The organism is Roseivirga pacifica (genome assembly GCF_900111145.1).
Taxonomy (GTDB): Bacteria; Bacteroidota; Bacteroidia; order Cytophagales; family Cyclobacteriaceae; genus Roseivirga; species Roseivirga pacifica.
Window position 1 is genome coordinate 230,687 of record NZ_FOIR01000003.1, and the last position, 57,671, is coordinate 288,357.

Annotated in this window: 50 protein-coding genes (2 of these 50 running past the window's edge); 31 read left to right on the forward strand and 19 right to left on the reverse strand. The window is 42.2% G+C overall.

The features are described from left to right. The 3 genes from BMW98_RS16145 to BMW98_RS16155 all read left to right on the forward strand — a co-directional run. Window positions 1–39, forward strand: the final stretch of a protein-coding gene (locus BMW98_RS16145) for a M3 family metallopeptidase (RefSeq protein ID WP_090259812.1). The gene continues 1,998 nt to the left of window position 1, outside the view; 39 of the gene's 2,037 nt are visible here — the last part of the coding sequence; its start codon lies beyond the left edge, outside the window; its stop codon occupies window positions 37–39. Window positions 40–113: 74 nt separating this feature from the next. Next, complete coding sequence (locus BMW98_RS16150; RefSeq protein WP_139177618.1) at window positions 114–905, forward strand: TlpA family protein disulfide reductase; 792 nt, start codon at window positions 114–116, stop codon at window positions 903–905. Between the two features lie 47 nt (window positions 906–952). Further along, window positions 953–2,143, forward strand: coding sequence for an MFS transporter (locus tag BMW98_RS16155; protein ID WP_090259816.1), 1,191 nt, complete (start codon window positions 953–955; stop codon window positions 2,141–2,143). A 9-nt stretch (window positions 2,144–2,152) separates the two neighbouring features. Here the strand turns inward: BMW98_RS16155 and BMW98_RS16160 are convergent, their stop codons facing one another. The 3 genes from BMW98_RS16160 to BMW98_RS16170 are packed head-to-tail and all read right to left on the reverse strand — an operon-like array spanning window position 2,153 to window position 4,383. Continuing rightward, window positions 2,153–2,644, reverse strand: coding sequence for a MepB family protein (locus BMW98_RS16160; protein WP_090259818.1), 492 nt, complete (start codon window positions 2,642–2,644; stop codon window positions 2,153–2,155). Between the two features lie 40 nt (window positions 2,645–2,684). Next, window positions 2,685–3,257: a peptidylprolyl isomerase gene (locus BMW98_RS16165; protein WP_090259820.1), complete on the reverse strand. Its 573-nt coding sequence runs from the start codon at window positions 3,255–3,257 to the stop codon at window positions 2,685–2,687. A gap of 13 nt (window positions 3,258–3,270) precedes the next feature. After that, window positions 3,271–4,383 carry a DEAD/DEAH box helicase gene (locus tag BMW98_RS16170; RefSeq protein ID WP_090259823.1) on the reverse strand — a complete coding sequence of 371 codons (1,113 nt, stop codon included), beginning with the start codon at window positions 4,381–4,383 and terminating at the stop codon, window positions 3,271–3,273. Between the two features lie 119 nt (window positions 4,384–4,502). On the opposite strand from BMW98_RS16170, the gene mog reads away from it, so the two are divergent. Next, window positions 4,503–5,048 (forward strand): molybdopterin adenylyltransferase, encoded by a 546-nt coding sequence (gene mog, locus BMW98_RS16175; protein ID WP_222843671.1) that lies wholly within the window; start codon window positions 4,503–4,505, stop codon window positions 5,046–5,048. Here the strand turns inward: mog and BMW98_RS16180 are convergent. Further along, window positions 5,045–5,938: a TolB family protein gene (locus tag BMW98_RS16180; protein ID WP_090259825.1), complete on the reverse strand. Its 894-nt coding sequence runs from the start codon at window positions 5,936–5,938 to the stop codon at window positions 5,045–5,047. The genes mog and BMW98_RS16180 overlap by 4 nt on opposite strands. Before the next feature lie 162 nt (window positions 5,939–6,100). Here BMW98_RS16180 and BMW98_RS16185 point away from each other — a divergent pair, with 162 nt between their 5' ends. From BMW98_RS16185 to BMW98_RS16240, 12 genes are all read left to right on the forward strand, one after another. Continuing rightward, window positions 6,101–7,783: a formate--tetrahydrofolate ligase gene (locus BMW98_RS16185; RefSeq protein ID WP_090259827.1), complete on the forward strand. Its 1,683-nt coding sequence runs from the start codon at window positions 6,101–6,103 to the stop codon at window positions 7,781–7,783. Between the two features lie 86 nt (window positions 7,784–7,869). Then, on the forward strand, window positions 7,870–8,553 hold the full coding sequence (locus tag BMW98_RS16190; RefSeq protein WP_090259829.1) for a fumarate hydratase: 684 nt from the start codon (window positions 7,870–7,872) through the stop codon (window positions 8,551–8,553). After that, window positions 8,553–9,248 carry a DUF3307 domain-containing protein gene (locus BMW98_RS16195; RefSeq protein ID WP_090259831.1) on the forward strand — a complete coding sequence of 232 codons (696 nt, stop codon included), beginning with the start codon at window positions 8,553–8,555 and terminating at the stop codon, window positions 9,246–9,248. The genes BMW98_RS16190 and BMW98_RS16195 overlap by 1 nt, the downstream gene beginning before the upstream one ends. Window positions 9,249–9,256: 8 nt before the next feature. Beyond that, the gene (locus BMW98_RS16200; RefSeq protein WP_139177620.1) at window positions 9,257–9,610 is read left to right on the forward strand and encodes a DUF7009 family protein; all 354 of its coding nucleotides are present in this window, start codon (window positions 9,257–9,259) and stop codon (window positions 9,608–9,610) included. Further along, window positions 9,607–10,437, forward strand: a complete 831-nt coding sequence (gene fdhD, locus BMW98_RS16205) for a formate dehydrogenase accessory sulfurtransferase FdhD (protein ID WP_090259834.1) — start codon at window positions 9,607–9,609, stop codon at window positions 10,435–10,437. The genes BMW98_RS16200 and fdhD overlap by 4 nt, the downstream gene beginning before the upstream one ends. Beyond that, window positions 10,418–12,724, forward strand: coding sequence for an FdhF/YdeP family oxidoreductase (locus BMW98_RS16210; protein WP_090259836.1), 2,307 nt, complete (start codon window positions 10,418–10,420; stop codon window positions 12,722–12,724). Before fdhD ends, BMW98_RS16210 begins: the two co-directional genes overlap by 20 nt. Further along, a complete protein-coding gene (locus tag BMW98_RS16215) occupies window positions 12,717–13,262 on the forward strand; it encodes a molybdenum cofactor guanylyltransferase (protein ID WP_090259838.1) in 546 nt (181 codons plus the stop codon). Before BMW98_RS16210 ends, BMW98_RS16215 begins: the two co-directional genes overlap by 8 nt. A gap of 40 nt (window positions 13,263–13,302) precedes the next feature. Continuing rightward, window positions 13,303–13,683: a DUF6970 domain-containing protein gene (locus BMW98_RS16220; protein ID WP_139177622.1), complete on the forward strand. Its 381-nt coding sequence runs from the start codon at window positions 13,303–13,305 to the stop codon at window positions 13,681–13,683. 76 nt (window positions 13,684–13,759) lie between these two features. Then, window positions 13,760–14,500 carry a 3-keto-disaccharide hydrolase gene (locus BMW98_RS16225; protein WP_090259842.1) on the forward strand — a complete coding sequence of 247 codons (741 nt, stop codon included), beginning with the start codon at window positions 13,760–13,762 and terminating at the stop codon, window positions 14,498–14,500. A 117-nt stretch (window positions 14,501–14,617) separates the two neighbouring features. Further along, on the forward strand, window positions 14,618–15,298 hold the full coding sequence (locus BMW98_RS16230) for a tRNA pseudouridine synthase A (RefSeq protein ID WP_090260165.1): 681 nt from the start codon (window positions 14,618–14,620) through the stop codon (window positions 15,296–15,298). 121 nt (window positions 15,299–15,419) lie between these two features. Beyond that, window positions 15,420–16,565, forward strand: a complete 1,146-nt coding sequence (locus BMW98_RS16235) for an acyltransferase family protein (protein WP_245733622.1) — start codon at window positions 15,420–15,422, stop codon at window positions 16,563–16,565. 54 nt (window positions 16,566–16,619) lie between these two features. Beyond that, window positions 16,620–18,791, forward strand: coding sequence for a prolyl oligopeptidase family serine peptidase (locus tag BMW98_RS16240; protein ID WP_090259844.1), 2,172 nt, complete (start codon window positions 16,620–16,622; stop codon window positions 18,789–18,791). 49 nt (window positions 18,792–18,840) lie between these two features. Here BMW98_RS16240 and BMW98_RS16245 read toward each other — a convergent pair whose 3' ends face one another. Beyond that, window positions 18,841–20,211 (reverse strand): M28 family peptidase, encoded by a 1,371-nt coding sequence (locus BMW98_RS16245; RefSeq protein ID WP_090259846.1) that lies wholly within the window; start codon window positions 20,209–20,211, stop codon window positions 18,841–18,843. A gap of 445 nt (window positions 20,212–20,656) precedes the next feature. Between BMW98_RS16245 and BMW98_RS16250 the strand changes: the two genes are divergently transcribed. After that, window positions 20,657–21,241 (forward strand): tetratricopeptide repeat protein, encoded by a 585-nt coding sequence (locus BMW98_RS16250; RefSeq protein ID WP_090259848.1) that lies wholly within the window; start codon window positions 20,657–20,659, stop codon window positions 21,239–21,241. Here BMW98_RS16250 and BMW98_RS16255 read toward each other — a convergent pair. From BMW98_RS16255 to BMW98_RS16300, 10 genes are all read right to left on the reverse strand, one after another. Continuing rightward, window positions 21,238–22,845 carry a L,D-transpeptidase family protein gene (locus BMW98_RS16255; protein WP_139177624.1) on the reverse strand — a complete coding sequence of 536 codons (1,608 nt, stop codon included), beginning with the start codon at window positions 22,843–22,845 and terminating at the stop codon, window positions 21,238–21,240. The genes BMW98_RS16250 and BMW98_RS16255 overlap by 4 nt on opposite strands. Before the next feature lie 10 nt (window positions 22,846–22,855). Beyond that, window positions 22,856–23,515, reverse strand: coding sequence for a murein L,D-transpeptidase catalytic domain family protein (locus BMW98_RS16260; RefSeq protein ID WP_245733624.1), 660 nt, complete (start codon window positions 23,513–23,515; stop codon window positions 22,856–22,858). Next, on the reverse strand, window positions 23,508–24,371 hold the full coding sequence (locus tag BMW98_RS16265; RefSeq protein ID WP_090259854.1) for a nucleoside phosphorylase: 864 nt from the start codon (window positions 24,369–24,371) through the stop codon (window positions 23,508–23,510). The genes BMW98_RS16260 and BMW98_RS16265 overlap by 8 nt, the downstream gene beginning before the upstream one ends. Further along, on the reverse strand, window positions 24,371–25,336 hold the full coding sequence (trhO, locus tag BMW98_RS16270) for an oxygen-dependent tRNA uridine(34) hydroxylase TrhO (RefSeq protein WP_090259856.1): 966 nt from the start codon (window positions 25,334–25,336) through the stop codon (window positions 24,371–24,373). Before trhO ends, BMW98_RS16265 begins: the two co-directional genes overlap by 1 nt. A gap of 107 nt (window positions 25,337–25,443) precedes the next feature. Further along, on the reverse strand, window positions 25,444–26,076 hold the full coding sequence (locus BMW98_RS16275) for an acetyltransferase (RefSeq protein WP_090259858.1): 633 nt from the start codon (window positions 26,074–26,076) through the stop codon (window positions 25,444–25,446). Window positions 26,077–26,185: 109 nt separating this feature from the next. After that, entirely contained in the window at window positions 26,186–27,457 is a 1,272-nt protein-coding gene (locus BMW98_RS16280) for a DUF2851 family protein (protein ID WP_090259860.1), read from the reverse strand. Window positions 27,458–27,481: 24 nt separating this feature from the next. Then, window positions 27,482–28,297, reverse strand: coding sequence for an orotidine-5'-phosphate decarboxylase (gene pyrF, locus BMW98_RS16285; RefSeq protein WP_090259861.1), 816 nt, complete (start codon window positions 28,295–28,297; stop codon window positions 27,482–27,484). 5 nt (window positions 28,298–28,302) lie between these two features. Then, window positions 28,303–28,941 carry an outer membrane lipoprotein periplasmic chaperone LolA1 gene (gene lolA1, locus BMW98_RS16290; protein WP_139177626.1) on the reverse strand — a complete coding sequence of 213 codons (639 nt, stop codon included), beginning with the start codon at window positions 28,939–28,941 and terminating at the stop codon, window positions 28,303–28,305. Between the two features lie 17 nt (window positions 28,942–28,958). Continuing rightward, on the reverse strand, window positions 28,959–31,547 hold the full coding sequence (locus tag BMW98_RS16295; RefSeq protein WP_090259865.1) for an FtsK/SpoIIIE family DNA translocase: 2,589 nt from the start codon (window positions 31,545–31,547) through the stop codon (window positions 28,959–28,961). Window positions 31,548–31,611: 64 nt separating this feature from the next. After that, window positions 31,612–32,658 (reverse strand): quinone-dependent dihydroorotate dehydrogenase, encoded by a 1,047-nt coding sequence (locus BMW98_RS16300; protein WP_090259867.1) that lies wholly within the window; start codon window positions 32,656–32,658, stop codon window positions 31,612–31,614. A gap of 156 nt (window positions 32,659–32,814) precedes the next feature. On the opposite strand from BMW98_RS16300, the gene BMW98_RS16305 reads away from it, so the two are divergent. Genes BMW98_RS16305 through BMW98_RS16320 form a run of 4 tightly spaced genes read left to right on the forward strand, consistent with a single transcriptional unit; the run spans window position 32,815 to window position 36,703 of the window. Then, on the forward strand, window positions 32,815–33,666 hold the full coding sequence (locus BMW98_RS16305) for a universal stress protein (protein ID WP_090259869.1): 852 nt from the start codon (window positions 32,815–32,817) through the stop codon (window positions 33,664–33,666). Further along, window positions 33,666–34,547 carry a mechanosensitive ion channel family protein gene (locus BMW98_RS16310; RefSeq protein WP_090259870.1) on the forward strand — a complete coding sequence of 294 codons (882 nt, stop codon included), beginning with the start codon at window positions 33,666–33,668 and terminating at the stop codon, window positions 34,545–34,547. The genes BMW98_RS16305 and BMW98_RS16310 overlap by 1 nt, the downstream gene beginning before the upstream one ends. Before the next feature lie 31 nt (window positions 34,548–34,578). Then, window positions 34,579–35,592, forward strand: a complete 1,014-nt coding sequence (gene corA / locus BMW98_RS16315; RefSeq protein ID WP_139177628.1) for a magnesium/cobalt transporter CorA — start codon at window positions 34,579–34,581, stop codon at window positions 35,590–35,592. 13 nt (window positions 35,593–35,605) lie between these two features. Next, window positions 35,606–36,703, forward strand: coding sequence for a CapA family protein (locus BMW98_RS16320; RefSeq protein ID WP_090259876.1), 1,098 nt, complete (start codon window positions 35,606–35,608; stop codon window positions 36,701–36,703). Here BMW98_RS16320 and xerD read toward each other — a convergent pair. Beyond that, window positions 36,700–37,599, reverse strand: a complete 900-nt coding sequence (gene xerD / locus BMW98_RS16325) for a site-specific tyrosine recombinase XerD (RefSeq protein ID WP_090259878.1) — start codon at window positions 37,597–37,599, stop codon at window positions 36,700–36,702. The two genes, BMW98_RS16320 and xerD, sit on opposite strands and share 4 nt — an antisense overlap. A 321-nt stretch (window positions 37,600–37,920) precedes the next feature. Here xerD and BMW98_RS16330 point away from each other — a divergent pair, with 321 nt between their 5' ends. The 10 genes from BMW98_RS16330 to ppgK all read left to right on the forward strand — a co-directional run bounded on the left by BMW98_RS16330 (window position 37,921) and on the right by ppgK (window position 45,582). Next, entirely contained in the window at window positions 37,921–38,247 is a 327-nt protein-coding gene (locus BMW98_RS16330) for a helix-turn-helix domain-containing protein (RefSeq protein WP_090259879.1), read from the forward strand. Further along, the gene (gene dcm / locus BMW98_RS16335; RefSeq protein ID WP_090259881.1) at window positions 38,244–39,479 is read left to right on the forward strand and encodes a DNA (cytosine-5-)-methyltransferase; all 1,236 of its coding nucleotides are present in this window, start codon (window positions 38,244–38,246) and stop codon (window positions 39,477–39,479) included. Before BMW98_RS16330 ends, dcm begins: the two co-directional genes overlap by 4 nt. Further along, complete coding sequence (locus BMW98_RS16340; protein WP_090259883.1) at window positions 39,442–40,752, forward strand: MvaI/BcnI family restriction endonuclease; 1,311 nt, start codon at window positions 39,442–39,444, stop codon at window positions 40,750–40,752. Before dcm ends, BMW98_RS16340 begins: the two co-directional genes overlap by 38 nt. Before the next feature lie 270 nt (window positions 40,753–41,022). After that, the gene (gene aroQ / locus BMW98_RS16345; protein ID WP_090259885.1) at window positions 41,023–41,451 is read left to right on the forward strand and encodes a type II 3-dehydroquinate dehydratase; all 429 of its coding nucleotides are present in this window, start codon (window positions 41,023–41,025) and stop codon (window positions 41,449–41,451) included. Further along, window positions 41,438–42,361, forward strand: coding sequence for a hypothetical protein (locus BMW98_RS16350; protein WP_090259887.1), 924 nt, complete (start codon window positions 41,438–41,440; stop codon window positions 42,359–42,361). The genes aroQ and BMW98_RS16350 overlap by 14 nt, the downstream gene beginning before the upstream one ends. A gap of 115 nt (window positions 42,362–42,476) precedes the next feature. Next, window positions 42,477–43,049 carry a MarC family protein gene (locus tag BMW98_RS16355; RefSeq protein ID WP_090259888.1) on the forward strand — a complete coding sequence of 191 codons (573 nt, stop codon included), beginning with the start codon at window positions 42,477–42,479 and terminating at the stop codon, window positions 43,047–43,049. Then, on the forward strand, window positions 43,046–43,504 hold the full coding sequence (rnhA, locus tag BMW98_RS16360) for a ribonuclease HI (RefSeq protein WP_090259891.1): 459 nt from the start codon (window positions 43,046–43,048) through the stop codon (window positions 43,502–43,504). Before BMW98_RS16355 ends, rnhA begins: the two co-directional genes overlap by 4 nt. 18 nt (window positions 43,505–43,522) lie before the next feature. After that, complete coding sequence (locus BMW98_RS16365) at window positions 43,523–44,230, forward strand: tRNA1(Val) (adenine(37)-N6)-methyltransferase (RefSeq protein WP_090259893.1); 708 nt, start codon at window positions 43,523–43,525, stop codon at window positions 44,228–44,230. Between the two features lie 62 nt (window positions 44,231–44,292). Continuing rightward, entirely contained in the window at window positions 44,293–44,784 is a 492-nt protein-coding gene (locus BMW98_RS16370) for a VOC family protein (protein WP_090259895.1), read from the forward strand. 51 nt (window positions 44,785–44,835) lie between these two features. Continuing rightward, window positions 44,836–45,582, forward strand: a complete 747-nt coding sequence (gene ppgK / locus BMW98_RS16375) for a polyphosphate--glucose phosphotransferase (protein WP_090259897.1) — start codon at window positions 44,836–44,838, stop codon at window positions 45,580–45,582. Here ppgK and BMW98_RS16380 read toward each other — a convergent pair whose 3' ends face one another. The 3 genes in view from BMW98_RS16380 to BMW98_RS16390 are tightly spaced (at most 11 nt apart) and all read right to left on the reverse strand, a layout consistent with a single transcriptional unit that may run on beyond the window. Continuing rightward, window positions 45,583–47,223, reverse strand: a complete 1,641-nt coding sequence (locus BMW98_RS16380; RefSeq protein ID WP_162844594.1) for an OmpA family protein — start codon at window positions 47,221–47,223, stop codon at window positions 45,583–45,585. 11 nt (window positions 47,224–47,234) lie between these two features. Beyond that, window positions 47,235–48,179, reverse strand: a complete 945-nt coding sequence (locus tag BMW98_RS16385; protein ID WP_090259901.1) for a PorP/SprF family type IX secretion system membrane protein — start codon at window positions 48,177–48,179, stop codon at window positions 47,235–47,237. Window positions 48,180–48,182: 3 nt separating this feature from the next. Continuing rightward, window positions 48,183–57,671, reverse strand: the 3' portion of a protein-coding gene (locus tag BMW98_RS16390) for a PKD domain-containing protein (protein WP_090259903.1). The gene runs 8,097 nt beyond the window's last position; 9,489 of the gene's 17,586 nt are visible here — the last part of the coding sequence; the start codon falls outside the window, past its right edge; the stop codon is at window positions 48,183–48,185.

Genomic DNA, 57,671 nt, shown 5'->3' on the forward strand with positions numbered 1-57,671 from the left:
AAAGCATTATTGAGAAGAGCAGGCTTATTGAACGACTAAGCCTGTTCCAATTGATTTTTCATTTCAAAAATGACTACAAAACCATTAGTTTAGTAGTATCAACTTTTTAACGCATGAAACGCATAACTATACTCTCTTGTGTAATGCTTTGCATTACACTTCTCACTCAGGCTCAAATCAATTTTTCAGTAAGAAGAGTTGACAATAATGAATCAGTTGACCTCGAAACACTTATTACCGATGATTCTGGCAACCACTTACCAACCTTTTTGGTGACTTGGAGTGGCGAGTGGTGCTTTCCTTGTATGGATGTAATTCAATCGCTAGACAATGCAGCAAAGTCTGGCATGGTGCAACTTTTAGCATTAAATGTAGATGATGACTGGACGAGTATAAAAGCCAACAACTATCATTCTAACTGGACCAACACAACAAACCTTTACTTAGACACAGAATTAAACGGCCCGTTTAGCTCTTATTTCAATACATCTTCAGCACCTGTTATTATGTTCTTTAACGATGAAGGCGCTATTCAATACATGGATATTTCGTACAATGTAAGATCTTATATGTTTGCCGATTATTTTGGTAAAGAGTTCATTTGGGAAGACTATTCAGGGTTAAATACCTATGCGTGGAACTACTACTTAGAGCATGCAGATTCTGAAAGCACCATTGATGCAACAGACAGTGAAATGGCTACGGCCTTAGAATACGTAAAACGCTCTATTGAACTTAACCCAGGATACAGCAACACGGATACTTATGCGGCTTTACTCTATTTAACTGGCCAGTACACCGAAGCACTTAAAACAGCCAAAGAAGCCATTGACATAGCCAAAGCAAACGAAGAAGACTACGAAACAACAAACGAGCTAATTCAGAAGATTATTGAAAAAATGTAGTCCTAGCGACTTACTTACATACTTAAAGCCATAGTTTCGCGGTGGTTATGAACAAGACACCAAACCGCATACTTCCCACTATAGTATTTTCGCAATTTGCCGGTACATCCCTTTGGTTTGCCGGCAATGCTATTTTACCGCAAATCCAAATTAGTTGGAATTTACCGGACAACAGCATTGCACACGTTACTTCCATGGTAATGCTCGGTTTTATAGCGGGTACATTTACCTTTGCCATTTTCTCAATTGCCGACAGGTTTAAACCTTCTATGGTGTTTTTGACCTGTGCCGTATTGGGCGCCTTAATGAATGCCAGTCTGCTCGTTTTTCCGGGTTCGTTTACAGTTTTACTTGTAGCGCGATTTCTTACAGGAATATTTATTGCCGGTATTTACCCCGTAGGCATGAAAATCGCCTCCGATTGGTTCGAAGGAAAACTGGGCAAAGCGCTAGGTTTCTTAGTGGGTGCCCTAGTAATTGGTTCCGCCTTTCCTCACCTACTAAACTATACGGGAGGACAAATTTCTTGGAAGCTGGTACTTATTGGCACATCTGTACTTTCCGTACTGGGCGGATTAGCCATGTATTTATTAGTTGGCGAAGGCCCTTTTAGAAAAAAAGGAGCTCACTTTCAACCCAGCAAACTATTAGAGGTGTTTAAAAAGAAAGATTTTAGATCTGCAGCTTTTGGCTACTTCGGCCACATGTGGGAGTTGTACACCTTTTGGGCTTTTCTTCCATTCATTATCAATTATTACAACCAACAACATCAAGTCTATATTAACCCAAGCTTATGGACTTTCATTATTATGGCTATGGGTGCTCTAGGCTGTGTTTTTGGTGGTTATATTTCCATAAAACAAGGCAGTGCCAAAGTGGCTTTTAAATTCCTTACACTCTCTGGCATTCTTTGCGCTGTTTCTCCTGCCTTTTATCAAATGGAACAAAGCCAGTTTCTGGCAGTACTCATGCTCTGGGGCTTTGCAGTAATTGGCGATTCTGCTCAATTCTCCTCTCTAAACGCTACAACCGCTCCACGAAATTATGTTGGTACCGCGCTAACCATAGCCGTAAGCATTGGCTTTCTGCTCACTATACCTAGCATTCAATTAATGGGATATTTATCAGGAAAAATGCCAACTGAATGGCTTTTGCTCACACTAGTAGTTGGGCCAATTTTTGGGCTATTTTACACCAGAGGGCTTATTCAACAACCAAAAAAGAAGAAGCGAAGTTAAGGCTGGAAACTACTCACCAAAAAGCATTCTCACCCTGTTAAGGTTTAAGTCAGCATTTATTTCGTAGAAGTACTTGAGTTGCCATTGCTGCGTTTGCTGTGCCTGCTTACTGGTTGGGCTATCCCAGCTTGGATAAACCCTAAACGCTCGCTTGCCCTCCTTAAGGTTAGTAGAAATTATTCCCTTTTCGATAAGCACAGCTTTAGGAAACACAAACTGGCCTAATACTCCAGCTCGGCTTACGTTCACAACGAAAAAATCTGCTGTATCGCTTTGATGAAATGGGGCTATCGGTTGTTGATCAACTCGTTTCCAAAACGTAACAAATTGACCTACCTTTTTGGGCGTAACCTTCGCATTTCTACAAACGACCGACTTCTCGTTTAGCAGAAATGTACAAGCTGCATAGTCCTTACTTTCAAACTCTTCCGTATAACCAGAAATCGCAAGCCCAGCTGGACTAAAAACTGTGTCATTAATTAAAGAGAGACGTTCGTACATTCTGTCAATCGAAAAAACTCCGTCACAACCTCGAAAAAGGCTAAAGTTCTACCCCTAAAGCTTTTAGCTGATCTTTTGTCATTTCAATCACATTTACGTCCAAAGTAATAGGCGTTAATGGTTGATCGATAGAATCAGTTGGCACCTTCACCATTTCATCCACCAGATCCATGCCTTTAATCACCCGACCGTAAATCATGTAGTCTCCATCTAGTCTTGAAAGGCCATTCTTATTTTGAACAATGTAGAATTGGCAAGCCGCTGAAAGCTTACCTGGGTTACCATCTCTACCGGCACCAAAAGCGCCATACACGTGCTTGTGCCCTGCTTCAAACTCAGGTTCTAGCAAGTGCACCGAGTAAGCAAAACCCTCGGGCGTATCGGGGCAGCCACCTTGCGCTACAAAATTATCGATCACACGATTGAAGGTATAATCATCGAAGTAGCCTTCTTCTGCCAGTTCTAAAAATGCTTCTTTGTGTTTGGGCGTATCGTCATAAAGCCAAACAAGCAATTCACCTTGCGGAGTTTTAATCTGACCAACTTGATAAGTTGCCTCTTTGGCACAACTGAATACAGCAAAAAGTAAAACTAAAGCGAGCAGCTTTTTCATTTCTAAAAGTGGTTTAGTTCAAAGGTTTAACTTTAAATTTAAGCGTTTTAGCCAATTCAAAAACCTTCTCTCTTTCCTTTTCCGAAATAAACAGAACGGAAGCCCCCTTCTCACCTGCTCTACCGGTTCGGCCACTGCGGTGGGTATAATATTCAGCTTGCTGCGGCAATTGGTAATGCAGCACAAAGTTCAGTCCCTTTACATCGATACCACGAGCTGCGATATCCGTTGCAATAAGCAAATCGAGCTTTTCACTCTTAAACATGCGCATTACCTTGTCGCGATCACGCTGCCCCATATCACCTTCAATCACATCAACCGAAAGGTTTCTTGCCTGTAATTGCTTATTCAAGGTTTGAGCCGCGCGTTTTGTTTGACAGAAGATCATTCCACGCTCATCTTTATGGTATGAGAGAAAATGCATTAGCTCTTGCACCTTGTCTTTCGAATTGCAGATCAAAAACTCATGGGTAATATTTTCATTCACACCGGCATTTCTGCTAATCTGAATTCTGAGTGCATCGGGGCGTAAGAATTTTTTTATAATCTGTTTGATGCCTTCCGGCATGGTAGCCGAGAACAACCAGATATTTCGTGAGGCACGAATTTCATCCAAAATCTTTACGATATCATCTTTAAAGCCCATGCTCAGCATTTCATCGGCTTCGTCCAATGCAACATATTGCACATCGGTAAGCGAAATGGCCCCTTTACTCATCAAGTCGATCAATCGACCCGGTGTTGCCACAATGATGTGCGTAGGCCTTTCTAAACGCTTAATCTGATCGGCAATTGGTGCACCACCATATACTGCCTCCACAAATATCTTATCGCTGTACTTGGTAAACTTGAAGAGTTGCTTCGCTATTTGTTGGCAAAGCTCACGCGTTGGCGCCAAAATAAGCCCCTGTACTTCTCTCCTCTTCGGGTTTACCAAATGCAACATTGGCAAGCCGAAAGCAGCGGTTTTTCCAGTACCGGTTTGGGCCTGCCCAACAAAGTCATTATCAGCCTTAAGCAGCTCAGGTATAGCCTTTTGCTGTATTTCGGTCGGGTTGAAAATATTCAATTCATTTAGCCCTTTTACAAAGCCCTCTTTAATACCTAATTCTGAAAATGTACTCACGTTATTCTATTTAAGGCACAAAGGTATGGCTAATTGAAGTGAAAAAGAAGACAATAGTTTTTGCGCCTTTTTGAGCGTGGAAAGCCATATTTTTTATCTTTGAAGCAAATTTGAAGGAGATGGAATTGGACGGAATACAACCTGTAAAAATTGGAATCATTACAGTATCGGACAGAGCAAGCAAAGGGGAATACGAAGACATTTCTGGCCCTGCAATTATAGACACGCTCAAAGATTACTTAACCACCAAGTGGGAACCAGTTTACCAAGTAATTCCTGATGAGCAGTACCTAATTGAAAGCACGATAAAGCAAATGGCCGATAAGGAGGACTGCAACCTAATTGTAACCACTGGCGGCACAGGCCCTGCTCCACGCGATGTTACACCAGAAGCTACCGAAGCGGTTTGTGATAAAATGATGCCGGGTTTTGGTGAGCTAATGCGCCAAGTAAGCCTGCAGTACGTTCCTACGGCAATTCTATCTAGGCAAACGGCCGGTATCCGTGGTAAATCACTAATCATTAATCTACCAGGCAAACCAAAGTCAATAAGAGAATGCTTAGATGCTGTTTTCCCTGCGGTGCCCTACTGCATCGACCTAATTGATGGACCATTTTTGGAGGTGAATGAAGCAGTAATAAAGGTTTTTAGGCCTAAAAGTTAAAAAGCGCTAGCCGGTACCCAAGCCGGCTCACCATGATAGTAGTCGCCCGATGTGATTTTGGTGAACTTACCATCAGCAATATCTATGGTATAAATATGGTCTCCTTCGGCCGCAGTAGTTCCATGGAACGCTATTTTCTTACCTGAAAGTGACCAAGCAATTTCCTGTTCTGAGTAAGGCGTTTTGGTAAGTTGCACTAGTCCAGTACCGTCAGCATTAATCATATAGATGTCCCACTTCGGGTCATCGCTTGGTGCAGCCATAGTAAAAGCAATTTGTTTACCATCTGGTGACCATGAAATGTATTTTTCAATCATTTCATCATTGGTAAGCTGTTTAACCTCTTTAGTCTTCAAGTTCATTAAGAACAATTCATTTTGCCCTGTTCGGTCAGAAATAAAGGCTATCTGACTTTCGTCTTTGTTCACCTCAAAACGACCGTTATAGCCGTTCACATCAGTCAATCGCTCTTTAGCGGTTCCATCCAGTTTGCAACGCCATATGCTCCTACCTAAACTATCTTCCTCATTGTAATAGATGTATTTTCCACTCGGGGAAAGTTTAAAATTGAGCAGATCAGCATTTGGCAGCGTATCCACTTGCCCCGTATTTAAACTTATGGCCAAAACTGAAAAGTCACCCACGGTATCGTTAGAATAATAAACCAGTTTTTCCAACCCTGTATTCCACCTAGGAGACCAATCCCAACCTGGGTTTGTGGTCAGCCTATCCTCCCATTGGCCGAGCACATCGCTTGTAAACAGGTCGAAGTTGTTCGAATTATTCTTCAGGTAAACCAGCTTTTCATTCGTAGGAAGGTCACTTTCTCCACTGCAGGTAGAAAAAATGATTGCCAACAGTACGCCTACAAATAACTTTACGGTTTTCATTCCTCTAATTTAAGTCCATATGTATTCAGTTTGAAAGACTTAACAAAAGCTTTGTTCTAAACCACACCCTTTTCCCATTACCGGTGCCCATTTCACAAAGCCAGTACCTATATTAGACCTGTAAACTATATTCATTTTTCTATCACAGATGAACCAATACCTATGGAGAAAAAGCATTTAAGCGACATTGAAATCGCTCAAGCAGCCGAAATCAGACATATTGATACAGTTGCCGAAAAGCTAGGGCTTTCTGCAGAAAAGCTAGAACACTATGGAAAGTACAAAGCCAAACTGCCTCTTAGCCTTTTAAACGAAGAAAAAATTGCACAAGGCAATCTTGTATTAGTAAGTGCAATGACACCCACCCCAGCCGGAGAAGGAAAGACCACTACTTCAATCGGCTTAACAGAAGGGCTAAATAAAATTGGCAAGCAAACCACTGTTGTGCTACGTGAACCATCCCTTGGACCTGTTTTTGGCATGAAGGGTGGCGCAGCTGGTGGCGGGTATTCTCAGGTTATCCCCATGGAAGACATCAACCTGCACTTTACAGGCGACTTTTCGGCCATTGAAAAAGCCAACAACTTGCTTTCGGCCTTAATAGACAACAATATTCAGAGCAAAACCAACAATCTTAATATTGACCCGAGAACTATTGTGTGGAAACGTGTAATGGACATGAACGACCGTGCATTGCGTCAAATCACAATTGGCCTGGGAGGAACTGCCAACGGTATTCCGCGCGAAGACGGCTTCAATATCACACCTGCCTCTGAAGTAATGGCCATTCTGTGTATGGCTGAAAATTTTAGCGATCTGAAAGAAAGGTTAGGGAACATTTTCATTGGCTACACCTTCGATAAAGAGCCCGTATTTGCCAAAGACCTGAAGGCAGAAAATGCCATGGCTATTCTTTTAAAAGATGCCATAAAGCCAAACATGGTTCAAACATTAGAGGGCAATCCGGCCATTATTCATGGCGGGCCATTTGCTAACATTGCACAAGGAACAAATACCGTTTTGGCTACTAAAATGGGGCTTTCTCTTTCGGACTATGTGGTAACCGAAGCAGGTTTTGGAGCCGACCTAGGCGCTGAAAAATTCCTTAATATCAAATGTGTTTCCTCAGGCCTAAAGCCAAAGGCCGTAGTGTTAGTTGCCACAATTCGTGCTTTGCGTCACCATGGTGGAGCCAAAGCAGATGAGTACAACACAGCGAGTGTCGCACGAGTTGAAGAAGGCTTTAAAAACCTGGCAAAGCACATTGAGAATATTCAGAAATTCAATTTAAATCCGGTAGTGGCCATCAATGCATTCCCTTCTGACACCGAAGATGAGGTAAAACTCATTCAGCAAAAATGTGCTGAAATGAATGTAGACGCAGTAGTTGCGAAAGGTTGGGCACAAGGTGGAGAAGGCATGACCGACCTTGCCAAGGCTGTAGTAACTGCTGTCGAAGCACATACCGATGACTTCAAGCCGCTATACGACTGGAAAGCACCAATTCGTGAGAAAATCGAAACCATTGCCAGAGAAATTTATGGAGCCGATGTGGTCGATTTCTCTAAAAAAGCCAAGCTACAAATGAACCGAATGGAGAAACTTTGCTTGCATGAAATGCCCATTTGTATGGCAAAAACACAGAAATCGCTCAGCGATAATGAGCTGCGCTACGGCAGGCCGGAAAACTTTGACGTAAGTGTTCGTGAGTTCGAATATGCAAGCGGAGCCGGCTTTGTTATTCCTATTTTAGGCCAAATGATGCGCATGCCTGGCTTGCCTGCCAAACCTGCATCGGAAGGCATGGCCATTGATGACAACGGAGTAATTTCAGGCTTGTCTTAATACAGTATTGAGAGCCTATACATGGCAATTATAGGCTCTCAAACATATAATTAGTATTTATAGGCTTTAAAACCTATATTTAAACCATGAAAGCAGTCATTTCAGGAGACATAATCGCATCTACCGCACTTAAAACAACTGATAAAGCTTTGGTAGAATCAAAGCTAAAGGCTTTATTCCTTGACCTGAATACGCATTTCAATACCTACAGCAGATTAATAAAAGGAGATTATATTGAGTGTGTTGTTCCCAAGCCCGGCAATGCATTACAAATAGCTTTAATTTTTAAGTGCCTGGTAAAGTCATTGCCCATTAGTAACCCAAAGTCGAAAAGCGAACAGAACAAACTAAAGGCATTTAAAACCTACGGCATGCGACAAGCCATTGGCTACGGCACTTTAGATCGCTACGATCGTGAAAATGATATAATTGACGGAGAAGCCATTCACCTCTCAGGCCGATGGGTAAACGAGCACTCCACTCACAGCAAACAAAGGGTTTCTGTAAAAAGCACCCTCCAATTTCTATCGAACGATGAAAGGTTAAACACAGACTTTGAGCCACTCTTTATGCTTTTGGATGTGCTGCTTAACAAAGCCACTAGCAGGCAATGCGAAGTAGCCTACCTAAAACTATTAGGCAATTCCGAAGAAGAAATTGCGGCTAAACTCGGCATAAAACAACCTGTGGTAAACCAACATTCAACCGCAATTGGTTGGAACGCCATTGAACAAGCTACTACTTACTTCAACCAAAAGCTCGCACAATAATGACACTCTCCACTGTTTTATTACTTCAGGTTATTGCTCATGTTTTGAGCGATTTCTATTTCCAAACCGATCAATCGGTAGCCGAAAAATTAAAGCATGGAGCCAAAAGCAAATCGCTCTACAAGCATATTGCCATCACTTTTGCTCTTTCGTGGTTACTTTCATTCTCCCCTGACTTCGTATTCAACGCACTCATTATAGCGGTAACACACTACTTTATCGACCTGCTTAAACCACGGGTTCAAAAAATAAAATCCATTGGCAACTACGCCTTCTTTATAGATCAGGCCATGCATATAGTTGTTATTCTTTTAGTTACCGACTTAAGATTTGCAGGTAACAATCAGCCAATTTTCAGCATTAACCCGCAGGCACTTCAGGCCATACTCATTTATTTAATTGCCTTAAAACCCACCAACATCATTATCAAAGAGGTCTTCAAAACTTATCAAATCGAAACACCACAAACTGACGACCTACCCAATGCGGGAAAACTAATCGGTAGTTTAGAAAGAATTTTAATCATTACGCTCAGTATTGCGGGGAGGCTAGAAGCCGTTGGTTTCCTAATAGCCGCCAAATCAATTCTTCGCTACAAAGACACCGACAACCTAAAGACCGAATACGTACTCATAGGCACATTATTAAGCTTTGGTATTGCTACCATTCTAAGTCTTTGGTTTATGTATTTTTAAAAGCTTACATGAAAATTAGAATCAACAACAATAGCGTTCGTTTGCGCTTAAACCCAGAAGACGTTACGCAGCTAACACAAGAAGGTAAAGCCATGTCCATTTGCCATTTTCCAAATGGGGTTTTCCGCTACGCAGTAGTCGCATCAAGCAGAGAAATCATTTCGGCCGACTTTACCGGAGGCACAATTTCAGTTGAAATACCAAGCGACCAATTACTAAATTGGGATAAAGATGACCGCGTAGGTTTTGAGTTTACTACAGAAGAAGGCTTGTTCATTTTGGTTGAAAAAGACTTTCAATGCTTACAACCAAGAAAGCATGAAAACGAAGACCACCTTTACCCAAACCCAAAGGCCGAATGATTTTTGACACTTCCATACCAAAAACACAAAAGAGGCAAATCAAGCGGTTTGAAAACGGCACTTTCCGTGCGAAAGAAGATCTAGTTGCCATAGAAGCACCACTGGAAATACACCTGCAAAAAGAATCTGAGATTAGCGGTAAGTCGGTAGCAGTAACCATGCGCACCCCAGGCAACGATGCTGAACTGGCGCTGGGATTCTTATTCACCGAAGGCATCTTAAGCGACTTCAACTGTATAGTGAGCACATCTCAACTAGACGAAAACATTGTTACCGTATTGGTAAAAGACGATACCGCAATTAACCTTAGCCAATCGGACCGTAACTTTTACACCACCTCAAGCTGTGGCGTATGCGGCAAAGCCTCTATCGATGCCATCAAAGTCTCCCCTATTTTTAAATTAGCAGGTTTCTCCCCAAAAGTTAAGCCCGCACTACTTTTCGGTTTGCAAGAAAAGCTTTTAGAACAACAAAGCACATTTGCTGAAACCGGGGGCATTCATGCCGCTGCACTTTTCAATATAGGTGGCGAACTGGAGCTACTGAAAGAAGATGTTGGCCGGCACAATGCTTTGGACAAGCTCATTGGCAACTTATGGTCTCAAGGTATGCTTCCCGCCTCCAATCACATTTTGCTTTTAAGCGGAAGAGCAAGTTTTGAACTTGTGCAAAAAGCCACCATGGCAGGAATCCCAGTTATTGTTGCGGTTGGTGCGCCTTCAAGTCTAGCCATAGAACTAGCCGAAAACAATCAACACACGCTGATAGGATTTTTGAAAAAACAACGATTTAACTGCTACACAGGTCATGAGCGAATCGAAGGATAAGGAGATAAAAACACAACCACCCGAAGAATTTACGGGCTTAAAGCAAAAGGCTCCTAAAGAAACGTCTGTTGGTAAAGACGCTATTTTTTCTGCGTTGGGCCAAATGAATAAATACATGAAAAAGGGTGAAGCACTCAAGCTGAGCCTTAAAATCAATCAAAAAGGTGGTTTTGATTGCCCAGGTTGTGCTTGGCCCGACCCGGATGATGAACGCTCTAAGCTCGGAGAATACTGCGAAAACGGTATTAAAGCCATTGCCGAAGAACGATCTAAAAAAACGATTGGGGCAGATTTCTTCGCCAAGCACAGCGTGCAGGAACTTTCTGAATTATCAGACTTTGAGCTTGGAAAAAAAGGGCGATTACTGGAACCGCTCGTACTAGAAGAAGGTGCGACACACTACAAACCCATTAAATGGGAAGATGCCTTTCAGCTTATAGCAGACGAGCTCAACAAGCTGCCTTCACCTGACGAGGCCATCTTCTACACTTCTGGAAGAACCTCAAATGAAGCGGCATATTTATACCAACTCTTCGTTCGGGCTTATGGCACCAACAATATGCCCGATTGCTCTAACATGTGCCATGAGTCCTCAGGCGTAGGGCTTTCTGAGACAGTAGGGATTGGAAAAGGCTCTGTCACCCTAGAGGATATTCATCAAGCCGAAGTACTATTAATAATGGGGCAAAATCCGGGGACAAACCACCCCAGAATGCTCTCCGCTTTAGAAAAGTGTAAGGTAAATGGCGGCCAGATTATTACGGTAAACCCTTTGCCTGAAGCAGGACTAATGCATTATACCGATCCGCAAAGCCCAAAGCGCATGCTCACCAATGGTATAGAACTTACGGATTTGTTTTTACCGGTACGTATCAATGGCGATGTGGCTTTTCTAAAGGCGCTGATGTTTGAAATTCTGCAAATGGATATTGCACAAGATGGCGGCCTGATTGACCATGATTTTATTGACGAATACACTGAAGGTTACGAACAGTTTATAACGGCCATTAGAAACATAGACTACATGGCTTGTTTGCGCCAGTGTGGTTTGGAAGCGAAACAAGTGCGGGCAGCTGCAAAAATCATTGCCAAAAACGAAAAAATCATTGTTTGCTGGGCAATGGGCCTTACTCAGCATGAAAATGGAGTAGACAATATTAAAGAGGTGGTAAACCTTTTGTTGATGAAGGGCGCAATCGGCAAACCGGGTGCTGGCACATGCCCTGTACGTGGCCATAGCAATGTGCAAGGTGATAGAACCATGGGCATTTGGGAAGAACCAAAACCTGAATTTCTCGACAAACTAGATGAAATTCACGGCATAAAAGCGCCTAGAGCACACGGATATTCGGTTGTCCCGGCCATCAATGCCATGAAGGAAGGAAAGGCAAAATTCTTCTTCGCCATGGGTGGAAACTTCCTTTCGGCCACTCCAGACACAGAGTTTACGGCCAAGGCGCTGCAAAATTGCGACCTGACCGTTCATGTTTCAACCAAGCCAAATCGCTCGCATTTAATCCATGGAAAAAAGGCACTTATTCTGCCTTGTTTAGGTAGAACCGATAAAGACATTCAAAATGGGAAAGAGCAGTTTGTAAGCTGCGAAAACTCCATGGGCGTTGTTCAATCTTCCAAAGGAGCACTAAACCCACCAAGCAAGGAACTGCTAAGCGAAGTGCGCATTGTAGCCGAACTGGCAAAAGCCACCTTAAAAAACTCGAGCATAAATTGGAACGAGTTTGCAAACGACTACGATAACATTCGCGATGCTGTAGAACAAACCATTCCGGGCTTTGAAGATTACAACAAGCGCGTAAGGCAACCAGCTGGTTTCTATTTACCGAATGGTGCCCGAGAACGTAAATTCAACACGGATACTGGCAAGGCCAAATTCTCGACCATTCCACTACCTAAGCACGAACAGGCTGAAGACGAATACATTATGATGACTATTCGTAGCCACGACCAGTATAACACCACAATTTATGGACTGGACGATCGCTACCGCGGTATTTATAACGAGCGCAGAGTAGTAATGATGAACGAAGCAGACATGAAGGCTGCTGGCATTCAACATAAGGAGGTAGTAAACCTTAGCAGCGAATACAATGGCGTAATGCGATATGCCAACAAGTTTTTGGCAATTCCATACCCAATTCCGCGCGGCAATGTGGCCACCTATTTCCCCGAGGCAAACCCATTGGTGCCAATCGATTCGTTTGCGGCAAAAAGTAAAACACCGGCATCAAAAAGAGTGCGAATAAGAATACACAGAGCGAATGGCTAAGCCAGCCGGATTGATCTTAATGGGTGGGAAAAGCACCCGTATGGGTACGGATAAAGCCTTTGTAAAATGGCAAGGCGATACGTTTCTTGAAAGAGCCATAGAACTCACCTTATCAGCTTGCAGTGAGTTTTACCTTTCAGTAAATGCAGAACAGTTCAAGGAGCTTTCAGGTAATTACCCATGCATTCAGGATAATTACGCTGAAACAGGCCCTATGGGCGGCATACTTACCGCGCTAGAAGCGACCAATAAAAACCTAATAGTTGTGGCCATCGACATGCCTTTAATGAAAGTGGAGCTGCTTCAGCAGCTTTTAAACGTAGAAGAAGGCAATGTCCGAGCTTATAGAGGTTCGGAATCAGGCTTTTGGCATCCATTACCTTCCTATTGGCCAAGCAGTTCAAAAAACCATTTAAAAAGGTATGTAGAACAAGGTGAGTTTGGTCTACAGAACTTCCTTTCAAAAAACAACGCCACTGCCCTTCCGATTAGTGATTACCAGCCATTTAGAAACATAAACTCCATAAAGGAGTTATAGCACTACGTTATTTCAATGCGGTATATTGAATTTCGCTTTTATGAAATCCTTACGGACCATATTGCTTCTGGGTATTCTTTGCTATGGCTGCAACGAACCAGCAATTATTGTAGATAACAATATTAGCTGCATAGAAATGGGGCTTCACTTGCCTCCTTGCATAGTTGAGCAAATAAACGCTTACAAGAAGAACCCTGATAAGCCTTCTAATTTTTTAGATGCCAACGTAACCGCCTATCGTTATCGCGATGAGTGCGTATTCATTTTCAATCCGGGCGATGTACCCGACTGGAAATTCATGGCTTATAATCAAGACTGTGAAGTTATCTGCGAATTTGGCGGCATTACTGGAGACACCACTTGCGAAGATTTTTCTAACACGGCTCAAGAAATTGGTGTCATCTGGAGAATTACCGACTAAACCAGTTGTCAAACAAAAGCCCAAATCATCTCATACTTTCTAATTCCTTATTATCTTGGTTCAAATTTTTTGAGTTATGAATTCAAGACTATCAACCGTACTATTAATCACTTTAATTGCAGCACTTACCGCTTGTGGTGGTGCTAAAAAAGAAAACACCGAAACTGCAGATGTGAAGTCAGCAGAGAGTGAGTGGATTACACTTTTTAATGGAGAAACCTTCGATGGTTGGAAAACCTATGGAAAAGAAGGCATTCCAGAAGCCTGGACCATTGTAGATGGCGCCCTTGTTTGCAACGCTGGTATTGGCGAAGAAAATGTTGGCTTTAGCAGCGAATCGCTAATGACCACCACCCAATACGGCAACTTCGAGTTTGAGCTGGAGTATAAAATTGCCAAAGGAGGAAACAGCGGTATCTTCTACCACGTGGTAGAGGCTGATTCATTAGGCTTCGACTTTATGACAGGACCTGAGTATCAAGTGCTTGACGATGAGTTTTCAAGATCTGAGTCTGAAGCATTTAAAATGGTAGCTTCAAACTATGCCATGCAAGCTCCTGCTGCTACTAAAAAGCCAAACCCTTACATGCAGTGGAACAAGGTTAAAATTGTTTACAACAATGGCCATGTAGAGCACTGGTTCAATGGCGAAAAAGTATTGGAGTTTGAAGAAGGCTCTGACGAGTGGAAAGCTATTAAAGCTGAAAGCAAGTGGGCTAATACCGATACCTATGCGGCATTTAAAAAAGGCGCATTTAGCCTTCAGAACCACGGAGACGAAGTTCATTACCGTAACATCAGAGTTAAGGCACTTTAGTGCTTAATTGCCATAAACGCTGTGAAAAAACGCTATTACTACCTTATTAAGGTTCAATATTTAGGCTTTAGATTTCACGGTTGGGCAAAACAACCTGAGGTAAAAACGATACATCACATGATTGACCGAACACTAAACTATGTGTTCGGTCATTCTGATTTTAAGACCTTAGGGGGCAGCCGAACCGATGCCAAGGTATCTGCCAACAGCTTTATCTTTGAGCTTTTTTTAAAGGCTCCGCTAGCCGATGAAGCTTCCTTTCTTGAAAACTTCAACCTAAACCTACCTGCAGACATTCGGGGTTTGAGCATTGTAAAGACCGATGCAGAATTCAACATTATTCAAACTCCTAAAACCAAAGAATACCTCTATCTGTTTTCATTTGGTCAGAAAGCTCACCCATTTTCAGCACCATTCGTATCTACCTTTCCTGAGCAGTTAAACATTGACACCATGATGAAAGGCGCAAAACTCTTTGAGGGTGAACACGAATTTAGAGCCTATTGCAAAAAACCGGGTGAAGACACCGTAACTAGACGAACTATTGCTCTATGCGAAATTGTTCCTAATACATTTTACACGGCCAACTTTTTCCCTAGCCCTAGCTACGCTTTGCGCATTAGCGGCAAGGGCTTTATGCGCAACCAAATCCGTTTAATTATGGGGCAATTGGTGCGCCTGGGAAGAAACGAAGTTGATTTAAACTTTATAGCACAAAGCTTAACACCAGCATTTGGTGAACACCTGAGCTTTGTAGCTCCAGCTTCGGGATTAATTCTGAACGAAGTAAACCACTAAACTCCTTCCTTTATTGCTGGCTTGCTTTGTCAGCCATCACAAAAGCTTGTCAGCCGCCACATTAGCCTGATTTCGAAGTAAAAAGGCCATAGGTTAGCGTCATCAAACAACTCAAAATGTAATGACAAAAATTAGACGCTACGACCTCGACTGGTTACGAGTAATCGTTTTTGGCCTACTTATTTTCTACCATGTAGGTATGTTCTTTGTGCCGTGGGGCTGGCATATTAAAAACAACATCATTTACCCAGAACTTCGCTGGCCTATGCTCTTTCTCAACCAGTGGCGATTACCAATTCTATTCGTTATCTCTGGCATGGGAACTGCCTTTGCACTCTCCTACCGTTCGGGGTGGCAGTTTATAAAAGAGCGCCACGCGCGCTTGGCCATCCCGTTGGTCTTTGGCATGCTCGTAATTGTGCCGCCACAAGTTTATATAGAAAGAATTTCCACCGGAGCATTCTCGGGCTCTTATTGGGAGTATTGGACCACGCAATCACTAGTTGGGGTTTATCCAGAAGGTAACCTGAGCTGGCACCACCTTTGGTTTCTGCCTTACCTATTGATTTTCTCTGTAATCCTTACCCCTGTTTTTCTTTATTTAAGAAATCATCCAAATACTAGTTTTCTGGAGGCTTGGAGAAGAAGATTAAGCAATAAGCCAATGAGTATTTACTTGCTTGTAATTCCACTTTTCCTGTACGAATCGTTACTAGAGCCATTTTTCAATATAACACACAACCTTGTTTGGGACTGGTTCAACTTCATCAGTAGCCTAACCCTGTTCTTCCATGGCTACCTGCTTATTTCAGTGAAGGAAGCTTTTTGGCCAGCCTTAGAGAAATTAAGAAAGAAGGCCTTAGCCCTCGGGATAAGCTGTTTTACTGGACTACTAATTATTTGGCTGTACTTTGAAGACTCCACAGTGATTCATTTTACAGAAGCAGCATTAAAAACCACTAATTTTTGGTCGTGGATATTGGTAATATTTGCCTACGCAGCCAAATATCTAAATAGACCGAGTCACGCTTTGGCCTACTGCAATCGCGCTGTTTATCCCTTCTACATCCTGCATCAAACCGTAACCATAATTATAGGATATTGGCTTATGGAACTAAACTGGCCTTTTGTTACAAAAGCATTTATAATGGTAGTCGGAACATTTGGAGCATGCTGGTTGCTCTATGAATTCTTAATCAAAAGGATACCTATCCTAGGCTTTGTTTTTGGGTTAAAAAGGGAGAAGAAAATAAGTAATATTAATTAATTGAATACGGTAATAAACTTATTTTAGCATTACTATTTCACCTCATAAACAGTAATGTCAAAAATAGCTTCTACCCTACTTCTTTTAAGCCTTACTAGCTCACAACTGTTCGGACAAAAAACATACATTTATCCTTCCCCACCAAAGGAGGATACCAAAAACACCTACTTTGACACCACCATAGTTGACCCTTATCAATGGATGGAAAACCCAGAGGATGAACGCTTGAAAGACTGGTTGAAAGAGCAAGCCAAGATCACACGCAGAAACGACAGAGGTCAAGACAAGAAAGACTTATTACACAGTCAACTCTCTCAGATTTATTATGGAATAGACTTTGAGGTATTGATAGACTTTGAACCCAAGCAGGTAAAAGACACAGCTAAAATAAAGTTCTCTATAAGCAATCAAGGAGCCGACAGAACCCCAAATTTGGTTTATAGAATGGGAGATCAAACTACTTATCAGACACTGGTAAGAGTAAGGGACTTCCGGGATAAGAGAGGAGATAACGTTGTAATTACCGACTGGAATTATAATGAAAAAGAACACCTAATTGCTGTTGAAATCTCCGTCAACCATAGCGATTGGAGAGAAGTCTATTTCTATAATATGATAACAGGTAAAGCTTTTCCGCACCATTTAGAGAACATTAGGACATCCGGCAATCTTATATGGAGTGGGCGTGGAGTGTATTATGACTCATACAAAAAGCCAAAGGAAGGCAGGGAACTGTTAGATAAGGCAATTGGTCAGGCATTGTACTACCACGATATCGAAAAGCCTCAATCTGAAGATGAGCTATTATACCTTAATCCAGACCAAGAAGGCATTAGTAGCTTTAGATTCAATAATATTACAAATGAAAAGCTACTCTTGTACCATTTTGGTCAAAGAGGAACTAGAAAGTATAGGGCAATCTCCACCGCTAACCTTTCACGAGAAAGTGATTTTAACCTAAAAGAATTTATAGTCCACCCTGTTGACCCTGATATAAGGTTTACTGAATCCTTCTTTAAAGGTGACACCATTGTTATGAAAACAACATGGAATGCACCAAACGGAAAGGTAATTGCGGCAAATATAAATGATTTAAATAGGGTCATTGAAATAGTACCAGAGTATGATGCTGACTTAAGGCATGTATATCCACTTGGCAAGGACATGATTTCCTGTATTTATCGAATTGATGGAGAATATATGGCCCTTATCTATAACTTTAATGGTGAGCTTCTACAAAAGCTAACCATTCCTAAGGGTAAAAAACCAGTTGACCTTTACGAAACGAATCCGTCTAAAAAAGAGACTTACTTTTCGCTGTCATCATTCTACCACCCGAACCTCCCATATAGGCTCAATTTTGAAGACCTCTCTATAGAACCATTGGTAGAGTTAAAATTACCCTACAATGTAGAAAGTTTAGAAACACGATACGTCAAGTTCAAATCGCAAGATGGTACAGAAATCCCTATGTACATTACATGCTTGAAAAATGTAAAACTGAATGGTAACAACCCTACTTTATTATATGGATATGGAGGCTATGGAATTACTGTTGAGCCAAATTTTGATAGAGAACAAGCATTATTTTTAGCGCATGGTGGAGTTTTGGCTGTTCCAAATATCAGAGGAGGCGGTGCTGAGGGTTACGATTGGGCTTATGAAGGTCAAAAACTAAAAAAGCAAAACGCCATCAATGACTTTATTGGAGCCGCTGAATTCTTGATTAATGAAGGCTATACTTCATCAGAGAAACTTGCAATCAATGGAGGCTCTCATGGGGGAATGCTCGTAGCAGCTTCTATGATACAACGCCCCGAACTCTTCAAGGCGGTTGTGGCCGAAGCAGGCCCCTATGACATGTTAAGGTTAGAGAATTTCACGGCAGGTGGAGTTAATACAAACCTTAAAGAATTTGGCTCAGTAACTAACGAAATCGAATTCCAAAGCCTCAGCCGATACTCTCCTCTACAGAACATTAAAAAAGGAGTAAAATATCCTAATACACTGTTGATTACTGGTGAATTTGATGATAGAGTCCCACCACTACATAGCTATAAGTTCTTGGCAACCCTTCAAGAGAAAGGTGATCCAAAGTCTCTGTATGAACTTTATGTCATTCCAGGAGCAAGCCACTCAGGTGCCTTAACCACTACTGATTTTACAGAAATGGTGCTCTTTAAGTACTACTTTATATTTGATCAACTAGGAGTGAAATTCTGGTAGAAACAAAAAAGGCCGCAAATGCGGCCTTATGCTTTTACAATAGGTAAAGCTACCTCCTCCTAATCTGTTGGTAAGGAAATACTACAGCAGATTCATTTCCGTCTTTGCCAACTGCAGCTACACCGAAGTAGTAATTGTCGATTACAATGCCTTCTAAAGTGTGCTCATTCACTCCTGATACATACACAAAGTTATCCCAGGTAGGCGAGGTGGTAAGTCTGTAATAGATCTTATAGCCGGCAATATTCTTGTCATCCGTAGCCTCCCACTGCAAAGTGGTCGAAGGCCTTACCGCACCACCAATGCGCACATCCTTAGGTGCTGGTGGCGCCCAAGCTAAGCCTGCCAATGAAATGGCATTTACAGATGTCAGCTTTTCTGCATAAGGAAAGTTCACTCCCTCAATTACATCACCATAAGCTATTCCATTCTCAGTCCTCAAGTCCTGGTGCTGACGGTTATAATTTTCGTGCGCCTCCATAATACGAACTCCTGCAAAACCCAAATCGTTAAACGGGCGATGATGCCCGCCTCTACCAAATCTATCCAATCGGTAGATCATCATCGGGTTCATTTCGGGCATGTAGGTTTTTACTTGCTTGTGGATGTAACGCGCTAATTGACGGGAGTTACCGTCTACTTCGCCTCCTGTAAATCTTCTAGCTCCTCTCTGGCGATCGGTTTCATTTGCTGGCGTTGGTTCAGAAAAAATTCTAAAAGTACGGTTGTCAATTACACCATCAACTCCCTCAATATTCCCGATCATATCGTTATTCAAAACACCTACTATATCCCAATTCTGCTCTTGGGCATACTTAGCAAGTCCTGCTCCTCCGAAAAGCCCTTGCTCCTCACCAGAAAGCCCAACAAAAGCAATACTGTGCTTGAATTTGTATTTTGAAAGTACTCTTGCTGCTTCAATGGTTCCTGCCATTCCAGAAGCATTATCGTTAGCGCCTGGGCTATCGGAAGTAAAATCGGTGGCACTACTCACACGTGAGTCAATATCTCCCGACATCATAACGTAACTATTAGGATAGTCCGTACCACGTAAAACAGCCACTACGTTTACAACATAAGCATCGTGCGGTACACGGCTACCACTACCCTTTTTCACAAGATCTTTCTGGTAAAAAACCTCAAGGCAATTGCCACATTCAACAGAAATCCGTTCGAACTCAGCTTTGATCCATCGTCTTGCTGCGCCAATTCCTCTGGTTTCCGAAACAGTATCAGAAAATGTATTTCTAGTACCGAAATCCACAAGCTTTCTAATATCTGTTTCAATCCTATCGGCAGAGGTATTCTCAATTATTTCATAAATGCGTGTATCAATTTGGGGAGGTGCCTGCTGTGCCTTGGTATTTGTACCCATTAGCATCAGAAAGCAGCCCAAAAGAGTGGTTAGTAGTTTGTTCATTTTAGTAAAGTTTGATTCAAAATAGAAAACATTCTACCGCTCAGAAAACAGAATATTTACCAGCGGAAATAATTGAGAAAATAATGAAAATCCGATAAGGGATTTGTACCGATTAGGTGTATTACAAATAAGACAATTCGCAGGAAAAAAATTATTTTCTGTTGATTGTAACAAACTTGGTACAATCATTGTCGTATAAGCCACAGAGAGATATTAAAGTAATGAAGACAAAAACGATAATTTTAACAGCAGCAGCATTGGTCGCCACAGGAATCGGTATTGTTAGTATAGCCGGTAAAAGAGTTAGCTTACCCAAGAAAAGAGCAGCAGTTAAATAACTGCTAACCGCCTAATTTCTTGTTAATTAAAGTTAAGTTTGATGCGCCCCTTATTTAAGGGGCATTTTCATTTATAAACTTTTATATTTTTGCCTAGAATTAAACTTATGCAAAAACTCTTACCTGCTGTATTTCTGCTTCTTATTGGGTTTACTGTAAACGCGCAGCGCACCGCTCCGCCAGACCCACTTCGTTTTATCGATACTGCCGTGGTTTACATGGATAACCAGGAGTACGAAAAAGCGGATGAGTACTATATGACTGCATTGGAGAAAATCGACCTACTTTCTGCAGACTTTTGTTTCTTCTTTGGTAAAAACTCCTTTTACCTTGGCAAATACACACAAAGTATCGACTGGCTTAACAAATACTTGGAATTGAAAGGTAGCCGAGGCCAGCACTCTAAAGAAACAATGGCCCTGCTCGACAAGGCTGAAGAGGCCTTTAGAAACACCAATAACACTAGCACAACCAGTGCCGAAACCAACAGCAAATTCTTTTACCGCAACACCATTGACTGTACAGAAGGCGAGGCAATTACATGTCCGTTGTGCAGAGGGCAAGATGTAATCATCACCCTAGACAAATTGGGAGAACGGTTGTATAGAACATGTCCTTACTCCACCAACGGAGTACTTACGTGTAAAGAATATAACTTACTAATTCAGGGGTTGCTTAAGCCAAAACACTAATTCAATTGACTACCAAATTCAGTTTTGAACCGTTGCTTTAGTCTAGCATCCATATTGTACACATCTTTATGAAAGTAGAGCGGCTCGTTTGGTCTACCATCTACCGTTAAGTACACATTTACCACACGCAGGGGCTGCTTTAAATAGACAACTTTAGTTTCACCGGTAGCTACAATGGCATCGATGTCTTTTTGGGTATATCCTTTTTGGTTGTCTAGTAAAATTTCGGCCAATCGCATAGGGTCTTTTACTCTAATACAGCCATGGCTAAACGCTCGAGAGCTTCTACTGAACAAATACTTGCTCGGTGTATCGTGCAAATAAATGGCGTACTTGTTCGGGAAGATGAACTTTACACGCCCTAAAGCATTGCCAGTACCTGGCCCTTGCACTACCGTATAATTAAACTTGTTCAAAGTCATTTCGTCCCAGTTAATGGTACTGCGCTCAACCACATTACCCTGATGATCTTGAAGTGTGAAGTTATGTGTTTGCATATACTCAGGATCATTCTTTATACGTTCAAACAGACTCTTATTAATAATACTTCTAGGGACCGTCCAAGTTGGGTTGAACACTAAGTACTTCATTTCGCTACCAAAAATGGGAGTTTGGGTATCAATTGCCCCGGTCATTACATCGGTATGCCAATGCACTTCATTATCTCTAAAATAGAACAAATGAAATCCGGGAATATTCACCACTATCATATTATCCTCTTTGGCAGCACTAAGCCACCTAATACGTTCCATATTAATGTCTAGCAGTTCTATTCTTGCCGTCAAACTTAGATTCAGCATTTCATAGGTACCTTTACCAATTATCCCATCCTGATCGATGCCATGGTACTTCTGAAACTGTTTTACCTGCTGCTCAAGCTCTGCTGAATATGCACCATTGGTACTTACCAAGCTACCAAAACCCAGTTGTGCTATACGGTTGGAAATATCCGAGACATAAGCAGATGAATCACCCTTGTGCAAAACCTTGTGATCGGGAATCCATACCAGCTCACCTTCATTTTCCAACATGGAAGCAAGCTTTGCCCTTTCACTCATAAAGTGAGAGTAAATAGCCACTTCAGGTATTAGTTCATTCAAATAATCTGGTAAATTCTTGCCGTTAACTGCCGCTAAAAAAGTATCAAGATCGGCCAATACATTGCTGCGGGCTGGGTAGTTCCAAGTACGAGATTCATTGGTCTGTAACCTCCCCGTAGTAAGGTGATGACTATAGAGTAACACACCATCGGACAGCAGCAAATCGAAATAATACTTAACACGTTCAGAACCCTCTCTTTCCTCAAGGTTCTCTAGTAAGAAATCAACGTGATAATCGTTTGGCACCAAACCATGCGCCACTGCATTCTCCAGCAGGTAAATCACCTTCATCACCTGTTGGTCATCGTTCCAAATGGTCTGAAATTCATTCTTGCTATACAAATCAATCATTAAGCCTTTAAGGTGGACTTTTTGATTGTTGAAAGGAACTTCACCACCATCATGGAGGTGTTCAATTATTCTTCTTAAGTCTGTGGGTTCATTGGCAACAGAAAGGCTATTCAATGCCAATAGTAAGGCAAGTATTGAGATGGTACGTTTCACGTTTAGGGCTTTAGTCTACCCTACTAATATACTTTGAATCTCGCTGGTAATCACGCGATGAGTGATATATAAACAAAACCGTTTTGCCCTTAATTAAATCGATTAGCTCCTTGTTTACCGTACGCGGTACTGCCGGACACCCAAAACTTCTACCCAAACGGCCGTGTTTTTTGATAAAGGGCTGCTCAGCATAATTAGCACCATGCATTACAATATTTCTTACCCGTGCATTATCATTTACCCCTTTTTCCAGCCCATCTAAGCGAAGTGAATAGCCGTTTTTACCTCGGTAAGTTTCGCCCGTTAAATAGAACCCCAAGCTGCTTTGGTAACTGTTAGGCTTATTAGAAAAAACCTCCGCCTTTTTCACGCCAGTATTTCTACCATGTGCTACGTGGGTCGAAAGTAAAATGGAATCATTGGCTACATCGTAAACCCATAGCCTTTCTTGAGTACTCGGTAAATCAAAATCGATTATTGTAATGTATTGCTTGGTTTCAGGCAAACTGTAGGCTTGGCTAATTGCGCTGTAACCACTAAGTGCATCGGCTAGCACCGATTGTCTAATCTGAGCTTTTAAAACGAGTGGGAATATCAACACCCACATAAGTAGAACCACCCTTCTCATATCCAACTTCTCAATAAGTACTTGAACGCTAAAACTATACAATAGTTGTAATAGCCTTTCGAATTAATCGATCCACTGTTGCCTCATGATTTGCAGAAAAACTGCCATTGGGCCTGTTAGCAATTAAGGCATTCAAACTGATCATTTGGTGCCCCAAAATTTTAGCCATGGCATAATAACCTGCCGTTTCCATTTCAAAGTTGGTAAAGCGTCCGTAGCCCGTTTCAATCTTGGCGATATCATCCGGTAAAGTAGGAAAAGCGATCGGCTTTCTTAGCGCCCTACCTTGTGGCGCATAAAAACCAGGAGCCGTAACCGTAACCCCTTGATAGAACTCTTCGCTGAATTTGGCCAATAACTCTTTAGAGCCCTCAGCCAAGTACGGCTTAAAGGGAAGTCCCAGCAATCGCTGTACCTTTAAACTAGCCGACTCAGCTTGCTCACTTTGCTCCCATTTGTAAAAAGCCATAAGGGTATCCAAACCGAGCGCAGCGGTCGAAACCAAAAACGCATCGATTGGAATATCAGGCTGAATACAACCAGAAGTACCAATACGGTAAATTCTTAGCGATTGCTGCTTTCTTTTAGGTGTACGTGTTGCAAAATCGATGTTAACCAAAGCATCTAGTTCGGTCATCAGCAACTCCACATTATCGGTCCCCATTCCGGAACTGATAACCGACAAGCGTTTTCGGCCAATAGTGCCAGTGTGCGTTACCAGCTCACGGCTATTTACCTGATGCTCAACCTTATCGAAGTATGCACTGATTTTAGGTACGCGCTCAGGATCCCCAACAACAATGATATCCTCAGCAACCATATCTGGATGCAAATTGAGGTGATAAACCCTGCCCTGAGGCGAGATAATCAATTCGGAATCGGGAATCCTCTTGCTCATTAACTTAGCTTTGCAGCTTCTCTTTTCACCCCTTTAAGCGGGTTGTAGTGATTGGTGTTCTTTTGATAGTAACCGGTACCATCGTATGGGCGTCTGCTTGGGTGCTTACGACACTCTTCAGAGCAACAGCCGTCCATTAACCAACCTGCTTCTTCCGTCATAGGAATATGTGCATTACACTCAGGGTTGGCACAATTCACCATTCTGTCGGTCGGTACCCCAGATACAAAGCACTTACTTACAATGCTTGGGTTTACCGAGTTTACATCGGCAGTAATTCTGTTATCGAAAACATAACATTTACCTTCAAAGTCTTCACCACCAGCTTCAATACCGTATTTGATAATACCACCATGCAGCTGATACACGTTTTCGAAACCTTGCTCTAAGAGGTAAGCACTAGCTTTTTCACACTTAATACCACCAGTACAATAGGTTACTACCTTTTTGCCTTTTAGGTGGTCAAGCTCTTTAACTTTTTCAGGGAAATCGCGGAAGTTATCGATGTCCAATGTCAAGGCATTTTTAAAGCGCCCAACATTATGTTCGTAGTTACTCCTTACGTCAAGAATCACAGTGTCTTCAGATTCTTCCGCCAAGATTTTCTTGAAGTCCTCTGGCTCCACATAGCCGCCAGTTCTTTTTCTAGGATTGATATGTCTGAGGCTTGAATGCACGATTTCGGGTTTAACCCTTACGTGCAATTTGGCAAAGGCCATTCGATCGTGCGCCTCTTCTTTAAATTCTGTATCAGCAAAACGGGCATCGCTGTGTATGTACTCCATGTACTTTTCACAGTCTTCTTTCAGGCCAGAAACTGTTCCGTTAAGTCCTTCAGGAGAAATAATGATTCTACCTCTCAGGTTGTTTTCAATACAGAACAAATGATGTTCTTCTCTGTATGCTTCGAAATCCTCGATTTCGGCATAGCAGTAATACAATAAAATTGAATACTTCTTTTCCATATGTCTGCCCTATTGCTTTTAGGGTGATAAATGTAAGTTACGATGTTATGAAGTGATGCCGTTTGAAGACTACTGAAGTTCATCAACAGGCCCCAACTTTAACACTACTAAACCTTAGCGGCTGGATTTCCGAATACGGTTTCGCCCGCCTTTACATCGGCTATCACTACCGAACCTGCTCCTATTCGAGCATTCTTACCTACTTTGATACCAGGAACAATGGTTACACCTGAACCGATAAATACGTTTTCACCAATTTCGGCACTGCTACCAATTACACTTCCCGCACCAATCTGTACTAAATCGCCTACTTTGGCACTATAGTCAACCGTTGCATTGGTGTGAATAAGACAGTGGTCACCAATTTTGGCATTAGCACCAATTACCACACCGCTATTAACAAACTCGCCATGACCAACGTGTGCGGAAGGAGAAATTTCTGTGTTGCTATGAATAGCATTTACAGGCATTTTCTTTCTACGCTCCTTCATCAGCTTTACCAAGCCCATACGCAAGTCTCTATCGTCAACAGCGATAAATCCTTCACACTTTTTACCGATAAGCTTTAAAAAGCCGTCATCATCGGTACTACCCAAAATCGATAGCTCTCCCAACTCCTTTCCGTGCAACTCTTTGTCATCATCTAGGTATCCATATACCACAATGTCGTTGCTCTCGAAAATTTCTACTGCCGCCTGTCCTAAAGGCCCTGCTCCAAAGATAATTACCGGGTTTTCCATAGCGTTTTTAAAATGCGGTGCAAAGATAGTGTTTTTAGAATTCTTAGATAAATCGAACCCATTTAACTTCTATTCTAATGAAACCACAGGGTTGAGGTAATCCGAACCGCTATTGCTTGATCAGTTCCGCACCAATATTACAGGCTATACATTGGCTGTTTGAGCAATAAAACCGATAGAGCTGCAACAATCCTTGGCTATCGAATGCTGAGGACACGTTCCAGCCTAAATCTTGCCATTGCTTGACTATACTGTTTTGCTCTTTGGGCATTGCAGAAAGCAGATTCACTGCTTGTTCCATGTAAGTATCGTTGGCGGTATAGCGGGCATACGCACCCAAAAGAGGAACCGTAACATTTATGATTAAATTATTGATAGATGACTTAGATAGTCCATTCACCTTTCTGCTCGAAGCAGCATCAAATCGATGGTGCGCAGACCAGTATTCAGCTGTTTCAACCTGGAGCTGCTTTTGTAGGTTTTTGATTTCCTCAGCCTCAATAAACAACTGAAACAGTTGACTATGTTTTGCCAAAAGCGCGGCTAATTGGGGTATTCTAATGGTAGGGTAATTCGCAGGCCGAACACGAGCAAAGTGCCACTCATTATAACTGAGCCCTTCCTTTAAATTATACTTCTGTTTTAAAAACAGATATTCCTCTTTTAGTCCGTTGGCATAACTATCATTCAAATCCACATTGAGCAAACCGGAAGCACCAAAGAGCAAAGCTTCCTTCTGTCGTAGTTGGTGGTGCTTGTTAATGAACTTAATGGGTACCGATTGGGCCAAACACAACATTTGTTCGGCATTGGTTTTAAAACCCATGCCTCGTGCCAACCATTGATAAGCTGTTTCGTCCCAGCTGCCATTGTTCTGCTCCAACAAAGCAAGCACCATTGCCGACTTTTGATTGATACGTTCAACCAGCGCCCTTTCGAGCATAGAAAGCCGTGTAATTACCCGCACATTCTTCAGCTGGCTCTCGCAAAGTACTTTTGCGGGCTGAAGCATAAGCGCCTCGTATCGCTTGAGTACACCAGGTTTTATAAGCCCCTTGAGCAGTAAAGTAGGGATAGCGTTTCCATGTTGATCGAGTACTTCCTTATCGTGCTCGAAAACCACGTGCAATACTACGCCATCATAGTTCTCGTCTGTTTGATGATTGTGCGCATACCAATCGGATGACTTAACATGAATCTCCACAGCACCAACCCATTGAAGTCCATCAATACTGAGTTTAGCCTCTTTAAAGTCTGGCCCAGCATGCAGGTTATGAAACCCAGAGTGTAAAATTTCAATAGGTTGCCCAGCTACAGTTTGTAACTGACGCTTATTAAATAGTTGATTTTTCCAGATGTAATGAAGAAAGGATTCTTGCATATTCAGTGTGTGTTCACACTGAATTTAGAGAAATTTAGCAAGAAAACCTTCCATTTCTGTTTGAAGCTCCTGAGCTTTCACACCTGCCGTTTTGGCAAAATCTACCGAGTCATCGGCATAAATGATGCCTCGCGAAGAGTTGACGAGCAGCCCACAGTGCTTGTTCATTCCGTATTTAGAAACCTCCTCTAAACTACCGCCTTGCGCACCTACTCCAGGCACCAACAAGAAATGATCTGGTACAATTTTTCGGATGTTCTGAAGTGCCTCGGCACGGGTTGCGCCTACTACATACATCAGCTCTTCATCACTGCCCCACTCCTGACTTTTACTCAGCACTTCTTCGTAAAGCTCACCACCTTTTTCCAAACTCAGGTTCTGAAAATCCTTTCCGCCTGCATTAGATGTAAGCGCCAATAGAATCACCCATTTATTATCAAATTCCAAAAATGGCTTTACGGAATCTTCGCCCATGTATGGCGCCACCGTAATCGAATCGAAATTCATGGCATCGAAAAATGCGCGAGCGTACATGTTAGAGGTATTGCCAATATCGCCTCGCTTGGCATCGGCAATGGTAAAAGCTTCCTTGGGAATATATTCAATCGTTTTTTGAAGGCTTTCCCATCCTTTTACCCCATGCGCCTCGTAAAAAGCTATGTTAGGCTTATAAGCAACGGCATAGTCAATAGTAGCATCAATAATCTGCTTGTTGAATTCAAAAAGCGGATCTTCTGCCTTTAATAAATGTTTGGGAATGCGATTTAAATCGGTATCCAGACCCACACAGAGATAGGAAGACTTCTGTGTGATCTGGTTGAATAATTCCTGCTTGGTCATAGGGTTTAGTTACGCAAATCTTCTTCGTATTGAACAGGATTTGCTTCTCTATCGAATTCGAAAAATTTATCGGGGAAGGTTTTGTTAGGTTCGAAGTTAGATACTTCGAAAGAGGACATAGCTCCAGCGTAGTCTACCAAATCCCAAGCTTTCAAATAGCCATCCTTCTGCCCAATGTACATAATGATGTTTGTGAAATCAGCATCTGGGTCAGTTGAAGTTAACTCAACCACATCAACCATTTCGCCTTTCACATCGTCTTGTCGCAAGTATTTGAAAGTAAAACCTTCTTTATAGATGTCGTAAATATTGGCTGGGTTAACCATTTGGCCTTCCGGCTCAAAGTTGCTAATAGTAAGTTCTTGCGCTTCTACCAAGTATGTCCATAGCACTGGGCCATTGCAATAAATGTGCTGCTCCTGAAACTTCAATACAAACTTATCATTCGATACAGAAGCTGATCCATTCATCAGATCTATTACTTCTCCCTCACTCATTACCTTTTGTACAAAGGCAATATTATAACCAGGCATTGCCTTATAAACGCTGCTCATTTTATCTAAAACAGCTTTTGGATCCTTCTCCTGTCCGTACAAACTCACACTCAAAACAAAGAGTACAAGCACACTGAAAATTCTTTTCATAATCTTTTCTAATCCAATCAATTATTGTTCAGCTCGTTCAATAATTGTTCCAAACTATATTCATCGGGAACCAGCACTTCTCTTGCCTTACTGCCTTCAAACGGCCCCACAATCCCTGCTGCTTCCAACTGATCAATGATTCTACCTGCGCGGTTATATCCCAGTTTGAGCTTACGCTGAACCAAACTGGTACTGCCTTGCTGGTGCGAAACAATTAGCCTTGCAGCTTCCTCAAACAAAGCATCGCGGTCAGAAAGGTCCATATCGGCTTTACCGCCATCTCCCTCATCTCCGGCAAACTCAGGCAACATGTATGCTGAGCTATAACCCTTTTGCGAACCAATGAATTCACAAATCTCGTCTACTTCTGGCGTATCTACAAATGCACACTGCATTCTTGTTATTTCAGAGCCCATAGAAAGTAACATATCACCCTGACCAATAAGCTGATCTGCACCACCTGCATCGAGGATAGTACGGGAATCCACTTTTGATGTAACCCTAAACGAAAGCCTGGCCGGGAAGTTCGCTTTAATAATACCTGTAATTACGTTTACAGAAGGACGCTGCGTAGCCACCACCAAGTGAATTCCAATAGCTCGTGCAAGCTGTGCCAAACGGGCAATTGGGGTTTCCACTTCCTTACCAGCGGTCATCATCAAGTCGGCCAACTCATCAATTACCAGTACAATGTAAGGCAGATATTTATGTCCTTTTTCCGGATTTAGTTTTCTATCAACAAACTTCTTGTTGTACTCTTTAATGTTTCTACAAGCCGCATCTTTCAACAAATCGTAGCGCTGATCCATTTCAACGCACAACGAATTGAGGGTGTAAATCACCTTTTTGGTATCAGTAATAATTGCATCTTCACTATCGGGCAGTTTGGCTAAATAATGCCTTTCAATCTTATTAAAGAGTGTAAGCTCTACCTTCTTCGGATCTACCAGAACAAACTTAAGCTGCGATGGATGCTTTTTGTAAAGCAAAGAAGTAAGAATGGCGTTCAGCCCAACCGACTTACCCTGACCTGTAGCACCTGCCATAAGCAAGTGAGGCATTTTGGCCAAATCGGCTACATAAACCTCATTCGAAATGGTTTTACCCAAAGCAACAGGTAGCGCTTTGTCCGAGTTCATAAACTTTTCGGTAGAAATAACCGAACGCATAGAAACCATTTCCTTATTAGCGTTTGGCACCTCAATACCAATGGTTCCCTTACCAGGAATTGGCGCAATAATTCGAATACCTAAAGCTGCCAAGCTCAATGCAATATCATCTTCCAGGTTTTTGATCTTGGAGATTTTAACCCCGGCTTCCGGTATAATTTCATACAGCGTAATGGTTGGACCAATAGTCGCTTTAATGCTCGAAATACCGATTTTAAAATTGGTGAGCGTTTCCACAATCTTATCCTTGTTGGCCTGGAGTTCGTCCTTGGTTACGTTAATTTTTCCCGTAGAATACTCTTGCAACAAGTCAATTGTTGGGAACTGGAATTTGGCCAGGTCCAATGTGGGGTCGTAATGTCCAGCTTTTTCTACCAGCTTGTCTGCAGTTTCTTTTATCTCCACCTCAAATGCCGGTTCAGCTTCCTTCCTAGGTTCAGGAGCTGGTGTTTGCGGCTCAATTTCTAGTTCTAAGCTGCCATCATCAGACTCTGGCTCTTCTTTAGTTGCACCAATATCTGTTGTTAGCTCAATCTCTTGCGGCTCCTCAGCAGGCTCAGTTTCTGGCTCTTCCCTAGCTGGTTCTGGCTCGCTAGCAGCCTTCTGTTGTTCTTGCTCTTCCTTTAAGCTAACCACCCAATTCTTCAGTTCCTCTTCAGAGTCGCCAGTTGGCTCTTCCTCAGTATCAGATTCATTATCAGCTGATTTCGGTTCGCTGGCTTTGCTGGTAACTGGGGCTTCTTGCCCTTCCTCAGCCATTACGGGAGCCTTTTCCGTAGTTAAAGTAGTTGCCTTCTTTAGAGTGAATACCTGCGTGATATTAAAGTAGAAAATAAGGAACACGAGCAGTGTAAAGGCCAGTAGTAAAATTGTACCAAAGCCCAATAGGCTATCGAAATACACGGACATTTGATAACCGATACCTCCGCTATAAAGGCTCCATTCGGAAACACCATCGCCCGAACGTGACATTGAGCCCATTAGTAGGCTAATCCAAAGCAAGAAGAATACTGTAAATACTGTAGCCCTCTGAAGGCTGATCAAAGATTTGCCCCAAACAATTTTATAACCGAAAATGAAAAGCAAGGGTGGAATAAGAAAAGCGGCCACGCCAAACCATGCAAAAATAAGTTTATGGGCAGTGAGAGCACCGAGCAGCTTCATCCAGTTGCGGGCTTCTTGCCCTAGTGCTTTTACGGTTTGTCCATCATCAAAAAATGCTTCGACCACACTTTGGTCGGCTTTGCCCGTGAACAAATAGCTGAAGCAGGCTAAAAGAATAAATACCGAAGCCAATAAAAGGAAAAAGCCAACAGAAAGCTGTAGGCGTCTATCTTTTAAAAAGTTAAGCTGGACTTTAGGAGCGCGGACTTTTTTGCTCTTTGTTTTTCCTTGATTCGACTTGAAAGTATTTGATTTATAGGTGTTTTTAGCCATTTAAAAATCTTAAACCTGATATTACGAAAATAATCTAATTTTTAGGAATGAACGTGTGGAAAGCCTATTTATTAGCCTGTTTCCACTTTAGAATGCCACGATTGATATTTTTGATCATGGCGGGGCCTTCGTAGATAAAACCAGAGTAAACCTGCACCAAACTGGCACCGGCTTCTAACTTCTCTATGGCATCTTCAGCAGTGTAAATTCCACCAACCCCAATAATCGGGAACGATCCCTTCGACTTTTCAGACAAGTGACGAATAACTTCAGTAGACTTACTTTTTACGGCCTTGCCACTTAAACCACCGGCACCAATTTCGTCTACAGTAGATTTTGGTGTTACCAGCCCTTCTCTTGAAATGGTCGTATTTGTGGCAATAACACCATCGATTACAGTCTCAAGCACAATTTCTACAATATCGTCCAGCTGCTCAGCTGTTAAATCCGGAGCAATCTTGAGCAAAATAGGTTTCTTTTGATCGTACTTTGCACCTTCCATTTTTAACGTTTGCAAAAGCTGTTTAAGCGGCTCTTTTTCTTGCAGCGCCCTAAGGTTTGGCGTATTTGGCGAACTCACATTCACCACAAAATAATCTACATAAGGATAAAGCGCTCTGAAAGAAATGAGGTAATCATTTACCGCCTCTTCGTTTGGAGTCACCTTGTTTTTACCAATGTTTCCACCAATTAAAACATCTGTCTTTTTCCGTTTTAATCGCTCAATTGCATCCTCTACCCCTTCATTATTGAAGCCCATGCGGTTGATCAAGCTCTGATCATCTGGCAGGCGGAACAAGCGTGGTTTAGGGTTACCAGGCTGGCCAACAGGTGTTAGCGTTCCTATTTCAATAAAGCCAAAGCCAAAAGCAGAAAGCTCATCAAACAACTTAGCATCCTTATCGAAGCCAGCGGCAAGGCCAACCGGGTTCTTAAACTTCAACCCAAAACACTCAGTTGCTAAGTCGGTATGCTCAAAGTTGTAAAGGCCTTTGGCAATTCCTGGTACTCCAGGGACTTTAAAGAGCCTTTTGAGCCAGTTGAAAGTGAAATGGTGAGCCGATTCGGCATTTTTCGTAAACAGAAATGGGCGGATGAGCGATTTATACAAAGCAAAAATTTTAGCAAAAATAGAACATGCCTAAGGAAAGGAAAGCATTCTCTAACTACTTTTTCTCAATTAAGATTTAAGCGCAAAGATTTTCGCCCTAACATTTTCTTCTGTGCCAGAATAATCTGAATTTATTGAAGGAAAACGAGGGAAACTATGTATCAAAAAATTCTGGTGCCAGTAGATTTCACCAACAAATCGCTGAAGGCAATTCAAATGGCTAAAATAATTGCGCACAAAACTGGAGCACAGGTACAGCTAGTGCACGTTATTAGAGCGGCCTTGGCGGCCTATCTAGACGAGTTAGGGAATTACAAAAGCAAATACGAAACTGGCCAAAAATTTCTGGACGATATTATTGAAATGAACAGGACCAAAATGGACGAGTTCATAGCAAAAGTTGAGCTAGACGGCATTAAATTAGACAGCAGCTTTAAAGTAGACAGTAGCCCCGATAAAATTGCCGAACTGGTAACAGAAGAAGGCTTTGACTTGACAATTGTAGGCAACTACGAGCATGAAAAATTTGACGAGTTTCTGAGAAAAACGCACCCTGAGAAAATAGCCGCTTTGGCTAAAAACCCTGTAATCACAGTTAACAATGCACCGGCCGATGGCACAATAAACCGTATTTTAGTGCCAACTAACCTAGTGAATGATTGCTCAAAAAAAATTGATGAATTATTGAATTTTCAGCGCACATTTGCGGCCAAACTGAACTTTGTGTACATCAACACCCCTACTTACTTTAAGTCGACACCTGAACTAGCTCAACTGCAAGGCACATGGGCCGAAAATCACGGCATTGATGTAAATGACATTACAGTTTTTAATGCGCTGAACCTTAAAAAGGGAATTTTAGCTGCAGCAGACTTTCATCAGTCCGATATGATTGGCCTTTTTTCTCGCCACCAAGGCTCTGTTAAACATTTGGTAAGGGGTACAATAACGGAGTGGCTTATTTCAAAGTCAGATATTCCAGTAATTACGTTCAACCTCAACTTGTAATGACCCAACCTTTCGAATTTTTAAGATTTACTCCCAACGGCTATATCAACACGGCCATTTATACGGTGCTGATTTTTATCGCAGCATTTATACTACTCAAGATTTTAAGGGCCATTTTAACCCGATTTATTCATAAGTCGAGTGGAGACCTTAGAGTAGACCCAACCCAGTTTAAGTTTTTGAACAATGCATTGGGCTTTGTCATTTACCTCATTGCCATCCTCATACTGTTCCTTACCATTCCCGAGCTTGAAAAACTGGGCTACACACTTTTTGCCAGTGCTGGTATTATTGCGGCTATTGTAGGTTTTGCCTCACAAGCAGCATTTTCGAATATTGTTAGCGGTATTTTCATCGTCATATTCAAGCCATTTCGCGTTGGCGATATTGTTAAAATCAGCAACCTATATTCTGGAGTGGTAGAAGACATTACACTAAGGCACACCGTAATTCGCGATTTTGAAAACAAGCGCCTAATCATTCCGAATTCCGTGATTAGTGCCGAAACCATTCACAACGCTAATATTATTGAAGAGCGCGTATGCAACCATATTTTTTATGGTATTAGCTACGATTCGGACATCAACCTAGCTACTAAAATCATTCAGGAAGAAGCCATGAAACACCCGCTTTTTATGGACAACCGGACTGAAGAAGAGAAACAAAACGGCAACCCTGCGGTTATTGTAAGACTATTGGAGTTTGCCGAATCGAGCATTCAACTTAGGGCACAAGTTTGGACCAACGACCCCATTGAAGGTTTCGAACTAAAGTGTGATATTAACAGAACTGTAAAAGAAAGATTTGACCGTGAAGGAATTGAAATACCTTTCCCCTATAGAACTATTGTCTATAAGGAGAAAAAGGAGAAAAAAGACTGAGGCGGTTCAGCCCAACAAAAGCTTGAACCAAATGCCGGGTTCGCTCATATATACGGGCGAACGACAGGTTGATACGCTTAGAATGGAGATGATTCGTTTTGATGCGGAGAATCTGGAAGAAGAGCTCCTTACTACCCAAACGCTGGAAACTGTGCGCAAAGAAGGCATGGTAACATGGCTGAATGTGGTTGGTTTGCACGAAACTGATAAAATGCGCGCAATTGGCGATGAATTTGAAATTCATAACCTAGCGCTTGAAGACATTTTGAATGTGAACCAGCGCCCCACTTTCGATGAGTACGACAACCAATTCTTTGTGGCCACCAAAATGTTCCGTGCGGTAAACGAGGTCATTATTTCTGAGCAATTCAGTATGATTGTGGGCAAAGGCTTTATTGTCACGTTTCAGGAAAAAGAAGGCGACATATTCGATGGCGTTCGTTCCCGACTCAGAAACACAAAAGGCCGCATAAGAACCCGCAACAGCGACTACCTGGCCTTTGCCTTGCTCGATGTTATTGTGGACCATTACATGGCCATTATTGAAGAATATGGCGATGAAATAAACGATCAGGAAGTACAACTTTTAGAGAACACCAAGAAAGAAATGCTCAAGGAACTTAACCTGAGCAAAAAGGAGGTGAACTACCTGAGAAAATTCGCCCGACCACTTCGCGATACCATCATTAACTTCAATAAATCGGACAACCCCTTAATTGATAAAAAGACAAGGCCTTTCTTAAAAGACCTAAACGACCACATGACCCACGTTACCGAAACCATAGAGGTATACCGTGAAACGATTAACGATAACCTGAACACCTACCACACCCACATGACCAACAAGCTAAACGATGTGCTGAAGCTGTTGACTATATTTTCCGTGGTGTTTATTCCGTTAACCTTTGTGGCAGGTATTTATGGAATGAATTTTGAAAACATGCCCGAGCTGCACTATCAATATGGATACTATATTGTGTGGGCAGTAATGATTACCCTTGCATTAGGAATGATCATTTACTTTAAAAGAAAAAGGTGGCTGTAGCACTATTTAAGCAATGAGATATTTAAAACTTTCAGCCCTGGTTATTTCACTAGGGCTATTTTTTTCGGAAGCAAAAGCACAGAAAACCCAAATAGACCTACTGTTTATAGGCGATGTAATGGGGCACGATGCCCAAATTGTATCGGCTTACGATTCGGCCAAGCAAATTTTCGATTACAACGAGGTTTTTGCACCCATACAACACCTGATGCAAGCACCAGATTTCACCATTGCCAACTTGGAGGTGACCTTGGCTGGAGCTCCTTATGGCGGCTACCCGCAGTTCTCCTCGCCTGACGAACTAGCCGTAGCTTTAAAAAATAGCGGTGTTGACGTTTTGGTCACAGCCAACAATCATTCTGTCGACAGAAGGAAACAAGGCATTCTGAGAACCATTGATGTTTTGGATTCTTTGGAAATTCAACACACTGGAACATTTAAAGACGATGTAGACAGGGCCAAAAACAACCTATTGCTACTCGAAAAGAACGACATCAAGCTTGGCCTGCTAAACTACACTTATGGCACCAATGGTATTCCTGTACCCGCCCCAACGGTTGTGAATCTAATCGATACCACCGCAATGAAAGAAGATATTTTGCTGGCCAAACAACAAAACTTAGATAAACTCATCGTGTTTTTGCACTGGGGAAAAGAATACGTTCACCTTCCAAACAAAGGTCAAAAGCAATTGGCTGAATTTCTATTTAAGCAAGGTGCGGACATTATTATTGGAAGCCACCCGCACGTGTTACAGCCTATGGAAATGAAGGAAACGGCAACCGGAAAGCAATTTATCGCTTACTCACTAGGTAATTTTGTGTCAAACCAACGTACGCAACCACGCGATGGTGGTGCCATGGTTAAGCTAACCTTGGCAAAAGAGAATGGAAAAACTGAAATCGCCAATCATGGCTATTACCTTACTTGGGTAAACAAAACCTTCTTGCCCAAGCGCGCCAAGTTCGAAATTCTTTCTGCGGCAGAAGTTGAGGCCAATGAACACAAAGGATTAAGCGATTTTTCTCGCATCAAAATAAAGTCCTTTGTAGACTCAAGCCGAGTGCTTTTTCAGAAACATAACATTGGTGTAGAAGAGATCAAAAACTAACTTCTGGGGTGGAAATCCTGAATGATTTGCCTCAGATAGTCTCTGTCTAAGTGCGTATAGATTTCTGTGGTGGTGATAGACTCGTGGCCTAGCATTTCCTGCACGGCACGTAAATCCGCTCCACCTTCAATGAGGTGCGTGGCAAAAGAGTGCCTAAAGGTATGCGGACTTATTTTCTTCTGAATGCCAGCTTTAGCCACTAAGTCTTTGATAACGATAAAAACCATTTGGCGGCTAAGCTGGGCACCCCTCCTGTTCAAAAACAAAAAACCCTCATGGCCCAATTTTATATCCAAATGCACACGAACTTCCTCCTCATACATTCTTATAAATTTCATAGCTTCCCGGCCAATCGGCACTAAGCGCTCCTTGCTACCCTTGCCAAGTACACGCAGAAAACCAACTTCCCAGAGTACGTTGGCCTTCTTTAGCCCAATTAGCTCTGACACACGCAGCCCCGAACTATAAAGTGTTTCCAGCATGGCACGGTTACGCATACCCTCAGGTGTTGAATGATCTATCGCCCCAAGAATGCTATCAATTTCTTCAATGCTCAATGTATCGGGTAACTTTCTACCCAACTTAGGTGCCTCTAGTAGCAAAGACGGGTCAGCCTCAATCTCATTGGTATAAAGTAAAAACCGAAAGAACGATTTAAGTCCAGAGATCATTCTGGCTTGGGTAAAAGCACTAAAGCCCAGCTCATTGATGTACTCGATAAAGTCTTGCAGCTCAATAAGCGCCACTTTGGTTGGCGGTACGTCACGCTTGGTCATTTCCAAAAACTGATGCAGTTTTTCGGCATCCCGCACATACGCATCTACCGAATTAGCACTAAGCGAACGCTCTAAGCGCAGGTAGTTTTCGTACTCCTGAATGTAAATTTCCCAAGCCATAGGCAAGTATAAGAAGTTCGAATTGGATATTGACTACTTTACCTGTTACCAACAATTTTTATATTGAGTTGCTTCATATGTTAGAAGTGTTAAACATATATCTGTAGAAGGCAAAAGCTCACGATAGCTAGTGGGCTTCTATGGCTCATAGTCGATAAAAGTTTACTATAGTTAATGTTGTGCCCATTTAAATAAAGCCCACCGAAAAGACAAAGAGTGCTATCGCACACATTGCTTTTTCTCGCCCAGACATTAAACGTCAATATTGACAATAAAATCGCAAGTTATAATTACATTTGCTAAAAATAAGTCAAGTTGGCTATGACGATTTTTGGAAAGTTTTTAAGAGCAGAAAGAGAAAAACGGAATTGGACTCAATCCGACTTCGGAGAAAAAATCGGTTTGAATACAAGCGCTATTAGTAGAATTGAAAACGAATCTCAAAGGTTTTCAAAGTCTAAACTAAAAGCACTGAGCGACCTATTTCAAATTGATGAGCAGGTAATTAAAGACTTGTACTTCGCAGACAAATTCGCAAGAGAAGCTTTTCAGTATAACTGTTCTGAAACAATATTCTCAGTTGCAGAACAGAATGTGAAATACATAAAGCAAAAAAAGGAAACACAAGGTCAAATCGAATTCAAATGAAAAGGAAATATTCAGAAATACGAGAGAAGCTAAATTTTATCATTGATAAAAAGACAACTGATGATATGGCTCATTTGACACATTATTTCCACAATCATAAAAATGGTGTTTCACAATACTTTAGACCTAAAGCCGAAAAATATCTTTATCAACTACACGAAGAACTTGGCTTGGTTGAAGAACCAAACTTTCAATCGTACTTACCGTTTGAGTGGGATATTCCATTTCCAACACCTAAAAAACCTAAGTTCAAATTCATTGACTTATTCGCAGGGATAGGTGGAATTCGCTTGGCCTACCAAAACAATGGTGGTAAATGTGTTTTTTCTAGCGAATGGGACTCTTTTGCGAAGAAAACTTATGAGGCGAATTTTGGTGAAGTACCATTTGGAGATATTACGAAGATTTCCGAATCAGAAATTCCTGACCATGATGTTTTACTTGGTGGTTTTCCTTGTCAACCTTTTTCTATTGCAGGAGTTTCCAAAAAAAATTCACTTGGCAGACAGCACGGTTTTTTAGATAAGACACAAGGAACATTGTTCTTTGACATTGCTCGAATTATAGAGCATAAACGCCCTAAAGCTTTTATGCTCGAAAATGTAAAAAACCTTGTTTCTCACGACAAGAAAAGAACGTTCAAAGTCATTACCGAAGCATTGACAGAATTAGGCTATTCGATTCACTACAAAGTACTTGACGCAAAGCATTATGTTCCCCAGCATAGAGAAAGAATAATAATCGTTGGTTTCGACAAAGAAATTTTCAACGAGCAAGAGCAATTCAAATTTCCAGAACCTAAAAATGTTGAATTAAGAATTCAAGACATTTTAGAACCGGTTGTTAATGATAAATACACACTTTCAGATAAACTGTGGAACTATCTTCAAGAATACAAGAGAAAGCACCAAGCTAAAGGAAATGGTTTTGGTTTCGGACTGACAAACCTAAACGGTGTTTCTAGAACGCTGAGTGCTAGGTATTACAAAGATGGTGCTGAAATTTTAATACCTCAAGAAGGCAAAAACCCACGCAGATTGACTCCAAGAGAATGTGCTAGACTTCAAGGTTTTCCTGATACTTTTAAAATACCAGTTTCGGACAACCAAGGTTACAAACAATTTGGAAATTCGGTGGCCATGCCTTTGATGCAAGCTGTGGGTAAAAACATTGTTAAAGAATTGCAGAGAATTAATGAACCTGAACAATCTAAAGTCGCTGTTTGCCTATAATGGCTGCACCGAAATCTATGTAAAGTCTCTTGCGGCTAATGATAATTCAAAGAATCAGATTTACTTTGGTGGCAACTTTGAAATAGTCAATGTTCTTCCTGTTACTAGTATTGAGACTGTTGAAGCAGGCGATTGGAAAAGAGAACGGTTCAAGGCTAAATTAGATTTTGCTTGGCTAAATGATGAAGGTAAAATATCTGTTGCTCCTCACGCCCAATTAATTCTATATCCAAAATATCCAGAAGTACGTTTTTCAGGATTCCTTCTTGGCTGTCAAGATGCACCGTCTGATTTAATGGCAAATAGAATTGTAGACAGACTTCTATTCGTTTCAGTCGATAATAATGGTAGAACTTTAGGTTACGTTGCAGCTCCAGACTCGGAAATAGCAAATGAATTCAAACAGCAAGATAGTCTTGGGGAGCATGGGGTTTTTCGAGTAATCGAACTACCACAAGTAGCCAATAATAGAAGCGTTCTCTTAAATGAGCTTTGTAGAATTCATGGACTAGGTTGGATTGACTCCAAAAGACTTGATTCAGTTGGCAATATTCTTCCTTGTAAATCTTCAAATTGTGGCGGATATACTCTAGAGGCAGAACTAGGAGTAACCCCCAATGGATACTCTGAACCCGACTTTATGGGCTGGGAAATAAAACAGTTCGGGGTAAAGCGATTTGATAAAATTGACTCTTCTGTTATTACCCTAATGACACCTGAACCAACAGATGGGTTATATAAAACTGAAGGAACTGAATATTTTATAAGAAACTATGGCTATCCTGATAAATTAGGTAGACCAGACAGAATGAATTTTGGTGGTGTGCATAAAGTTGGAGAAGTCCATAAATCAACAAACCTTGAAATGAAACTGTTGGGCTTCGACCATGAAACGGGAAAGATTAGGAATTCAAACGGACGAATTGCTCTGCTAGACAATAAGGGGAATGAAACAGCCTCATGGAGTTTCGCTTCAATGCTATTACATTGGAATCGTAAACATGACAAAGCATGTTATGTCCCTTCACTTTCTGAGACAACAGGAGACAGAAAATATAAATATGGCAACAATGTAGTTTTAGGGACAGGAACAGATTTTCAACTTTTCCTTACAGAAATGGCGAAAGGAAATATTTATTATGACCCAGGTATTAAACTTGAAAACATGTCGACTAAGCCTAAAATCAAGAAAAGAAGTCAGTTTAGAATCAAGTCAAAATTCTTACCTGACCTCTACAAAAAGAATGAAATTGTAGATGTATGCCAACCCTAAGTTCAAGCACATTGTAATCGAAATGAAAACAAAAACGGGCACAGTAACAGCTAAATCAAACTATAGTCAAAAGATTATAAAGCAATTCTATTCGATTACATTATATCTAAATGCATATAATTAACCTACCACAGGCTTAATTATATCTAATTACATATAGATAGAACCAATTAGAACTAGAGTACTAGCAACACAAACCCTTTAACTACATTAAAACCCAGTCTTTATAACCACTCTCAATTATTAAAAAAGACTTCTTAGCTTTGGGTCATGAAAATATTGGTGATTAACGGCCCCAACCTTAACCTGCTCGGAACGAGAGAAAAATCTGTTTATGGAGATCAAACGTTCGAAAGCTATTTCAAAACGCTTACTGCCAAATATCCGAACATCAATTTTGAGTATTACCAAAGTAATGTAGAGGGAGAATTGATCAACAAACTACACGAGGTTGGCTTTTCTTACGATGGCATTATCTTGAATGCTGGTGCTTACACACATACTTCTGTGGCCATATCCGATGCCATAGCAGCCATTAACGCCCCAGTTGTAGAGGTACACATTTCCAATATTCATGCGCGTGAAGAATTTCGTCACACCAGTTTGATCACAGCTAACTGTGCCGGCATGATTACCGGCTTCGGTTTAAAAGGCTACGAAATGGCTGTATTTTATCTAACCACAAATGAAAGTAAGTAAGCTCGCATCATTTCAATTATCTCTTTTCTCCATATTGCTTTGGACATCTTGTATTTCTGATAGCAACAAAGAGGAATCTCTTGACACCAAAACATCCTCACCCAATACAGAAATTAACCTTCAGGTTCCACAGCCTATGGATGACTCGGAATCCCATACTGGAGAAATTCTGATTGAAAAGATCAACTATTTAGAAACAGGAGAAATATTTATCACTCTAGACTTTAAAGACTGGAATGACAGAAGTTTTCTGGACTCCAAGTCTGATTCAATAATCTCTGATAAAGGATTTGCGATTCGAAATCATATACCATTTGATATTGGAATAGAATATCTAGAAACATACATGATTGACGGCATCAGCCTTTTTAGTGCGAAACATGAGATGCTTGGCAAAGCCCAAATCGCAAGGTTTGAAAAACTAGACGGATTAGTAACTGATTACATTGCTGTACTAAAATCAGAACAACAATTAAGGGAGAAGGCTATTTATGGGATTAATGGACCAAGTAGCTTCATAGCCAACTTTGAAAGTTTTAAAAGTGAGATTTCAAAAACAAGAGAACGAGAGTTAAAATTTACTCCCAAAGCTCAAAGAAAACTCTCGGAGGTTAATATCCCCAAATACAACATGTCATTAATCTTTTCAAACGAGGTAAATAAAGACCTCTCATCCACATCAAAAATCTTAAAGCTTAATCTCAGTGATGAAAATATGCTAGGAGTTTTTAGGTCGAAAGACATTGTTGTTTTGGACCTTACACCTTTACCTGTACAAGTCAACCAATACCCCTTAATTCTACTTCGAGTTGGCAGACCATCCTCAGATTTAATATGGGATACACCGGCTGTATTTCATGGTAACGAATATAAGATGACCGGACGAATAGTGGAGCTAGAAAAATTCTAGTAATTAGTTTCTTAGTTTTATAAGAATTATTGACTAATTCACTTAACAATTCTTTGACTTTGGGAAACTAAAAGAGTACAAAAACTGTACTTAGCTTTGCACAAAATTTTAGCGCATGTTTGATTTTACGCAAATACTGTCGGTTACACTTATTCTTTTTTCAGTAATCGATATTTTAGGTTCTATTCCAATTATCATTGACCTACGCAAAAAGGTAGGCCATGTACAGTCAGAAAAAGCCACACTGATTGCCGGAGCATTGATGATTGCCTTTCTTTTTGTAGGCGACAACTTGCTAAAGTTATTCGGGATTGACGTAGGCTCCTTTGCCATTGCAGGTTCCATCATCATGTTCATTATTGGTATGGAAATGATTCTTGGCCATAACTTTTTCAAAAATGAGCCAAGCTCCACCAATAACTCATCGGTTGTGCCCATTGCCTTCCCTCTAATTGCAGGTGCTGGTACACTCACCACCCTTATTTCGCTAAAAGCCGAATATGAGGAGATGAATATTTTGGCTGGCGTAATCATTAACCTCGCCTTTGTTTATTTGGTGCTAAAATCAACAAACTGGATTGAACGCATTATTGGCGAAAACGGAATTGGTATCTTGCAGAAGGTTTTCGGAATCATTTTGCTTTCCATTTCCATTAAGCTATTTAAAGACAACATCATCAATTTATGATCACCATCTACACCGATGGCTCATCGCGTGGCAACCCCGGACCGGGTGGCTATGGGGTAGTCATGAAATTTAGAGAACACAGAAAAGAGATTTCGGAAGGTTTTAGAAAAACCACCAATAACCGCATGGAATTGTTAGCGGTTATTATTGGGCTAGAAGCCATAAAAGTGCCTAATGCTCCGGTAAAAATCTTCTCTGATTCTAAATATGTAGTGGATGCGGTTGAAAAAGGCTGGCTTTGGAATTGGATAAAAAAGGATTTTAAAGGTAAAAAGAACGCAGACCTTTGGCTACGTTTTGCTGATATCTACAAAAAACACCGTGTGAGTTTTCAGTGGGTAAAAGGCCATGCTGGCATTCCCGAAAACGAACGCTGCGACCAGCTTGCAGTAGATGCTGCCGAAGGTGGAAACCTATTGGTAGACAAAGGTTTTGAGTCGGGATTGTACTCTTAGTTTTTAACCCAAAAGCTAATGCCCAATAGCTACTTCCAATTCAAGCAATTTAGAATAGAGCAAGGTGCGGCTGGCATGAAAGTAACCACCGATGGTTGCCTTCTTGGGGCTACAGTTCCTTGCCCTACTTCGGGCAGGGTGTTAGATATTGGAGCAGGAACTGGCCTATTGAGCCTTATGCTTGCCCAGCGATGTGCTTTACCCATTGATGCAATTGAGATCAATGCGGACGCCTATGGTCAAGCCAAAGAAAACATAGCTAATTCTCCCTGGGCAGATCGCATTCATTTAACCCACACCTCGCTACAAGACTACTCGTCAGAGCATCTTTACGAACAGATCATATGCAATCCCCCATTCTTCGCAGGGCATCACAAGGGTAAATCTGCCAATAAAAACCAAGCGCTACACAGCGACACACTACCTATGAAGGACTTGGTGGAGAAAGCAGTGGAATTGTTAAGCCCTAAAGGGCAGCTGTGGGTAATGTATCCGGAGGCAGAAATGAAAGAGTTTACCAGCCTGGCCATTCGCTATGGTTTGAAAGCTTATCTCGGTCTCACCATTACCAACACACCAAAAGGTAAAGTTTTTAGAAAGATTCAGTCTTTCACCCCAATGAGAATTCCGTTTGGAACTTATGGAGAAATCTCCATTCGAGATGAATTTGGCGAATACTCTACAGGCTTTACAATTCTTCTGAAGGATTATTACTTGAACCTTTAAGTAGAGAAAAAAATGTAATTCAGCTATTTGAATTAAATTGATTCAAAATTAGTTGTACCTACATGGATTTTTATCAAATACCGAGTGAAACACGTATTGGTCACGTTCACCTAAAGGTCTCTAACTTAGAGAAGGCTCTAGATTTTTACTGCGGCATTTTAGGGCTAGAACTTATGCAAAAGTTCGGCAAGCAAGCTGCTTTTATTTCCGCTGGTGGCTATCATCATCACATTGGTTTGAATACTTGGGAAAGCCTTGGCAGCCCTCCCGCCCCAAAACACTATCCGGGTCTTTTTCATACTGCAATTCTTTACCCCACCAGAAAAGACTTGGCGCAAATTTTCAAGAAAGTACATGAGCATGGATACCCTTTTACAGGCTATGCCGATCATGGGGTTTCAGAAGCACTTTATTTGGACGATCCCGATGGCAATGGAGTAGAATTATACTGGGATAGACCTAGAAATGAATGGCCTACAGATGAAAATGGAGAGCTCACCATGTACACCAGAGCATTGGATTTGAACGACTTACTCGCCACACTCAATCACTAAATTGCCTTACTGCCTAAATTCAGCTATCTTGGCGACCCTTTAAATAGACTTATGGAAATTCTCGGTATTGATATTGGCGGAAGCGGCATGAAAGGCGCCATAGTAGACACAAAAAAAGGCACCATTATTTCAGATCGTTTTAGGGTTCCTACTCCTGAATCGCGCAAACCAAAAGCAATGGCCGAAGTCATTAAAGAAATCCAATCGCATTTTTCTTGGGAAGAGAGTATTGGCGTTGCCTTCCCCACTGTTGTTATCAATGGCAAAGCCAAGTTCAACAGCAACTTACACGAGAGTTGGAAGGGCGTTCAGATAGACGATCTTTTTTGCGATAAGTGTGACAAAAACACTTTCAACATTATTAATGATGCAGATGCTGCCGGACTTGCAGAAATGCGTTACGGTGCCGGCAGACATCATTCGGGCACTGTTTTAATGGTTACCATTGGCACTGGCTTAGGCAGTGGTTTATTTTATGATGGTACGCTTGTACCAAACTTTGAGTTGGGTAGACTTTGGTACAAAAACGGTGATTTAATAGAGCATTATGCTGCCGATTCTGCCCGAAAAAGAGAAGAGTTAGAGTTTGATGTTTGGGGAAAAAGACTGAACCGATTCTTAAAGCATATCGAAAGGGTAATTACGCCAGACTTTATCATTTTGGGTGGCGGTGTTAGCAAACACATTCACAAATATCGTGACCAAATCAATATAAAAACTCCGTACGTGGTTGGCGAAAAGCAAAACAACTCAGGTATTATCGGAGCTGCTGCTTATGCTGCGGACCACCATAAGTAATTAGTTACCGCCTTTTTCTTCTGGGGCTTCTTCATTGTAAGATTCATCGGTACGGAACTTTTGTTCGAATGCTTCGCCTTCCATCGAAACGATGACAAACTCCGTTCTACGATTTTTCTGATGGTCAGCCTCTGAGCACCAAACATCATTTACACAACCGTTCACTGGGTTGCTTTCGCCATAGCCCTTACCATAAATTCTGTTAGGGTCAATTCCCTGTTTCACTATGTAGTCCACTGTACTTTGCGCACGCTCCTGCGACAATTCTATGTTGTACTCATCGGTACCACGACTGTCAGTGTAACTGCTCACCTCCACAACCATTTCAGGGTACTCTCTCATTATTTCCACTATCCTATCCATCTCCTCCTTACCATCAAGGCTTTCCCGGATGTTGTACTTATTGAAATCGAAATAGATAGGACCAATCATCAGCACGATTTTCCCTTCTTTTTCAATGGCCAATGGACACATAAATAAGTCGTAAGAAACTGTTTCATTGTAAACCTCAGTAGTGGTTACTGGCTGATAACCTCCGACATAGAGTTCCTTCTCAGAGGTAAGAAAGAACTCCGCATTACAATCTACTTTGAAATCATATCGAGCCTCAGTGCCCACATTCATACTATCGAGCAAAACCGAATCGGCAGTATACAAATACACCATTGCATCAGGGATCACTTCTAGCGATTCTTCATTTCTTACATAACCAACCAGTGTTTGCTTACACTCTTCTTTAAAAAACGCATAGATATCATCGCTGCCCTTGCCTCCATCTCGGTTAGAGGAGAAAAAGCCCATTTTGGCTTCATCATCATAGAAGTATGCAAAATCATCATTGCCGCTGTTGAACGGGTAGTCTAACTTTTTCGGCACACCATAAAAGCCGGTTTCTTCCAGTTTAGCCACATAAATATCAAGCCCTCCATACCCTCCTGGTCGGTCTGACGAATAGTATAAAGTGTTGTCCTTTCCTACGAATGGAAACATTTCCTTCATGGCAGTATTTACATTGAAGCCTACGTTAATCGGTTGACTGTATTGATCTTCATCCAGTATTTCCACATAATAAATGTCCGTTCCGCCAATAGAGCCAGGCATATCTGACACAAAAAAGAGCTTTTTACCATCGGGTGAAAGTGCAGGTAATCCCGAAGAGTAATCATCACTATTGAAAGGCATGGACATTACATTTCCCCATTTGCCATCCTCATCTTTGCTGGCTTTGTAAATCTTTAGGTTAGAATATCCTTCTGCATCGGCCTTGGCTTTATGGCTATTGCTTTCGTTGTTTCGGGTAAAATAAATCGTCTTAAAATCATTGGCGAATGTTACACTTGCCTCATTAAAAGTAGTACTAAGTTTATCGGAAAACATCTCGTCATTCACCACTTGTTGCCCACTTAATACACCAACATACAGGTCTAAAAAAGGCGTTTGGTTAATGCTGCGCTTGAGCTTTCGTCTCTTTTGTTTGCCTTGGGCCGAGGCAAAAACCACCAGCGAATCCCCCAATTTGGTTGCCCCAAAATCGGATGATGCTGTATTGATATCCAAGTTGACAATGGTATACTTTTCTTCTTGCCCTTTTACCCAAATGGCGACCAACAAAAGCATTAATATGTAAATCGATTTTCTCATGAACTTCTTCATTAAAAGAACCTTGGACTTTTCACTTTATAGTTACCCAGCTTAAGTAGTAGCATTAGCTCGTGCGAACCAGCGCTAAATGGCCCAAAAGTGGATGTAGTAGTATAATCGTAAGCATAACCCAAACGAATGTTTGGTGACACCTGCACGCCAACCATGGCTGCAATAGTGTCGTCTGGGCGATAGGTAAGCCCAAACTCGAATTGTTCTTTGAACAGTAAATTGGCCGAAACATCCACTTTTAATGGGCTTCCATTTACATAGTAGAGCAACACCGAAGGCTTGAGCTTGAGCGTACTATTAATATCGAACACATAACCTGACGTAAGGTAGGTATGAATTTCCTCAGCCGCTTTAGTAACCATTCCATTGTTATTTTCTATGCGTGTTGGGCGCAACAAATTGGGACTAGACAAACCCGCATAAAAACGTTCTGAATGAAAGAAAAGACCTGCTCCAAAATTGGCGTAGGTACTGTTGATATCAGAGCTGAGAATCGGATCGTTCGGATCGATCGTTACCAGCTCACTAAAGTTGACATCTAGAAAACTAACGCCTCCATTAATCCCCATTGCCAAAAAGCTATTCTCTCCCACTGGTAGCGAAAAAGAAAGTGCCAGATTAGTCATAGTCTCGTTCACTGGCCCTGCTTTATCGCCAACTACAGAAGCACCAATTCCAAACATTTCGCCTACTGGAGTATTCAAGGAAATGCTGAAGGTTCTGGGAGCTCCCTCAATGTTTGTCCACTGCGTTCTGCCCAAAATGCCTATTTCGGTATAACCATTTGAGCCGGCATAAGCAGGGTTCAAAACCATTTGGTTATACATATACTGCGTGTACTGTGGGTATTGTTGTGCCTGAAGTTCTATTGCAATAAAACTACCTGCCAACATTACTAACATGCAGCTGATGGCTCTAAACGTATGTTTTGTTCTAGCTCTCATTCATCAATAGTTTACATAAACCCAACCAGTAATTGGCTCTCTGTCCGAATCGTTAAAATGAATGACATAGTAATAGGTAGCAGATGCCGATACCTTGTCATCGTTTATTGTTCTGCCCTGTGTAGAGCGTCCGTCCCACCATTCCGGCTCAGCCGTTGGGTCACCATTGTGTTGATAGCTGTATAGCTTATCGCCCCAACGGTTGAATATCTCATATCTGAAATTCGGGTAGTTCACCTCTAGGTTCTCGATTCTAAACACATCGTTAATACCATCCCCATTTGGTGTAAACCCTTCAGGAATTTTTATCTGAACAATTGGGTAGGCCTCCACACAAGCCTGATCGTCTTCAGAAAGAATGTTATTATTCGGTGTTGAATCAATATCTACCCCTATGGCACTAATCACCTCAGCACAGAAGTTGTAGCTATCCTCTCTGCCCACCTCCACAGTTAACTCTAGCCTGATAACTTCGTCTTTGGCGAGTCTATCTATGCTCCAGATACCAGCATTATTATCATAAATACCTTTTGAGGCAAAATCATCGATTAAGAGGTACCCGTCAGGAATTGAAGTAGCCACTTCTACCTGCTCTGCTACGCTGGCTCCAGTATTCTTGAGCTCAACAATTAGGGTTGTTTCGGTACCAATAACTGGCCTTATGTCCGAAGACACTGCCAGTTCAAGATCGATTGCTGAAACAGGTTGATAAGTTAAACTGGTGTAATCATCCTCGGTAGTATCTCCATTGTTTGGCGTAGAGTCCACATCGTTTTGATCGGCTGCAATCACTTCGGCAGTTACCTCATAGCTTGCCGCCTCATCTAAAACCTCGAAAATAAAGGTAATTTCTTTGCCCTGTCCGCTGTCTACACCACCTACGACCGTCCAAGTACTACTCACCTCATCAAAGGCTTGGCTCGTATTTACCACTCTAAGGCCATCAGGAATTTTGAATCCGATGACTACGCCAGATGCCGGGTTCAAAGACTGATTGAGTACTGCAAAATTGGCTGTTACTTGCGAACCTACGAATGGCGTGTTGCTGTCTGCGGAAGACGATAAAGACAAGTCAATGGCATTGCTCGGAATAATATCATTGATTTCTGAATGATCCGCCTCTGTTGGGTCATTATTGGCAGGAGTAGAAACAGCGTTTTCATTTACACTGGTTACCTGACCAACAGCGGTATAGGTACCACTAGCATTAACCTGAGCCTGAATTTCTAAAGTTGCCGCTTCGCCTGCTCCAACCTCCATTGTACCTACTACCCAAGCCCTCGTTACAGGATCGAATGTACCTTGGCTAGCAGTATAGCTTACAAAGCTAAAACCGGTACCCAAATTGCCCGATACAATTACGCCTGTCGCTACGGACGGCCCCTGGTTCATTAACGTAAATGTGAAGGTGATTACTTCTCCAGTTTCAGGCGCTGTGTTGGACACCGCACTTGTCAGCACTAAGTCAACCAGTTTCTGGATGTCTAGATCTAACTCAGCATAATCGTCTCCCATTTGATCGTTAGGAGAAGAATCGGAATCGTTCTGCCCTGCCCCTATTACTTCGGCCGACAAATCATAATCGCCTGTTGCCTCAACTTCTAAGCGAAGTATTAACTCTTGGCTTGCACCGACCGCTAAACTATTGATTGTCCAGACCCCAGTACTTGAGTTGTAGTTCCCTGTGCTTGAACTGACTACCGTATAACCACTTGGAATTGGTACCGATACTTGTATTTGAGTTGCAGTACTCGGCCCGTTGTTTTCTATAGTGGTAGTAACAACCACTTCTTCTGCTACCGTTGGCGACATATTATCTGCCGTCATCGATACCTCTAAATCAATCTGAGGTATTGGTGTTACTTGAACAACTGCTTGGTCGTTGGTAGCATCAGTATCTGCTCCTGATGGGGCGTATGCAGAAATAGATGCTGTAGTTTCATAGTCCGTAGCCGCTGCTTCCAAAACCCTCGCAAAAATCTTTAGCGCTTCGGACTGCCCCGAAGTAATACTTCCGTTGAGCAACCAATTACCATTTCCTTCTACATAAGTACCATTTGTAGCCGTATAACTCACAAAAGTATAGCCTGCTGGCAGCAGATCGGTAACAACCACACCTGTTGCGCTACTTGGACCTGCATTAGAAAGTGTAATGTCAAATTCTACAACCTTATTCACTATTGGCGTACTATTCGAAACCGAATTAGTAACAATCAAATCGAATACTGGAATTGGTACTATGTTGTTGATCTCGGTATGGTCCGCCTCTGTTGGGTCATTATTGGCAGGAACAGATACTGCGTTTTCATTAACACTAGTAACTTGACCTACTGCAGTAAAAGTACCACTGGCATTTACTTGCGCTTGGATTTCCAAGGTTTGTGCTTCAGTATCTCCAACGTCCATTGTACCTACAATCCACGCCCGTGTAGTAGGGTCAAAAGAACCTTGTGAAGCGCTGTAGTTAACAATACTTAAGCCAGTACCCAAATTGCCCGATACAATTACGCCTGTTGCTATAGATGGCCCTTGATTCATCAATGTAAATGTGAAGGTAATCACCTCTCCAGTTTCAGGCGTTGTGTTGGACACCACACTTGTCAATACTAAGTCAACCAACTTCTGTATGTCTAAATCTAACTCAGCATAATCGTCTCCCATTTGATCGTTAGGAGAAGAATCGGAATCGCTCTGCCCTGCCGCTATTACTTCAGCCGACAAATCATAATCGCCTGTTGCCTCAACTTCTAAGCGAAGTATTAGCTCTTGGCTGGCATTGGCCGCCAAACTATTGATTGTCCAAATACCCGTATTAGAATTGTAGTTCGCTGAATTAGCACTTACCACCGTATAACCACTTGGAATTGGTACCGCCACCCGAACCTGTGTTGCAGTGCTCGGCCCCTTGTTTTCTAGCGTAGTGGTCACCACCACTTCTTCATTTACAAAAGGTGCCAAATCATCAGCATCCATCGACACTTCCAAGTCAATTTGAGCTACAGGGCTTACCTGAACACTTGCTTGGTTATTAGATGCATCTGTATCCGCATTGGCTGGCAAGTAACCAACTAGTGTAGCGGTATTGGTGTATTGCGAAGGATTGTTCACTTCAACCACACGCGCAAAGAGTTTCATAGATTCGGTTTGCCCCGGCAGTAGCAACGAATTCAGATTCCAAAGTCCCGAAGCCGAATTATAAGTTCCGGCCGTTACGGTTGACGTGAGGTAAGTGTAACCCGCTGGCAGTAAATCGCGGACAACTACATTTCCGCCATAACTTGGCCCTGTATTAGCAACCACCACGTCAAACTCTATGGCATCTCCAATTGTAGGCGTTGTGTTGGAAACTGATTTGCTCACTGAAATATCTAGCGCTCTAATTGGCTCAAGGGTGAGTAACACTTCGTCATCCTCAAACACATTGTTATTGGCAGGCGCAGAGTCTACGTCTTTCTCGTTTTGTGCCGAAACAGCCACAAGGCTGGTATATTCACCAGCGTTGTCTACAGTTGCGGTTATTGTTAATGTAGCTGTATTTCCATTTACCAAACCGCCAATCTGCCAAGTGCCAGTGTTAGCATCATAAGTTCCGTCACTTGCGGTACTACTCTTATAAGTTAGTCCTGATCCTAATGTATGAAGCACATTTAGGCCTGTTGCATCGCTCGGGCCGTCATTACTCGCACTTACAGTGAAAGTCACCTCATCATCCACTACTGGGTTCAAGTTACTCGCTGTTTGTGCTAAACTCACATCAACCAAACCAATCTCAAAGAGCGTGATAGATGTATAATCATCTTCATCAACCACACCGTTATTCGGGGTAGAGTCAACATCTGTTTCATTCGCAGCCGTTACTTCCATCGTGTTTTCATAGTCTCCTGCGGCCAGCACATCTACTACTACTTGCAAACGCTTGATCTCACCTGCAGCCAAACTACCTACAGTCCAATCGCCAATTGCATCATTGTAATCGGCCGATGGATTGGCAGAGACAAAGCTTACGCCAGATGGCAATAGATCATTTACCACCACCCCGGTTGCCGTACTTGGGCCGCGGTTACCTACGGAAAGTGTGAATGTAACACGTTCGCCAACGGTAGGGATAATTTTACTCACTTCCATTAACACCTCAAGGTCAACCTGAACGATTGGAGTAATGGTAGCTGATGCGGTATTGTTAGAAACATCCACATCGGTACCAGCCGGAGCATATGCCGTAATTGCTGCGGTAGTTTGGTAGTTGGCCGGAGTGTCTTCCAACACTCTGGCGAAAATCTTTAATTCCTCTGTTTGCCCAGAAATGATGCTTCCATTGAGCGTCCAAACCCCAGTACTTTCTACATAGGAACCATTGGTGGCCGTATAGCTCACAAAAGCGTAACCGGAAGGCAAAAGGTCTGTAATCGAAACGCCCGTAGCCGCGCTTGGGCCAGCATTCGACAGGGAAACATCAAACTCTACCACCTCATTTACCACTGGCGTGCTGTTGGTTACTGAATTAGTAACAACCAAATCGAGCACACGAACAGGTGTTATTGTAATGCTTTCCTGATCATCTTCATTCGGATCGTTATTAGAAGGAGATGAGTCTACATCAACCTCCGTTAGGCCTGTCAATTCGCCCGTATTGGTATAGACACCAGTACTTAAGACTTGCGCCTGCACAGTTAGCTCTGCCGTTGCACCTGCAGTCAATCCACCCACATTCCATGAACCTGTAGATTCATTGATACTTCCGGTAGAAACTGTTGCTGAAACCAAGCTAAAGCCTGAACCAAGTCTATTTGTTAGGTTTACACCTGTGGCATCGCTTGGGCCATCGTTAGTAAGTGTAAGCGTGAAAGTAACATTGCTACCTACCGTTGGCGTGGCATTGTCTACCACCATAGCCAAACTGATGTCTACCAAGGCGCGAGGAAGGATTACAACAGAATCGTAGTCATCCTCTTCTTCATCGCCATTATCAGGTGTCGAATCCAAATCTTCTTCATTAGCAGCCACAATCTCTGCCGCCAATTCATAATCGCCCGAGGCGAGTACTATGGCATCGATCAACAGTTTTTTAGTTTCATCCTTAGCCACCGTACCAATGCTCCAAATACCTGTAGTAGCATTGTAGTTAGAAGGGGCTGAAGAAGAAACGAACTGTAAACCGCTTGGTAAAATAGATTCTGCGGAAACCCCTGTGGCCGTGCTCGGACCCGCATTGGTTACAGCCAAAGTATAAGTAACCAAATCACCTACTTGCGGAATCGGCTTATTCGTGCTCTTAGTTAACGAAAGGTCGATTGCTGACTTTGGCGTAAGGGTTATTGAAGAGGTATTGTTCGTAGCATCAGTATCTGCCCCCGCTGGTAAATAGTCCGTAATTTCGGCCGTATTGATGTAGCTATTCGGGTCAGGGTTTTCAAGCACCGTGGCTGCTAACTGCAGCACTTCACTTTCACCTACACCCAGCGGCTCGCTCAAAGCCCAAACACCCGTAGTCTTATTATACTTTCCATTGGTAGCAGTGGCTGTTACAAACTGAAAGCCCGGATTGAGCAGATCAGTTACTTCAATATACTGGGCTGTACTTGGGCCGTTATTGGTCACCGTTATGCTAAACCCAACAGGTTGGCCAATTAGTGGACTAGCGTTCGATGTAGTTTTTACCACTTGCAAATCCAGTACTTCAACTGGGGCAATTGTTACCTCGGCTTGGTCGTCTTCACTGCTATTGTTATTGTTTGGCGAAGAATCCAGGTCATTTTTCTGGGAGCTTGTTACCTCCGCTACGTTCACATAGTCCCCGCTTTCTTGTACCAAGGCGGTCATCATCAAGGTAGCAGACGCACCCGATGCTAATGTTCCTACCGTCCATACCGCACCTGTTTCGTTATAAGTTCCTTGCGAAGCTGTAGAAGAAACAAACTGCAAACCATCGCCAAGTCTATCTGTTATAGCTACACCTGTAGCGGTGCTTGGACCATCGTTAGTCACTGTAACGGTAAAGTTCACATTGGTGCCCACATTAGGTGCAGCATTATCAACTGTTTTTGTGAGGCTTACATCAACTAAATCCTGCTCCATCACCGGTACCAAAGCAATATCATCTTCCGTCCTATCCCCATTATTCGGAGTTGAATCTTCATCTTCTTGATCAGCAGCTATTACCTCTGCAAACGAAGTATAGTCCCCGTTTGACAGAACATTAACCTTTATAATCAATTGCGCAGATTGACCAGGCGCGAGAGTTCCTACATTCCATTCACCCGAAGCACGATCATAATTACCTGGTTGATCAGCAGAAACGAAAGAATACCCTGTGGCAATCGGGCTAGTTACCACAACACCTGTTGCTGTACTTGGCCCTTTATTTACAACTGTGATAGTGAAATCAATTTCTTCACCCGCATTTGGCAAATACTTGGAAGCTCTCTTTCGTAACTCTAAATCAATTTGTGGAATAGGTGTGAGCGTAATACTTGCGCTATTATTCGTAAGGTCCACGTCAGTGTTGGCAGGCTGATAGCTGGTGATCTCAGCAGTATTTTCGTACTGTGCTGCCGCAGCCTCTACTACTTTAGCCACTAACTTCAGGCTTTCTGTTTCACCCGATAAAATATCCGTATTGATTGTCCAGATACCATTGGCCGCGTTGTACTGACCAGAAGTTGAGGTAAAGCTCACAAAGCTAAAGCCTGCCGGTAAAACGTCTTCTACCTGAACAGCTGAAGCAGTGCTTACACCCTGATTGGCAACACTCACGTTAAACTCGGCCAAACCACCTACTTTTGGAGAACTGTTAGTAGCAGTTTTGGTAACAACTAAATCTAAAACACTCTGTGGTGTAATCGTTACCACCGCCTGATCATCTTCTGTCGGGTCGTTATTACCAGGACTAGAATCCACATCATTTTGATTGAGCTTGGTTAGCTGCGTATTAAGTCGATATGCTCCCGCATCTAATACGGTGGCTGTTATGGTTAGCGTTTCTGTAGCTCCTTCTGCCAAGCCAGATAGAGACCAAGCACTACTTGCTGGAACAAAGCTTCCGTTAGAAACCGTATTACTTACATAAGCCAAGCCATCGGCCAGTATGCCACTTATTACCAATCCGGTAGCATCGCTCGGGCCAGCATTATCAACGGTAATGGTGAAGGTTACCTCATCGCCAACATTTGGTGTACTATTATTCACGCTCGCACTTAGGCTAACATCAACTAGCTCTGTCGGGAATACATACAATACCGCCTGATCATCTTCTCCTCCACTTTTATTACCCGGTGTAGAATCAATATCATCTGGAGAAGCCGTTTTCACCTCTGAACCGACTCCGTAAAGCCCCGTTTTAAGCACTTCGTAAGTCACGTCTATACTTACCGATGTGCCCGATGCCAAAGCACCAATATTCCAAAGTTTGTTTGGCACGTCTACTGTACCATCTCCATTGCTCGAAACATAGCTCAAACCGTTACCAGTACCCGTTTCTACCGAAACATTACTAGCATCGGAAGGGCCTTTATTTTCCAACACCCATGTAACTACAATCTGCTCGCCCACTTTCGGATAAAGATTATCGGCTGTTGCAGAAAGCTCCAAGTCGATGGTTTGCTGAGGTGTTGGGCTTACAGTAGCTGTATTGTTAGTTGCATCATTATCAAGTCCAGTTGGTGTATAATTCTGTAAGGAAGCTGTGTAGCTATAATCTGCTGGGGCAGCACTTGGCAGTACACTTGCTTGCACCAAAAGTGTAGCTTTCGCTCCGGAAATTAAGGTGCTTGAAAGCGTCCACTCTCCTGTTGTAGCATTATAAGTTCCTACGGATGGAACAGTCCTTATCAAATTATAACCAGCCGGAAGCGGAGCTGAAACCACAACATTTTGGGCAATGCTTGGCCCTTCATTCTCCAAACCAATGGTAAACTCAACCAAAGCTCCCGCTAATGGCGTTTGGTTAGAAACCGCATTGGTAACAACCAGATCGAGTGTTTTTGTTGGTACAATTACCTCTTGGGTACCATCATCTTCAGCAAAGTTGAAGTTACCCGGTTCGCTGTCCACATCATTTTCATTGAGCGAGCTTACATCGGCTACCAAAGTGTATTTACCGGCATCGCGAATTAGCACTGTGAGCGTAAGTGTAGTTTGTTCACCTGCGTTCAGAGTTCCTATTTGCCAAATTTTGGAAGAAGCCGTGTAAGTACCGTTTTGCGCAGTTGATGCAACCAATTGGAAGCCTGTTCCTAGTTCGGCCGACACATTTACTCCGGTAGCCACACTCGGCCCATCGTTCACCACGGTAATCACAAATTCTTCTTGATCGCCAACCAGCGGATTGGCCGCACTAAAAGCTGCGCTTAAGCTCACATCTACTAGACTAACAGGCACTAGGGTAATCGTATCCTGGTCATCTTCAGTATCAATACCGTTGCCTGGGGTAGAATCTAAGTCCTGTTCGTCTACAGCAATCACTTCAGCAATTAGCCCATAATCACCGGTAGGCAAAACTGTTGCTTCTCCTTGGAGCGTCACCGATTGATTAGGCCCCAAAGTCGCAATGCTCCAAATGCCCGTCACTAAATCGACTCCTGCGGCTGGTGTTGTAGAAACTAAGCTGAGGCCGTCTCCCAACACATTTTCAACCTGAATATTATTGGCTGTGCTTGGCCCTGAATTGGTAAGCTTAACGGTAAATGTGGCGTTACTACCAATTGATGGCCTGATTACATTTGAAGTAACCTCAACCGACAGGTCCGCAATGGATACAGGAGTAATTGTAACCGTATCGGCATTGTTACTAGCATCAGTATCTAGCCCGGAAACCGTCTGTAGTTTGGCAATGTTTCGATACCCATCGGCAGTAAAGGTTTCCAGTACTTTGGCCGTAATTTGCAGCGCAGTAGACTCTTGAGAAGTTAAAGCCTCGGTTAGTGTCCAAAGCCCTAATTCATAATTGTAAATTCCATTTGTGGTGGAATTGGACACATATTGAAGACCGTCTGGTAAAACATCTGAAATTTTAATACCAGAAGCTGCGGTCGCTCCGATATTGGATACACCCACCGTGAAAGTCAGTTGATCCCCTACGTTTGGTGTAGCGTTATCCACCATTTTCTGTACCCTGATATCCAGTGCTTCAACAGGCACGACAGTTACCGCATCCTGATCATCTTCACTCAATTTATTATTACCTGGAGAAGAGTCGCTATCCAACTCGGTATGCCCGGTAACCTCTGCAATATTCACGTAAGATCCCGTTGAATTTACCGTGGCGGTGATGGTCAAAGTTTTAACGTCTCCTACCGTTAATCCACCCACAATCCATTCACTGGTAAGTGGGCTGTAAGTGCCATCGCCAGTATGCGATTCGTAGATAAATCCAGACGCTAGTTCATCGCGCACACTCACATTAGAGGCTACATTTGGCCCTGCATTGGTTACTTCCAAAGTAAAGGTTACTGCATCGCCAATATGAGGGTTTACATTATCAACCGACTTGGTTAA

Bases quoted from the DNA above. Each gene is read 5' to 3' on its own strand.
- BMW98_RS16150 (WP_139177618.1), top strand. From the start codon at position 114: ATGAAACGCATAACTATACTCTCTTGTGTAATGCTTTGCATTACACTT.
- BMW98_RS16155 (WP_090259816.1), top strand. From the start codon at position 953: ATGAACAAGACACCAAACCGCATACTTCCCACTATAGTATTTTCGCAA.
- BMW98_RS16160 (WP_090259818.1), bottom strand. From the start codon at position 2,644: ATGTACGAACGTCTCTCTTTAATTAATGACACAGTTTTTAGTCCAGCT.
- BMW98_RS16165 (WP_090259820.1), bottom strand. From the start codon at position 3,257: ATGAAAAAGCTGCTCGCTTTAGTTTTACTTTTTGCTGTATTCAGTTGT.
- mog (WP_222843671.1), top strand. From the start codon at position 4,503: ATGGAATTGGACGGAATACAACCTGTAAAAATTGGAATCATTACAGTA.
- BMW98_RS16180 (WP_090259825.1), bottom strand. From the start codon at position 5,938: ATGAAAACCGTAAAGTTATTTGTAGGCGTACTGTTGGCAATCATTTTT.
- BMW98_RS16185 (WP_090259827.1), top strand. From the start codon at position 6,101: ATGGAGAAAAAGCATTTAAGCGACATTGAAATCGCTCAAGCAGCCGAA.
- BMW98_RS16190 (WP_090259829.1), top strand. From the start codon at position 7,870: ATGAAAGCAGTCATTTCAGGAGACATAATCGCATCTACCGCACTTAAA.
- BMW98_RS16195 (WP_090259831.1), top strand. From the start codon at position 8,553: ATGACACTCTCCACTGTTTTATTACTTCAGGTTATTGCTCATGTTTTG.
- BMW98_RS16200 (WP_139177620.1), top strand. From the start codon at position 9,257: ATGAAAATTAGAATCAACAACAATAGCGTTCGTTTGCGCTTAAACCCA.
- fdhD (WP_090259834.1), top strand. From the start codon at position 9,607: ATGATTTTTGACACTTCCATACCAAAAACACAAAAGAGGCAAATCAAG.
- BMW98_RS16210 (WP_090259836.1), top strand. From the start codon at position 10,418: ATGAGCGAATCGAAGGATAAGGAGATAAAAACACAACCACCCGAAGAA.
- BMW98_RS16215 (WP_090259838.1), top strand. From the start codon at position 12,717: ATGGCTAAGCCAGCCGGATTGATCTTAATGGGTGGGAAAAGCACCCGT.
- BMW98_RS16220 (WP_139177622.1), top strand. From the start codon at position 13,303: ATGAAATCCTTACGGACCATATTGCTTCTGGGTATTCTTTGCTATGGC.
- BMW98_RS16225 (WP_090259842.1), top strand. From the start codon at position 13,760: ATGAATTCAAGACTATCAACCGTACTATTAATCACTTTAATTGCAGCA.
- BMW98_RS16230 (WP_090260165.1), top strand. From the start codon at position 14,618: ATGATTGACCGAACACTAAACTATGTGTTCGGTCATTCTGATTTTAAG.
- BMW98_RS16235 (WP_245733622.1), top strand. From the start codon at position 15,420: ATGACAAAAATTAGACGCTACGACCTCGACTGGTTACGAGTAATCGTT.
- BMW98_RS16240 (WP_090259844.1), top strand. From the start codon at position 16,620: ATGTCAAAAATAGCTTCTACCCTACTTCTTTTAAGCCTTACTAGCTCA.
- BMW98_RS16245 (WP_090259846.1), bottom strand. From the start codon at position 20,211: ATGAACAAACTACTAACCACTCTTTTGGGCTGCTTTCTGATGCTAATG.
- BMW98_RS16250 (WP_090259848.1), top strand. From the start codon at position 20,657: ATGCAAAAACTCTTACCTGCTGTATTTCTGCTTCTTATTGGGTTTACT.
- BMW98_RS16265 (WP_090259854.1), bottom strand. From the start codon at position 24,371: ATGAGCAAGAGGATTCCCGATTCCGAATTGATTATCTCGCCTCAGGGC.
- trhO (WP_090259856.1), bottom strand. From the start codon at position 25,336: ATGGAAAAGAAGTATTCAATTTTATTGTATTACTGCTATGCCGAAATC.
- BMW98_RS16275 (WP_090259858.1), bottom strand. From the start codon at position 26,076: ATGGAAAACCCGGTAATTATCTTTGGAGCAGGGCCTTTAGGACAGGCG.
- BMW98_RS16280 (WP_090259860.1), bottom strand. From the start codon at position 27,457: ATGCAAGAATCCTTTCTTCATTACATCTGGAAAAATCAACTATTTAAT.
- pyrF (WP_090259861.1), bottom strand. From the start codon at position 28,297: ATGACCAAGCAGGAATTATTCAACCAGATCACACAGAAGTCTTCCTAT.
- lolA1 (WP_139177626.1), bottom strand. From the start codon at position 28,941: ATGAAAAGAATTTTCAGTGTGCTTGTACTCTTTGTTTTGAGTGTGAGT.
- BMW98_RS16295 (WP_090259865.1), bottom strand. From the start codon at position 31,547: ATGGCTAAAAACACCTATAAATCAAATACTTTCAAGTCGAATCAAGGA.
- BMW98_RS16305 (WP_090259869.1), top strand. From the start codon at position 32,815: ATGTATCAAAAAATTCTGGTGCCAGTAGATTTCACCAACAAATCGCTG.
- BMW98_RS16310 (WP_090259870.1), top strand. From the start codon at position 33,666: ATGACCCAACCTTTCGAATTTTTAAGATTTACTCCCAACGGCTATATC.
- corA (WP_139177628.1), top strand. From the start codon at position 34,579: ATGCCGGGTTCGCTCATATATACGGGCGAACGACAGGTTGATACGCTT.
- BMW98_RS16320 (WP_090259876.1), top strand. From the start codon at position 35,606: ATGAGATATTTAAAACTTTCAGCCCTGGTTATTTCACTAGGGCTATTT.
- xerD (WP_090259878.1), bottom strand. From the start codon at position 37,599: ATGGCTTGGGAAATTTACATTCAGGAGTACGAAAACTACCTGCGCTTA.
- BMW98_RS16330 (WP_090259879.1), top strand. From the start codon at position 37,921: ATGACGATTTTTGGAAAGTTTTTAAGAGCAGAAAGAGAAAAACGGAAT.
- dcm (WP_090259881.1), top strand. From the start codon at position 38,244: ATGAAAAGGAAATATTCAGAAATACGAGAGAAGCTAAATTTTATCATT.
- BMW98_RS16340 (WP_090259883.1), top strand. From the start codon at position 39,442: ATGAACCTGAACAATCTAAAGTCGCTGTTTGCCTATAATGGCTGCACC.
- aroQ (WP_090259885.1), top strand. From the start codon at position 41,023: ATGAAAATATTGGTGATTAACGGCCCCAACCTTAACCTGCTCGGAACG.
- BMW98_RS16350 (WP_090259887.1), top strand. From the start codon at position 41,438: ATGAAAGTAAGTAAGCTCGCATCATTTCAATTATCTCTTTTCTCCATA.
- BMW98_RS16355 (WP_090259888.1), top strand. From the start codon at position 42,477: ATGTTTGATTTTACGCAAATACTGTCGGTTACACTTATTCTTTTTTCA.
- rnhA (WP_090259891.1), top strand. From the start codon at position 43,046: ATGATCACCATCTACACCGATGGCTCATCGCGTGGCAACCCCGGACCG.
- BMW98_RS16365 (WP_090259893.1), top strand. From the start codon at position 43,523: ATGCCCAATAGCTACTTCCAATTCAAGCAATTTAGAATAGAGCAAGGT.
- BMW98_RS16370 (WP_090259895.1), top strand. From the start codon at position 44,293: ATGGATTTTTATCAAATACCGAGTGAAACACGTATTGGTCACGTTCAC.
- ppgK (WP_090259897.1), top strand. From the start codon at position 44,836: ATGGAAATTCTCGGTATTGATATTGGCGGAAGCGGCATGAAAGGCGCC.
- BMW98_RS16380 (WP_162844594.1), bottom strand. From the start codon at position 47,223: ATGAGAAAATCGATTTACATATTAATGCTTTTGTTGGTCGCCATTTGG.
- BMW98_RS16385 (WP_090259901.1), bottom strand. From the start codon at position 48,179: ATGAGAGCTAGAACAAAACATACGTTTAGAGCCATCAGCTGCATGTTA.